General features: G+C 51.8%; 55 protein-coding genes and 6 pseudogenes (1 of these 61 running past the window's edge). 22 read left to right on the top strand and 39 right to left on the bottom strand.

The features are described 5' to 3' along the window. A protein-coding gene (locus J2T14_RS26005) for an alpha-glycosidase (protein ID WP_307476046.1) crosses the window boundary here: on the top strand, positions 1–1,104 show its 3' portion. It extends 684 nt beyond the left edge of the window; 1,104 of the gene's 1,788 nt are visible here — the last part of the coding sequence; its start codon lies off the left edge, out of view; its stop codon occupies positions 1,102–1,104. 645 nt (positions 1,105–1,749) lie between these two features. Continuing rightward, positions 1,750–2,634 (top strand): IS1595 family transposase, encoded by an 885-nt coding sequence (locus tag J2T14_RS26000; protein WP_307475604.1) that lies wholly within the window; start codon positions 1,750–1,752, stop codon positions 2,632–2,634. A 590-nt stretch (positions 2,635–3,224) separates the two neighbouring features. On the opposite strand, the gene J2T14_RS25995 is transcribed toward J2T14_RS26000, so the two are convergent. The 4 genes from J2T14_RS25995 to J2T14_RS25980 all read right to left on the bottom strand — a co-directional run bounded on the left by J2T14_RS25995 (position 3,225) and on the right by J2T14_RS25980 (position 8,404). Then, a complete protein-coding gene (locus tag J2T14_RS25995; protein ID WP_307475603.1) occupies positions 3,225–4,859 on the bottom strand; it encodes an alpha-amylase family glycosyl hydrolase in 1,635 nt (544 codons plus the stop codon). A 4-nt stretch (positions 4,860–4,863) separates the two neighbouring features. Next, positions 4,864–5,694, bottom strand: a complete 831-nt coding sequence (locus tag J2T14_RS25990; protein ID WP_307475601.1) for a sugar ABC transporter permease — start codon at positions 5,692–5,694, stop codon at positions 4,864–4,866. Continuing rightward, the gene (locus J2T14_RS25985) at positions 5,691–7,004 is read right to left on the bottom strand and encodes a sugar ABC transporter permease (protein WP_307475599.1); all 1,314 of its coding nucleotides are present in this window, start codon (positions 7,002–7,004) and stop codon (positions 5,691–5,693) included. The genes J2T14_RS25990 and J2T14_RS25985 overlap by 4 nt, the downstream gene beginning before the upstream one ends. Positions 7,005–7,078: 74 nt before the next feature. Next, positions 7,079–8,404, bottom strand: a complete 1,326-nt coding sequence (locus J2T14_RS25980; protein WP_307475598.1) for a sugar ABC transporter substrate-binding protein — start codon at positions 8,402–8,404, stop codon at positions 7,079–7,081. Between the two features lie 414 nt (positions 8,405–8,818). On the opposite strand from J2T14_RS25980, the gene J2T14_RS25975 reads away from it, so the two are divergent. From J2T14_RS25975 to J2T14_RS25965, 3 genes are all read left to right on the top strand, one after another. Beyond that, positions 8,819–9,847: a LacI family DNA-binding transcriptional regulator gene (locus tag J2T14_RS25975; RefSeq protein WP_307475596.1), complete on the top strand. Its 1,029-nt coding sequence runs from the start codon at positions 8,819–8,821 to the stop codon at positions 9,845–9,847. A 4-nt stretch (positions 9,848–9,851) separates the two neighbouring features. Continuing rightward, positions 9,852–11,840, top strand: a complete 1,989-nt coding sequence (locus J2T14_RS25970) for a glycoside hydrolase family 15 protein (RefSeq protein WP_307475594.1) — start codon at positions 9,852–9,854, stop codon at positions 11,838–11,840. A gap of 218 nt (positions 11,841–12,058) precedes the next feature. After that, the gene (locus J2T14_RS25965; protein WP_373458212.1) at positions 12,059–12,496 is read left to right on the top strand and encodes a Dps family protein; all 438 of its coding nucleotides are present in this window, start codon (positions 12,059–12,061) and stop codon (positions 12,494–12,496) included. Between the two features lie 311 nt (positions 12,497–12,807). Here the strand turns inward: J2T14_RS25965 and J2T14_RS25960 are convergent, their stop codons facing one another. The 4 genes and pseudogenes from J2T14_RS25960 to J2T14_RS31110 all read right to left on the bottom strand — a co-directional run. Beyond that, on the bottom strand, positions 12,808–13,440 hold the full coding sequence (locus tag J2T14_RS25960) for a fumarylacetoacetate hydrolase family protein (protein WP_307475590.1): 633 nt from the start codon (positions 13,438–13,440) through the stop codon (positions 12,808–12,810). Between the two features lie 17 nt (positions 13,441–13,457). Further along, a pseudogene (locus tag J2T14_RS31120) lies at positions 13,458–13,679 on the bottom strand (ABC transporter C-terminal domain-containing protein); the annotation flags it as partial. Between the two features lie 372 nt (positions 13,680–14,051). Then, a pseudogene (locus J2T14_RS31115) lies at positions 14,052–14,366 on the bottom strand (ATP-binding cassette domain-containing protein); the annotation flags it as partial. Between the two features lie 201 nt (positions 14,367–14,567). Beyond that, positions 14,568–15,398, bottom strand: a pseudogene (locus J2T14_RS31110) (ABC-F family ATP-binding cassette domain-containing protein); the annotation flags it as partial. 170 nt (positions 15,399–15,568) lie between these two features. On the opposite strand from J2T14_RS31110, the gene J2T14_RS25950 reads away from it, so the two are divergent. After that, entirely contained in the window at positions 15,569–16,132 is a 564-nt protein-coding gene (locus J2T14_RS25950) for a guanylate kinase (RefSeq protein ID WP_307475586.1), read from the top strand. Positions 16,133–16,218: 86 nt separating this feature from the next. Here J2T14_RS25950 and fumC read toward each other — a convergent pair whose 3' ends face one another. The 3 genes from fumC to J2T14_RS25935 form a co-directional block, all read right to left on the bottom strand. After that, on the bottom strand, positions 16,219–17,604 hold the full coding sequence (fumC, locus tag J2T14_RS25945) for a class II fumarate hydratase (protein ID WP_307475584.1): 1,386 nt from the start codon (positions 17,602–17,604) through the stop codon (positions 16,219–16,221). A gap of 390 nt (positions 17,605–17,994) precedes the next feature. Further along, positions 17,995–18,663: a bifunctional 2-keto-4-hydroxyglutarate aldolase/2-keto-3-deoxy-6-phosphogluconate aldolase gene (locus J2T14_RS25940; RefSeq protein WP_307475582.1), complete on the bottom strand. Its 669-nt coding sequence runs from the start codon at positions 18,661–18,663 to the stop codon at positions 17,995–17,997. Positions 18,664–18,752: 89 nt separating this feature from the next. Continuing rightward, a complete protein-coding gene (locus J2T14_RS25935; protein WP_307475580.1) occupies positions 18,753–19,076 on the bottom strand; it encodes a Dabb family protein in 324 nt (107 codons plus the stop codon). A gap of 480 nt (positions 19,077–19,556) precedes the next feature. On the opposite strand from J2T14_RS25935, the gene J2T14_RS25930 reads away from it, so the two are divergent. Both J2T14_RS25930 and J2T14_RS25925 read left to right on the top strand, forming a co-directional pair. Next, the gene (locus tag J2T14_RS25930) at positions 19,557–19,847 is read left to right on the top strand and encodes a hypothetical protein (RefSeq protein WP_307475578.1); all 291 of its coding nucleotides are present in this window, start codon (positions 19,557–19,559) and stop codon (positions 19,845–19,847) included. A gap of 88 nt (positions 19,848–19,935) precedes the next feature. Next, positions 19,936–21,036: a winged helix DNA-binding domain-containing protein gene (locus J2T14_RS25925; RefSeq protein WP_307475576.1), complete on the top strand. Its 1,101-nt coding sequence runs from the start codon at positions 19,936–19,938 to the stop codon at positions 21,034–21,036. On the opposite strand, the gene J2T14_RS25920 is transcribed toward J2T14_RS25925, so the two are convergent. Next, on the bottom strand, positions 21,031–22,248 hold the full coding sequence (locus J2T14_RS25920; protein ID WP_307475574.1) for a DUF418 domain-containing protein: 1,218 nt from the start codon (positions 22,246–22,248) through the stop codon (positions 21,031–21,033). The genes J2T14_RS25925 and J2T14_RS25920 overlap by 6 nt on opposite strands. A 156-nt stretch (positions 22,249–22,404) precedes the next feature. Between J2T14_RS25920 and J2T14_RS25915 the strand changes: the two genes are divergently transcribed. From J2T14_RS25915 to J2T14_RS25905, 3 genes are all read left to right on the top strand, one after another. Next, positions 22,405–23,145 (top strand): response regulator transcription factor, encoded by a 741-nt coding sequence (locus tag J2T14_RS25915; protein ID WP_307475572.1) that lies wholly within the window; start codon positions 22,405–22,407, stop codon positions 23,143–23,145. Further along, the gene (locus J2T14_RS25910; RefSeq protein ID WP_307475571.1) at positions 23,142–24,890 is read left to right on the top strand and encodes a sensor histidine kinase; all 1,749 of its coding nucleotides are present in this window, start codon (positions 23,142–23,144) and stop codon (positions 24,888–24,890) included. Before J2T14_RS25915 ends, J2T14_RS25910 begins: the two co-directional genes overlap by 4 nt. A gap of 176 nt (positions 24,891–25,066) precedes the next feature. After that, positions 25,067–25,750, top strand: a complete 684-nt coding sequence (locus J2T14_RS25905; RefSeq protein WP_307475568.1) for a class I SAM-dependent methyltransferase — start codon at positions 25,067–25,069, stop codon at positions 25,748–25,750. Here J2T14_RS25905 and J2T14_RS25900 read toward each other — a convergent pair. Both J2T14_RS25900 and J2T14_RS25895 read right to left on the bottom strand, forming a co-directional pair. After that, positions 25,722–26,960, bottom strand: a complete 1,239-nt coding sequence (locus J2T14_RS25900; RefSeq protein WP_307475566.1) for a multidrug effflux MFS transporter — start codon at positions 26,958–26,960, stop codon at positions 25,722–25,724. The two genes, J2T14_RS25905 and J2T14_RS25900, sit on opposite strands and share 29 nt — an antisense overlap. 48 nt (positions 26,961–27,008) lie before the next feature. Further along, positions 27,009–27,608, bottom strand: coding sequence for an MSMEG_1061 family FMN-dependent PPOX-type flavoprotein (locus tag J2T14_RS25895; protein ID WP_307475563.1), 600 nt, complete (start codon positions 27,606–27,608; stop codon positions 27,009–27,011). Positions 27,609–27,819: 211 nt separating this feature from the next. Between J2T14_RS25895 and J2T14_RS25890 the strand changes: the two genes are divergently transcribed. The 4 genes from J2T14_RS25890 to pstA all read left to right on the top strand — a co-directional run bounded on the left by J2T14_RS25890 (position 27,820) and on the right by pstA (position 32,092). Then, positions 27,820–29,235, top strand: coding sequence for a stalk domain-containing protein (locus J2T14_RS25890; RefSeq protein ID WP_307475561.1), 1,416 nt, complete (start codon positions 27,820–27,822; stop codon positions 29,233–29,235). 20 nt (positions 29,236–29,255) lie between these two features. Next, positions 29,256–30,107: a phosphate ABC transporter substrate-binding protein gene (locus J2T14_RS25885; protein ID WP_307206467.1), complete on the top strand. Its 852-nt coding sequence runs from the start codon at positions 29,256–29,258 to the stop codon at positions 30,105–30,107. Between the two features lie 102 nt (positions 30,108–30,209). Further along, a complete protein-coding gene (gene pstC, locus J2T14_RS25880; protein ID WP_307475559.1) occupies positions 30,210–31,175 on the top strand; it encodes a phosphate ABC transporter permease subunit PstC in 966 nt (321 codons plus the stop codon). Beyond that, positions 31,172–32,092, top strand: a complete 921-nt coding sequence (gene pstA / locus J2T14_RS25875) for a phosphate ABC transporter permease PstA (protein WP_307475557.1) — start codon at positions 31,172–31,174, stop codon at positions 32,090–32,092. The genes pstC and pstA overlap by 4 nt, the downstream gene beginning before the upstream one ends. A 549-nt stretch (positions 32,093–32,641) precedes the next feature. Here the strand turns inward: pstA and J2T14_RS31015 are convergent. The 6 genes and pseudogenes from J2T14_RS31015 to J2T14_RS25855 all read right to left on the bottom strand — a co-directional run. After that, positions 32,642–32,890 (bottom strand): annotated as a pseudogene (locus tag J2T14_RS31015) (FlxA-like family protein); the annotation flags it as partial. A 117-nt stretch (positions 32,891–33,007) separates the two neighbouring features. Then, on the bottom strand, positions 33,008–33,712 hold the full coding sequence (locus tag J2T14_RS25870; protein WP_307475555.1) for an S-layer homology domain-containing protein: 705 nt from the start codon (positions 33,710–33,712) through the stop codon (positions 33,008–33,010). A gap of 122 nt (positions 33,713–33,834) precedes the next feature. Further along, positions 33,835–34,020, bottom strand: a complete 186-nt coding sequence (locus tag J2T14_RS25865; protein WP_307475553.1) for a hypothetical protein — start codon at positions 34,018–34,020, stop codon at positions 33,835–33,837. Further along, positions 33,993–34,397, bottom strand: a complete 405-nt coding sequence (locus tag J2T14_RS25860; protein WP_373458211.1) for an MFS transporter — start codon at positions 34,395–34,397, stop codon at positions 33,993–33,995. The genes J2T14_RS25865 and J2T14_RS25860 overlap by 28 nt, the downstream gene beginning before the upstream one ends. A 16-nt stretch (positions 34,398–34,413) precedes the next feature. Further along, positions 34,414–34,761: pseudogene (locus J2T14_RS31010) on the bottom strand (MFS transporter); the annotation flags it as partial. Between the two features lie 3 nt (positions 34,762–34,764). Then, positions 34,765–35,151, bottom strand: a complete 387-nt coding sequence (locus J2T14_RS25855) for a hypothetical protein (RefSeq protein ID WP_307475551.1) — start codon at positions 35,149–35,151, stop codon at positions 34,765–34,767. 428 nt (positions 35,152–35,579) lie between these two features. Here J2T14_RS25855 and J2T14_RS25850 point away from each other — a divergent pair, with 428 nt between their 5' ends. Together J2T14_RS25850 and J2T14_RS25845 are read left to right on the top strand one after the other, a co-directional pair. Further along, positions 35,580–36,356, top strand: a complete 777-nt coding sequence (locus J2T14_RS25850; RefSeq protein ID WP_307206473.1) for a 3'-5' exonuclease — start codon at positions 35,580–35,582, stop codon at positions 36,354–36,356. A 49-nt stretch (positions 36,357–36,405) separates the two neighbouring features. Beyond that, on the top strand, positions 36,406–37,299 hold the full coding sequence (locus tag J2T14_RS25845; protein ID WP_307475549.1) for a DMT family transporter: 894 nt from the start codon (positions 36,406–36,408) through the stop codon (positions 37,297–37,299). 217 nt (positions 37,300–37,516) lie between these two features. On the opposite strand, the gene J2T14_RS25840 is transcribed toward J2T14_RS25845, so the two are convergent. From J2T14_RS25840 to J2T14_RS25830, 3 genes are all read right to left on the bottom strand, one after another. Then, positions 37,517–37,945, bottom strand: coding sequence for a DUF6157 family protein (locus J2T14_RS25840; protein WP_307475547.1), 429 nt, complete (start codon positions 37,943–37,945; stop codon positions 37,517–37,519). Between the two features lie 117 nt (positions 37,946–38,062). Beyond that, positions 38,063–38,197, bottom strand: a complete 135-nt coding sequence (locus J2T14_RS25835; protein WP_307475544.1) for a hypothetical protein — start codon at positions 38,195–38,197, stop codon at positions 38,063–38,065. A gap of 26 nt (positions 38,198–38,223) precedes the next feature. Then, the gene (locus J2T14_RS25830; RefSeq protein ID WP_307475542.1) at positions 38,224–38,943 is read right to left on the bottom strand and encodes an RNA polymerase sigma factor; all 720 of its coding nucleotides are present in this window, start codon (positions 38,941–38,943) and stop codon (positions 38,224–38,226) included. 197 nt (positions 38,944–39,140) lie between these two features. On the opposite strand from J2T14_RS25830, the gene J2T14_RS25825 reads away from it, so the two are divergent. Continuing rightward, a complete protein-coding gene (locus tag J2T14_RS25825; RefSeq protein WP_307475540.1) occupies positions 39,141–39,902 on the top strand; it encodes an exodeoxyribonuclease III in 762 nt (253 codons plus the stop codon). A gap of 52 nt (positions 39,903–39,954) precedes the next feature. Here J2T14_RS25825 and murI read toward each other — a convergent pair whose 3' ends face one another. The 4 genes from murI to J2T14_RS25805 form a co-directional block, all read right to left on the bottom strand. Then, the gene (murI, locus tag J2T14_RS25820; RefSeq protein WP_307475538.1) at positions 39,955–40,743 is read right to left on the bottom strand and encodes a glutamate racemase; all 789 of its coding nucleotides are present in this window, start codon (positions 40,741–40,743) and stop codon (positions 39,955–39,957) included. Positions 40,744–40,947: 204 nt separating this feature from the next. Beyond that, a complete protein-coding gene (locus J2T14_RS25815) occupies positions 40,948–41,592 on the bottom strand; it encodes a hypothetical protein (protein ID WP_307475536.1) in 645 nt (214 codons plus the stop codon). A gap of 201 nt (positions 41,593–41,793) precedes the next feature. Next, positions 41,794–43,002 (bottom strand): MFS transporter, encoded by a 1,209-nt coding sequence (locus tag J2T14_RS25810; protein WP_307476042.1) that lies wholly within the window; start codon positions 43,000–43,002, stop codon positions 41,794–41,796. Between the two features lie 553 nt (positions 43,003–43,555). After that, positions 43,556–44,209, bottom strand: a complete 654-nt coding sequence (locus J2T14_RS25805) for a hypothetical protein (protein ID WP_307475534.1) — start codon at positions 44,207–44,209, stop codon at positions 43,556–43,558. 133 nt (positions 44,210–44,342) lie between these two features. On the opposite strand from J2T14_RS25805, the gene J2T14_RS25800 reads away from it, so the two are divergent. Continuing rightward, positions 44,343–44,693 carry a hypothetical protein gene (locus tag J2T14_RS25800; RefSeq protein ID WP_307475532.1) on the top strand — a complete coding sequence of 117 codons (351 nt, stop codon included), beginning with the start codon at positions 44,343–44,345 and terminating at the stop codon, positions 44,691–44,693. Positions 44,694–44,752: 59 nt separating this feature from the next. On the opposite strand, the gene J2T14_RS25795 is transcribed toward J2T14_RS25800, so the two are convergent. The 5 genes from J2T14_RS25795 to J2T14_RS25775 are packed head-to-tail and all read right to left on the bottom strand — an operon-like array spanning position 44,753 to position 50,471. Continuing rightward, entirely contained in the window at positions 44,753–46,606 is a 1,854-nt protein-coding gene (locus tag J2T14_RS25795) for an oligopeptide ABC transporter substrate-binding protein (RefSeq protein ID WP_307476040.1), read from the bottom strand. Positions 46,607–46,627: 21 nt separating this feature from the next. Then, on the bottom strand, positions 46,628–47,533 hold the full coding sequence (locus tag J2T14_RS25790) for an ABC transporter permease (protein ID WP_307206484.1): 906 nt from the start codon (positions 47,531–47,533) through the stop codon (positions 46,628–46,630). 31 nt (positions 47,534–47,564) lie between these two features. Next, positions 47,565–48,527: an oligopeptide ABC transporter permease gene (gene opp4B / locus J2T14_RS25785; RefSeq protein WP_307206485.1), complete on the bottom strand. Its 963-nt coding sequence runs from the start codon at positions 48,525–48,527 to the stop codon at positions 47,565–47,567. A 5-nt stretch (positions 48,528–48,532) separates the two neighbouring features. Next, positions 48,533–49,468: an ABC transporter ATP-binding protein gene (locus J2T14_RS25780; RefSeq protein WP_307475530.1), complete on the bottom strand. Its 936-nt coding sequence runs from the start codon at positions 49,466–49,468 to the stop codon at positions 48,533–48,535. Then, a complete protein-coding gene (locus tag J2T14_RS25775; protein WP_307475527.1) occupies positions 49,455–50,471 on the bottom strand; it encodes an ABC transporter ATP-binding protein in 1,017 nt (338 codons plus the stop codon). Before J2T14_RS25775 ends, J2T14_RS25780 begins: the two co-directional genes overlap by 14 nt. A 577-nt stretch (positions 50,472–51,048) precedes the next feature. Between J2T14_RS25775 and J2T14_RS25770 the strand changes: the two genes are divergently transcribed. After that, positions 51,049–52,005, top strand: coding sequence for a glycoside hydrolase family 43 protein (locus tag J2T14_RS25770; protein WP_307475524.1), 957 nt, complete (start codon positions 51,049–51,051; stop codon positions 52,003–52,005). Positions 52,006–52,061: 56 nt separating this feature from the next. On the opposite strand, the gene J2T14_RS25765 is transcribed toward J2T14_RS25770, so the two are convergent. The 3 genes from J2T14_RS25765 to J2T14_RS25755 form a co-directional block, all read right to left on the bottom strand. Continuing rightward, the gene (locus J2T14_RS25765) at positions 52,062–52,274 is read right to left on the bottom strand and encodes a hypothetical protein (RefSeq protein ID WP_307475522.1); all 213 of its coding nucleotides are present in this window, start codon (positions 52,272–52,274) and stop codon (positions 52,062–52,064) included. A 219-nt stretch (positions 52,275–52,493) separates the two neighbouring features. Further along, entirely contained in the window at positions 52,494–52,964 is a 471-nt protein-coding gene (locus J2T14_RS25760; RefSeq protein WP_307475520.1) for an SRPBCC family protein, read from the bottom strand. A 56-nt stretch (positions 52,965–53,020) separates the two neighbouring features. Continuing rightward, complete coding sequence (locus tag J2T14_RS25755) at positions 53,021–54,361, bottom strand: NAD(P)/FAD-dependent oxidoreductase (protein WP_307475518.1); 1,341 nt, start codon at positions 54,359–54,361, stop codon at positions 53,021–53,023. Between the two features lie 137 nt (positions 54,362–54,498). Here J2T14_RS25755 and J2T14_RS25750 point away from each other — a divergent pair, with 137 nt between their 5' ends. Continuing rightward, positions 54,499–54,903 (top strand): SET domain-containing protein, encoded by a 405-nt coding sequence (locus J2T14_RS25750; RefSeq protein WP_307475516.1) that lies wholly within the window; start codon positions 54,499–54,501, stop codon positions 54,901–54,903. 49 nt (positions 54,904–54,952) lie between these two features. On the opposite strand, the gene bshB2 is transcribed toward J2T14_RS25750, so the two are convergent. The 4 genes and pseudogenes from bshB2 to J2T14_RS25730 form a co-directional block, all read right to left on the bottom strand. After that, positions 54,953–55,612: a bacillithiol biosynthesis deacetylase BshB2 gene (gene bshB2, locus J2T14_RS25745; protein ID WP_307475514.1), complete on the bottom strand. Its 660-nt coding sequence runs from the start codon at positions 55,610–55,612 to the stop codon at positions 54,953–54,955. Positions 55,613–55,632: 20 nt separating this feature from the next. Continuing rightward, the gene (locus J2T14_RS25740; protein ID WP_307475512.1) at positions 55,633–55,977 is read right to left on the bottom strand and encodes a YojF family protein; all 345 of its coding nucleotides are present in this window, start codon (positions 55,975–55,977) and stop codon (positions 55,633–55,635) included. Positions 55,978–56,174: 197 nt separating this feature from the next. Further along, positions 56,175–56,384: a DUF2569 family protein gene (locus J2T14_RS25735; RefSeq protein WP_307476038.1), complete on the bottom strand. Its 210-nt coding sequence runs from the start codon at positions 56,382–56,384 to the stop codon at positions 56,175–56,177. A 51-nt stretch (positions 56,385–56,435) separates the two neighbouring features. Further along, a pseudogene (locus tag J2T14_RS25730) lies at positions 56,436–56,573 on the bottom strand (hypothetical protein); the annotation flags it as partial. A 185-nt stretch (positions 56,574–56,758) separates the two neighbouring features. Here J2T14_RS25730 and J2T14_RS25725 point away from each other — a divergent pair. Beyond that, positions 56,759–57,671: RCC1 domain-containing protein (locus J2T14_RS25725; protein ID WP_373458210.1), on the top strand; the 913-nt coding region annotated here is incomplete at its 3' end.

The following is a 57,671-nucleotide window of genomic DNA, read 5'->3' as shown; positions in this document are numbered from 1 at the left end:
CACGAGCGCGGCATTCGCGTGCTGCTTGATGCCGTCTTCAATCATTCCGGCCGAACATTCCAGCCATTCGTAGACGCTCTTGCAAACGGGCAGCAATCGAAGTACGCAGACTGGTTCCACGTTCGGGAATGGCCGCTACAAGTAATTGATGGCATTCCAACCTACGAAACATTCGCTTTTGAACCTTTGATGCCAAAGCTGAACACGGAGCATCCTGAAGTTAAAAAATATTTATTCGAGGTTGCTAGATACTGGCTTGAAGAGATTGGCATAGACGGCTGGCGGCTGGACGTGGCTAACGAAGTCGACCATCAGTTTTGGCGCGAATTCCGCAAGACGGTCAAGGAAGTAAATCCTGAAGCCTATACATTAGGCGAGATCTGGCATGATGCAATTGCTTGGCTTCAAGGCGATCAATTCGATGCCGTCATGAACTATCCGTTCACGAACGCCGTGCTTGATTTTTTTGCCTATCGGACCATCGATGCCGACGCTTTCGCCGCGTCAATCGGTAAGCAGCTCGCCGCCTATCCGCAACAGGTGACGGAAACCGCGTTTAACCTATTGGATAGCCATGATACACCGCGTCTTTTAACGATTTGCGACGATAACACGGATGCCCTGAAACTTGCTGCCCTATTCCAGCTCACGTACCCGGGGACGCCATGCATCTATTACGGCGACGAGGTAGGCATGAACGGCGGAGGTGATCCTGGTTGCCGCAAATGCATGGTTTGGGAAAGCGATGAGCAGAACATCGACCTGCTGGATTTTTATACGCAGGCCATTCACTTGCGCCTTGAGCATCGCGCCCTTCGCAGCACGGACATCCGTTTCGTCCATATCGGTTCGGCGGACGGCACCCTCGTCTACGAGCGCCGAGATGGCAATGAACGGTTGCTTATCGCAATGAATGCCCGCGCCGAAGCAGCCGATCTAAGCCTCTCTTTTGATAACGAAGCATTGTCTTCCCGAACAAACTGGATGACTCTTCTGTCCAGCATCGACGCTAATTCAACAGTTGCTGACTCCAGCATTGCTAACGGCCAATTCAAACTCACTCTTCCAGGCTACGGCTATCGTATTTTCAAACAAATCACTTAAGTTCAGTAGCGCCCACCATGCTGAGCTCCTTCATTTGGCATCGTGCCCAACTGTAAGGAGCTCCTCATTTACTTCCCTCACCGCTCATCTCATCCAGTCTCATCTCGTCTCATCTCCTCCCATTTATCCCCTCGCGTTTATCTTTATCTCATCTTGTCTCATTCCGATTCTCTTCTTAACTCCAATCACTCCTGCACACCGGGTTTCTACCAACTTCATCTAACACCTGAACATAGCACCTCCATATTCTTACCCCAGCTTCCCCCCTCCCATTCATTTCTCAAAATTGAAGGTGTCGCCTTTTCCCTTTATCACACTCTCCCCTCTGCTCAGAATTCATCATTTAGTGTTTTATCCAATCAGTAGTCAATCATCATACATCCCCTCGAACACAGCTCAATCCCTAGCATCATCCAAAACCTACTTATCCGCACCTTCAGATCTATGCCTTAGCTCCCTTCCCATCATACTTCTCAAAGCCTGAAGGTTTGTTACCCCTTTTTTCCCTTTATCACACTCTCCCGTCTGCTCAGAAATCATCATTCACCAGCTTATCTTCTAAAAAAAATTGATCTTAGCCCCAACATCTGTTATTCTTAAATAAGAACAAATGTTCCTATTTCTTCATAGAGGGAAGTGATATCGTTGAAGGTAAATATTGAACAGTTCCAAAAGCAATATGCCAACGAATCAGACTGCATTCCCCTTGTATTCCGGATGAAGTGGCCTACTGGTTATCACTGCCCGCGCTGTGCCTGCGCAGCTTTTTATATCATTAACACACGCAGATTACCACTATACGAATGCCGGAAGTGCGGTCACCAAACGTCGCTTACTGCCGGTTCGATTATGGACAAAAGCAGAACCCCGCTGCACAAATGGCTGCTTGTTATGTATATCGTCTCTGCTTGCAAAACGAGCATTAATGCCGTCCATCTGGCCAAGCTCATTGCTGTCACATACAAAACAGCTTGGAGCATGCTTAACAAAGTTCGCCGAACCATCACCGACCTAGATCACACGATCCTTCTTTCCGGGCATATCGAAGCGAAGCCCGACATTTATACGCGGCGTATTTTCCACTCTACCGAGACGTTGCAACGCGAGCAGTCTGTCATCGTTGGCCGTACGAAATCATCTACTGGACCTTCCTACTACAAAATTAAGCTCGCCCCTACCCAACTAGACCCTAGAAAACCTTTATCCCAAGCAGCCGAGGACGAATTTAGGGATACCCATATTGACCCTGCAGCTACTCACATTGACATCATTCGCAAACCTATTATCCCTTGGGGCAGTCATCCACAGCTTCGACAATTTGCCCCTGCAGCCTTTCAATGGATGAATGATACTTTTCATGGCATCAGTGCGTCCATGGCACAGTCTTATATGGATGAATACTGTTTTCGAATAAATACAAAACACCTCACTCCATCCCAATCTTTTGAGCTGCTGTTAGGACACTCACTTACTCCAAATTTAGCAAAGGACTTGGCATACTCAAATTCTCTATTGAAATGGGCCATGTAAACCTCTAAATCTTTCATCTTTGCTACTTGCATCTTCGCTTCTTTGCTTCTTTGCTTCTTTGCTTCTTTGCTTCTTTGCATTTTTGTTCCAGCTCTCCAGCTTAGTCCGGTGGTTCTTGAGCTATGTTTCTTTCCTGAGTTAAGGGGAGGGTGTGATAAAGACGCGAAAAGTATAAAGCATAAGGCATGCTGTGAAAGCCAAAAAGCATACGGTGTTAGGGGTAAGGGGGGTAAGGCATAAGACATCCAGCCTAAGGCATAAAGCATACAGAATAAGAAATACACTGTAAGGCTAGTGCAACAGTATATTGCAACACTAGTCTAAACAGTGAAAAGGCTAAGTCATAAGCATTCACGGCGAATGACGAAGGTATGCTATTAGGCTCGGTTTTCTGAGTTAGAGGGAGAGTGTGATAAAGGCCATAAAAGGTTAAGTGGGATCGGAACTTAGAGGAGTTATTTAGTACGTTTTCGTTTTCCTTGGCGACGATCTCGCGTTGATGGAAATAGGGAACGACTCCTCCACATTGAGGAGCAGTTCCCTGTCGGATGTTAGGCCCGCAGGGCAGGTGGGCGGATTATTGAGCTTGCTTATTTTAGAATGACCGTGCTGTATGCCGGAATGGATAACGTGTCGTTGCTCAGCTTCGTGTTGGAGTCGGTCTGGTGTGCGACAGTTGTGAATACGCCGAATCTTTCCGATGACGCAAGCTTCGCTGATTGGGATTCGTTCGACAAGTTGTGTACGACAAGAACACGTTCCTTCTTCGTAACGCGGATGTATAGGCTTAAGCTCGTGTTTGCGGAATCAAGCGCATATTCGGCGATGGTGCCATCGCGTAAGGAAGCCTCTTCGTTTCGCCACTTCATAAGTCTGCGATAGTGGCTCAGCATCGATTGCTCATCTGCTTCCTGCTCCTCTACGGAAACAGCATCTGCTGCAGCGTTATGCTCGGATGCTTCCCATGTTGTCTGCCCCTCCCCGCCTTTCGGGTCGCTATACCAGAGCATCGGCTCGCGAATAAGTTCATCTGGCTTAGCGCCCTTCATGCCTAGCTCCTCGCCGTAATAGATATACGGGTTGCCGGGGAGGGTCAACAATATAGCTGCAGCCATCTTCGCCTGCGAGATGTTGCCGTTCAAGACGCTCATCGTGCGATTCTGATCGTGATTGCTAAGGAAGGGCGCATCGACAAAGGTTCCTCCCGATGATTTCTCATAGATGCTGTATGCTCTCGCCAGCGAGAAGCCGAAGTCAGCGTCCCGCTCGTTCGCCACGGCGCCAAGCATCCGTCCGGCTAAGTCGAAGTGAAAGGCGGAATTAAACGCCTTATCGAAGTATGGCGCTATAACCGATATGGAATCCCATACTTCACCGATTAAATATGCATCGGCATTTACTTCGTTCAAGCCAGAGCGGAAATGTTGCCACCACAATTGATTGGCTGCCTGTATTTCCGGCGAGCTCATCGTCGACGAGAAGTCGCCGTATATATGCTTGGCAGCATCAAGCCGGAAGCCATCCACTCCTTGCTCCAGCCAATACCGACCAATCTTCGCCATTTCCTCGCGGACATTCGGTTCATCGAAGTTCAGATCGGGCATGCCTCCCCAGAAAACGCCCAAATACTTATCCTCCCCCGACTCATGCCACGGATTGCCACCTACCGCTCCATCCGCTTTGACCTTCTCGTCCTTCGGCACAATCTGATACCAGTTACGGTAAGGGCTAGCTGGATCGGTGAGCGCTTCTTTGAACCAAGGATGTTCGCTGCTCGTATGGTTGACGACCAGATCCATAATGACTTTGATGTCGCGCTTATGCGCTTCGGCGATTAGGTTTTTCAAATCGTCAAGCGTTCCATAATCGGAATTAATTGCATAATAATCCGTCGTGTCATAACCGTGATAGCTTGGAGAAGCGTTGATCGGCATCAACCATATGCCTCCAACACCCAGTTCCTGCAAATAATCGAGCTTGGCGGTCACGCCATTCAGATCGCCAATACCGTCGTCGTTCGTATCGTAGAACGAGCGGACAAATATTTCGTAGAACACGGTCCCAGGCTGCTCATCAACGGCATGCTCTACCTGCGCAGGCGGAACTGTGGCAGGGTTAGCCGTTTCGGATGGATCGTTCGAACAGCCTGTTGCCATCAAGACGATCGTCAGCAGAAAAGCCGCGGCAAGCCGCAGCCCTTTTTCCCTTCTCCATACCTTTCTCATATCGTCACCCTTTCGAAGCGCCCGATGTAAGGCCCTGCACGAGGAACCGTTGCAACAGCACGAACAGCAGCGTAATCGGAACGGCAATGAGTACGGCGCCGGCGGCGAACATGGTAAAGTTGCTGTTTTGATAAGAATTGACTAAGTCCCACATGCCGACCGCTAGCGTCCATTTCTCCTTCGTGCGCAGGACCAAGTTTGCAAAAATAAAGTCAACCCACGCTCCAGCGAAAGTTGTAAGCGCGACGTAGATCAGGATCGGACGTCCTAGCGGCAGCATGATCCGGTAAAAGATTTGCAGATGACTAGCACCGTCGATACGTGCCGATTCGTCCAAGCTGCGCGGGATTGTATCGAAGAAGCCTTTGATAACAAAGCCGTTGAACAATACTGCGCCAGCCGCATAAACGATGATGATGGCTGCATGCGTATCGAGCAGATTAAGCTGCAGCAAGAAAATGTAGACGGGAATAAGGCTCATGAATCCCGGAAACATGCCAAGTACAAGTATTGTAGATAGGATTGTCTGTCTGCCTTTGAAGCGGAAGCGAGACAACGCATACATACTGACCGTGGACAGCAAGGTCGAGAAGATCATCGACAACGTAGCAATCTTCAAGGTATTCAGATACCACCTGTCGTACTGGAACACTTTCGAATGGAATAGCTCGTAGTAATGGTCGAACGTAATCGTCTTCGGAAAAAACGTGGCGCTGTATAACGATGTGCCCGGTCTAACGGAAGAAACGAGTACCCAAAGAGCAGGATAAATGCAGCAGACCGCAATCACGATAAGAAACAGATAGCTAAGCGTTAAGCGTAATCCTTTGGTCATTGGATCATATCCTCCTCTTTAAATGATTTCGTCCGACGGTAGTTGATGATCGAGAACGATGCGATAAGAATGAAAATAATGATGCCTATCGCAGATGCCATATTGAACTGGCTGTTGTTAAGCGTCAACTTGTATAGCCAGGTTACGAGCAAGTCGGTACTGCCCGCGTACTGATAATCGCCATTGACCGGATTTCCGTTCGTTAGAAGGAAGATCAGGTTGAAGTTGTTAATATTGCCTGCGAATTGCGTGATCAGGATCGGTGCCGTCGTGAACAAAACAAAAGGCATGGTGACGATGCGGAATTTCTGGAATGCAGATGCGCCATCCACGTCTGCCGCCTCGTAGAGATCCTTCGGAATCGCCGTTAATACACCCATAATAAGCACCATCGACACCGGAATGCCTACCCACATATTCACGACTATTGCGGTTACCTTAGCCCAGAACGGATCGGTCAGCCATGGCAGGCCGCCAAGCCCGAAGCTGGCCAAGTAGTTATTGATCGGCCCGAATTCGCCATTAAATAAGTTTCTCATAATAAGCAGCGATATGAGCTGCGGAATGGCATAAGGAAGGATGAATATCGTACGCCATAGCTTCTTGAACTTCATGTCCTTCTGCTCAATGACAAGCGCTACGAACAAACCGCCAAAGTAACAAGTAATCGTCGCTACGACAGCCCATACAATCGTCCACGTGAATACGCCTAGAAACGTTCTGCTCCATGTCTTAAGACTAAGCAGGTCGACAAACGTCTGAAAACCGACCCAGTCCACCAGCTTGGCTGGCGGAATATGTTGAGGCATCGAGTAATTCGTAAACGAAAGCAGCACCATGAAAATAATCGGCATGATGGTCAGGAACAGTACGCCCATTCCGGGTACGGCCAGCATCAACAGCGGAAACTTTCGATCTGTAATGTAGGCCAGCGTTTGCCTGAAGGTAGCGGGTCCCCCTCCATCGTCCCTTTGCTTTCCCGTACGATACGCGTCGCGAATATTCATAATATAAATGATGAGAAATACAACAAATAAAAAAATAGCAATTAGTCCGTCTATCAACAGAAAAATCGAGTGGTCGCCCTTAATCGGCTCATACATCTTGCCAACTTTAACAAATCCGCCCGTTTTGTCCCCGAGCGTTACAATTCCCCAAACGGCATGCACCAAATTCGGTATGAAGTATCCGAGCGAGCCGGCGCAAGCGATCAGCAAAAGGAGTCCCTTCCAATATTGCCGGTTATATAGCTGTCCAAGTCCCATGAAAAAAACGGACAAAACGGCCGCGGTGTTGCGATGACGATTCATACCGCCTGGCTCCCTTCCATGATGTTCACCCGCCGAAGCTGCTTCGGCGGGCGAACGATCATTCCTGTTATTGTTTATTTCGTTGCGCCGGAGTTGGCATCTTTAATTTGTTGCACCGCATTGTCCAGCGAAGCCTTCGGATCCGTGCCTTTGTCCCAAATGTCGGATAGCGCTGCGCCTGCCGGCGTCCAGACGTTGCCCATCTCCGGAATCGATGGCATCGCTTGCGAGTTGATGAACTGCGCTGCGAATGCGCTCGAGATTTCATCCGCTTTGAACGATGGATCTTCCATCGCTGCTTTGTTCGAAGGAATAGCCCCCGTCGCTGCGAAGTCTTTCAGTTGGTTCTCCTTGTTCGACACGAAGCTTGCGAACAGCTTCGCTGCGTTCGGATATTTCGTGAATGTGTTGACATACCAAGCTTTAACACCGGAGAACGATATAGCAGGTTTGCCATTAATCGTTGGCAACGGAGCTACGCCGAAGTTGATTCCCAGGTTTTTGAAATCGCCCACTTTCCATGGTCCAGTAATCGTCATCGCCAGCGATTTGTCTTGGAATTTGCCTTGGATAATATCCGCGGAAGCGTCGCCGGAATTGATAGGCAGGACTTGTTTCAATGCTTGATAAGCTTTCAAGCCTTCTATCGCGCCGTCATTGTTCAGACCGATGTCTGCTGCGTCTTGGCCGTTGCTGCCGAATACATATCCGCCAGTGGAGGAGAAGAAGATATAATTAAAATAGAAATTGCCAAGCTCCCACATAAGCGTGTATTTTTTAGCGGCTGCGTCGTTGAAGGTTTTGGAGAACTCCATAATTTCTTCGAATGAAGCTGGCGGCGTTGGCACGAGATCCTTGTTGTAGAACAAGCCGTATGTTTCGACGGAACGCGGGTAACCGTACAAAATGCCGTCCACCGTTACTGCGTTAACGGCTGCTTCAGCGTTGCCCGCAATCGTTTGATCGCCGTAGAAATCGTTCGGCATAACAAGGCCGGCAGCAATCGCTTTGCCCAGGTTATCATGCGGGAACGTTACTACGTCTGCGCCGATCATCGCCGGACCGTCCGTTGTCAGCTTGCCGACTTGGTCCGGCGATTCCACTTCCTCGATTTTTACTGGGATGTTGTATTTGGCCGTGAACTCTTTAGCGATTTCTTCAAGCACTGTGCGTTGGTTTTTGCTGTCCCATACAAGAAGCGATGCGCCCTCCTCCGGAACGATATCCGTTGACTCTTCTACCGCTGGCGGCGCTTCTGTCGCAGCACCCGCGTTGTTCGCATTGTTCACTGCCTTTGTGCCGTTGTTTGCGTTTCCCGTTTTGCCTCCGCTATTCGCGCCTCCGCAAGCCGATACGATAAACAGGGCAACGATTAATGACATTACAAACCACTTTTTCATGCGTAATGATCCCCTTCCATAATGTGTTTTTGCTCTTCCGAATCGTACGCCCATTATTTCGCCTATTCTCGTACGTCTTTTTGTGCAAACGTTTGTACAAGTTCTGAGAAAAAACGATGTAAAAGCGTCTAATTGCCGTTTTACATCGTTTTGGTGGCGGTTATCTGGAATGAAAGCGTTATCTTCGTGTGCTAATCATACATCAGGGACATGGGTTTGTTAAAACGTTTGCACAGTTCATTCTAAACAGTAAATAAAATGATCTCTTCGGTTTTCTTCGTTTTTCTTTATTTCTATCAGTTTTTCACTGTTTTTTTAGAGCTTACTTAAGATATATATTTACATTTGAGCAACAATTGCATTAGGATGAAGCATATAGCACAAACGATTGCGCGGGTGGAGGCAAAAATCATTATGGTAACCATTAAAGATATTGCAAAAGTCGCCGGGGTATCCCCTTCTACGGTGTCCAGGGTCGTATCCAATCACCCTCGAATAAGCAAAGAAACCTCGCAAAAGGTAAAACGCATTATGGAGGAGATGGGCTATCATCCTAATGTAATGGCCAAAAGTCTTGTCTCCAAGACTACGCAGACGCTTGCGATCGTACTCCCTCGCCCAGCCGAGGAATTGTTCCAAGACTTTTTCTTCGGTGAATTGCTGCGCGGTATTTTGACGCAATCCGCGAGAGCGGGCTACGATATGCTGCTTACCGCGGCAACCTCGCCGCATGATGAATCGGAGACGGTCTCCCGCCTTGTGTTCGGCAGGCGAGTGGACGGTATCATTTTGTTGTCGTCACGGGTGAACGACCCTCTGATCGATATGCTCGACAAACATAAATTCCCGACCGTCCTAATCGGCAGAACGGATGAGCATCCGAATATCCTGTCTGTGGACAATAACAATGAGCAAGCAGCTTATGATGCCACGGCGCATCTTATCGTACAAGGACATGAACGAATCGGATTCGTGAGCGGTCCCCCGGCGCTAACTGTCGCTCGGGACCGGATGCAAGGATATCAGAGGGCGCTGCGCGAGGCGGGTCTTCCTATCCGCTCGGAATGGGTCGTAGAAGGAGAGTTTCTACAACAAAGCGGCTACCGGGCCATGTCATTCCTGATGGGCTTGCCTGAGCGGCCTAGCGGCCTCGTCGTCATTGACGACGTTGTCGGCTTCGGCGTCCTGCGCGGGCTAACCGAGCTCGGCTACAAAGTGCCGGATGATCTAAGTCTAGTCAGCTTCAACAATATTGCGTTGTCCGAGCTGGCCCAACCGCCAATCAGTTCAATCGATATCGGAACGTATCAGCTTGGCTATACCGCTTCTCAAATATTGATCCGTCTCATCCAAGAAGAAAATGTTCATCAGACACGGATGATTATTCCTCATCGGTTAATCGTTCGCGAATCATCCATCCACACCGTTGCAAAAAGGAGCTGACCATATGAATACCAACAAGCCCTATCTTGTCGATGCCATCATCGGCAATTCCAAAACGCTCGCTTCCCTTGGCCGCACGGGAAGACTATACCGGCTCTGGTGGCCGAACATCGACATGCCTCAGCATGTCGATGCCATGCGCACCGGCATCAAACGAGACGGATCCTCCATATCGTGGTTCGATAGCGAATCAGACGGCTGGAATCACGAAATTACTTACGTGCCAAAGACGAACATTGTAAGTATCGGCGCTCGTTCTGAGCAGCAGCCGCTGCAAGTGGATAGCTTGCATTTTGCCACTCCAGAGCATGACATACTCGTACGTGAATACCGATTTACTAACAATGGCGAAGGCTCCATTTCATTTGATTTTATCGTACATTCTTCCTTCCTTGTCAGCGAAAATCGTTTGTACAATACGACGGCTTTCAATGCTTCAGCTGACGCATTGATTCATTTTCGGCATAAGTACTTTTTTGCGCTTTCGAGTGCAAACGTATGCACAAAATATCAAGCAGGCCTCAGCTGGGATTTGGTCCAAGAAGGGCAGCTTTCCGGAAACGTCATCGATATGCGTCCTGACGGAGCGCTATCTTGGCGAATTGAACAGCTGGCTGCCGGCGAATCCATAACGATCCCGCTCTATATTGCGGCAGGACGCGATGAGGCAAGCTCCCTTGCACAGCTAGAAATAGCGAAGTCCAAGGAATGCTCTGAATGGGTAAGCGAGACGACTGCATATTGGAGACATTACTTAGCTTCAGCAGCTCCCTCCCCTATCGACAATGCCGATATGACTGACCTATATGAACGGTCCGTTCTTATGTTCAAGCTTATGGCCGATCATCAAACCGGAAGCATTATTGCCGCGCCCGAGTTCGATGAGACGTTCTCACGCTGCGGCGGCTACTCCTATTGCTGGGGACGCGATGCGGCATTCATTACAACGGCGCTCGATAAGGCAGGCCTTGGCGAGCTATCCGACCGTTTCTACGCATGGACGCTTACTTCGCAATCGCCGGACGGCTCATGGCAGCAGCGCCATTATCATGACGGCGCTCTCGCGCCTTCCTGGGGATTGCAAATCGATGAAGGAGCCTCAATCTTGTGGGGCATGTGGCAGCATTATTTAGAGGGCAAAAATATAGAATTCGCTAAGCAAATATGGCCTGCCGTCCAGAGTGGCGCCAACTTCCTGACGAACTTCCTCGATCCTGCAACAGGCTTGCCTGAGCCAAGCATGGACTTGTGGGAGGAGCGCGAAGCTTCGCATACCTATTCGTCGGCTGCCGTATATGGCGGTTTGACGGCTGCCGCTAGCTTCGCCAAGCTGCTCGGCAATGATGAGGCTGCGGCACTGTGGTCATCCGCTGCTTCACGCATCGCGACCGCTATTCTCGAGAGCGGTTGGAATGCGGAGCGCAATAGCTTCTATCGCGGCTTAAATATTACGGTTAACCAGCCCGCCTATGAAGAAGCAATTGCTGCCGGGAAGGAAGCTTTTATCGTCGAACTCGACAAAGGTTATCGCAAATATAAGCTGCGCAATGATCCGATGATCGACATCAGCCTTCTAGGGGTGTCGGTTCCGTTCGACGCGGTATCGAAGGATCACGAATATATGCGACGCACTGCCGATTCGATTGAAGCGGCGCTTACCGTGCCTGGAGTTGGCGGCATTAAGCGTTACGAAAACGATCACTACATCGGCGGCAATCCATGGATTCTGACTACGTTATGGCTGGCACACTATCGCATCCAGACCGGCAGCTTGGATGAGGCAAAGCGACTACTTCAATGGGCGATTGAACATCGTACCGAAACTGGCCTGCTCCCTGAGCAGGTCGATAAGGAAACAGGCGCAACGGCTTGGGTCGTGCCGCTTACTTGGTCGCATGCAATGTTCGTATTGGCGATCTTCATGCTTGCGGAGGCTGAGGCTAATGATGCCGAGGCTGGTATTTTACAAGGATCAAGCAAGATTCAAAAATAAGGATAATGTTTAATGGACGGAAGAGAGAAGTTCCTCTCTTCCGTCTCTTTATGATGGCTGGCAGAAGGACAATATAAGGTTGACAAAATCTCATTTTTTTATAATAATTATAAATAAGGAATTGATCTAAATATTGTTGATTTGATAATACAGGTATCACTATTGTGTATTGACTTGCCATTATCTGCAAATACTATGTTTCGGAAAGGATGATCGATATGAATACGGTACAACAACATCTGAATCGTCAAATTGCCAATTGGAGCGTCCTGTACATTAAGCTGCACAACTACCATTGGTACGTGAAAGGCCCGCAATTTTTCACCTTGCATGAGAAGTTCCAGCTCTTCTATGAGGAAGCCGCCCTGCATGTGGATGAAATCGCAGAGCGCCTGTTGGCGGTGAAAGGCCAGCCGCTTGCACGGATGAGCGACTATCTGTCGGCTGCGAGCATAAAAGAAGCGACTGGCGACGAAACAGCCGAGCAAATGGTCGATCAGTTGATCGCCGACTTCACGGTTATCATCGGTGAGCTGAGGGAAGGCATGGAAGCCGCTCAAGCAGAAGGCGACGAGACGACTGCCGACATGCTGCTCGCGATCCATACCGCTCTCGAGAAGCATGTATGGATGCTAAGCGCGTTCAACGGAAGATAATAGGTTTCAATCCCATCTGAACGAGATTTTCCCGCAGCTACTTGCGGGAGGACTCGTCTTTTTTAACATAGGGCGCATGATGCTTATTTTCGCTTTATCACACTCCCCCTTCTGCTCAGAAGAAAGAGAGGATGGTTATGGAACGGACCGTTCATACGATTCTGATCCGATGGGATAGTGTGCTAAAGGGTTTATAGTTGTGGTCGGCTAAGTTGATAACACGCCAAAAACGGTACACCATGGAATGATGATGGCGGAATAGGTAAAGCGGATGAGCTGAGCTCATCCGCTTACAGAGATATGGATGATCATTAAGCTAGCTTAATGACGCAGCTTCCGACCTTTCGGTCGCCCCAGTATGCTTCTAGGGTGTCGCCGTCAACCAGCGCTGCTACGCCTGCAGGAGTGCCGGTATAGATGATATCGCCCGCGCCTAGCCCGTAGTTTGCGCCGACAAACTCGATAAGCGCAGCTACGTCGAAAATCATATCGGAAGCTTGGCCGCGCTGCGCCTCTTGGCCGCTGCGAATGAGCTTGAATGTTCGCTGCTCCAATGCCGCTTGTCCCGGATACGGAAACCACGCCCCAAGCGGCGCTGATCCTTTGAAGCCTTTGGCAGGGAGCCAAGGCTCGCCCTTCGCTTTAATCTTCGATTGCACATCGCGCAACGTCAGATCGAGTCCAAGCGTCATGTCGCCGATGATCTCGTCAGCCTTCATGCCAGGACCGTAATCGCGTCCAATTCGCAGCACAATCTCTAATTCGAAGTGAACCTCGCCTACGCTGCCCGGAAGTTCAACGACGTTGCCGTCCATAGGAGCAAGCGCATGCGTTGGTTTTGTGAAGACCATCGGAGAAGTCGGCACATCGTTGCCCAGCTCCAATGCGTGAAGCCGGTAGTTTCGGCCAATGCAATAAATGTTGCGGATATCGTTATCGCCCATGATTCGACCAGCCTCCATTATTTGTTCTGTGCGGCGATCTTCTCCGCTAATTCGTTCAATTCCGTCCAGCGATCCATCAGCTGTTCCAGCTTCTCTTCCAGCTGCTGCTGCTCGGCCGCAAGCTCCTGCAGACGCGCCGAATCGCTGCTGGCCGCTTCCATATCCTCGGAAGTCTTGGCAAGTTCAGCTTCCGCCGCTTCAATCCAGCCGTCGATTTGCTCAAAATCTCTCTGATCTTTATACGACATCTTCAATGACCGTTCCTTGCCCCCGCCCTTGGAAGCTTCTTCAGACTGCTGCGCCCCCGCTGCCTTCGGGGACGATTTGGAAGATGCTGCTGCCGATCCGGCAGCCCCCTCCCGCTTCACGGCCGTTTCCTGATAGTCCGAGTAATTGCCTGTGTGATGCGTAATAACGCCTTCGCCCTCGAAGGCAATAATCTTGTCTACCGTGCGATCCAGGAAATAGCGATCATGGGAGACGATAAATACGACGCCGGGAAAATCGTCCAAGTAGTCTTCCAGAACGGTCAGCGTCGCGATGTCCAAATCGTTGGTCGGTTCGTCTAGGAGCAGCACGTTCGGCGCGTTCATCAACACGCGCAGCAGTTGCAAGCGGCGCTTCTCGCCGCCGGACAGCTTGGCGATCGGCGTCCATTGCATCGTCGGCGAGAACAAGAAGCGCTCCAGCATTTGCGCAGCGGAAATGAGCGATCCGTCGGCCGTCTTCACCTGCTCAGCATCTTCCCGAATGTATTCGATGACCCGCAGCGATTCGTTCATTTCTTCATGCTCCTGGGAGAACCATCCGAGCTTCACCGTCGGACCAATATCGACGGTCCCCTCATCGGGCGCCAGCTTACCGGCTATCAACTTCAGCAACGTCGACTTGCCGCTTCCGTTGCGGCCAACAATGCCGACACGGTCCTCCGGCACGGCAATATAGCTGAAATCGCGAATCAGCTTGCGGCTTCCGTAGCTCTTCGCGACATTCTCGATCTCGACGATCTTCCGGCCAAGTCTGGACGAGGCGACCGATACGTCGAGCTTGCCGCCCGCCTGCTTCGGCGCATCCGACTTAAGCGTCTCGAAGCGGTCGATGCGCGCCTTCTGTTTCGTCGTCCTCGCTTTCGCCCCGCGCCGAATCCAAGCCAGCTCGTTCCGCAGCAGGTTCTGGCGCTTCGACTCGGAAGCGGCCTCCCGCTCCTCGCGCTCCAGCTTCAGTTCCAAGAATCGGCTATAGTTCGCCTGGTAGAAATGCGCCTTGCCCTTGTCCAGCTCAATAACCCGATTGCTGACGCGGTCAAGGAAGTACCGGTCATGCGTAATCATAAGCAGCGCCCCGCGTCGTTTCTGGAGCATGCCCTCAAGCCAAGCGACGGAATCGTTGTCGATATGGTTCGTCGGCTCGTCCAGAATAAGCACGTCGGACGGCTGCAGCAGCGCCGCAGCCATCGCGACACGCTTGCGTTGTCCGCCAGAGAGCGTGCCGACCTTCGCTTCGTAGTCGTAAATGCCAAGCTTCGAGAGCGCCACCTTCGCTTCGCTCTCCAATTGCCAAGCGTCCAGCTCATCCATCTTCTGGTTCGCTGCAATCAACTGCTCCTGCAGCGCCGCATCATTCGGCTTCAGCTCAATGGCTTCCATCGCGTCGGCATACGCCCGGACGGCGCGAAGCTGCGGCGACTGCCCGCCGAGCACATGCTCCAGCGCCGTCTCCTCCGGCTCGAATGCCGGATCCTGCGCCAGCATCCGCACCGTTACGCGGTTGCCGATTGCCACGGAACCGGCATCGGCAGGCTCTATTCCGGCAATAACCTTCAGAAAGGTTGACTTGCCGGTACCATTGACGCCGATAATACCTACTTTATCGCCGTCTTCAAGCCCGAATGTCACGTCCTCGAACAACAGCTTCTCGCCGTAGCTTTTCGTTATATGTTCAACAGATAATAAATGCATAATACAAACCTACTTTTTTTGTTATTAGAATTAGGCCGCATCTTGCTGTGCAACCATTCGTATCATACCATAATCGGGCACGATCTTCACTTCGAAGTCATGTTGCCGCTTCTATCATCGTCATCGCCCCAGATGCCGATATAGATGATATATGAGAGGAGTGATTCTGCATGAATAACCCCTATCTGTTCATCTTCACCGGCACGAGCGGCTCTGGACGCAAAACGACCGCACACCGAGCCCTGCAAGGCAGCGGCATCGTCCATATCGCCTCCTTCACAGACCGTCGGCCGCGTAACAAGGAGCGCCCCGATGGGGATTATCGCTACGTAACCGAGCAGCAGTTCGACAGCTTGTATCACAATGATTTTTTCGCAGAGTTTGTTCGTATTGATCATCATCGCTACGGCATCGGCAGACGCGACCTCGATCAAGCGCTGAATAGCGGCAAGAGCGTCTACATTATTCTGAATCGCGAAGGAGCCGAACGCATTCGCAACCTGTATGGAGAACGGGCCGTGCGTATCTTCATTTACACGGACAAGCAAACCGTATCCGAACGACTCGAAAGCAAAGGCACAAGCTATGAGATTATCGACAATTACTTAAGCCACTATACGGAAGAAGTAACTTACCGCAAGCATTGCGAGCATATCATTGAAAATATCGCGATCGAACGTACAGTCGAGCAGATTAAAGCTATCGTGAACGGCTATCACGCCGCTGAAGCGTAACGATTGCGGATCGCGGATCAAAGAAAGCCGGGCGCAGCCTCCTTACGGAGCTGTACCCGGCTTCTTATTTTTCGCTTAAAGGACGATTAGCGCTTGCCGATCATATTCTCAGGACGAACATATTCGTCGAATTGCTCGGACGTTAGCAGGCCGCTCGCAATAGCGGACTCCTTAAGCGTAAGGCCTTTCTTATGCGCGTTCTTCGCAATAGCAGCCGCGTTCTCGTAGCCGATATGCGGATTGAGCGCCGTTACGAGCATAAGCGATTGATCTAGGTTGCGCTTGATTACCGCTTCGTTCGGCTCGATGCCTACCGCACAGTTGTCGTTGAACGATACCATAGCGTCAGCCATGAGCGCGACCGATTGCAGGAAGTTATAAATAATGACCGGCTTGAACACGTTCAGCTCGAAGTTGCCTTGGCTTGCCGCCATGCCAATCGCCGTATCGTTGCCGATGACTTGGCACACGGCCATCGTTATCGCTTCGCTTTGCGTAGGATTGACTTTGCCCGGCATGATGGAGCTGCCCGGCTCGTTCTCGGGAATAACGATCTCGCCGATGCCGCAGCGCGGGCCGCTTGCCAGCCAGCGAACATCATTCGCGATCTTCATGAGGTCGGCCGAAAGCGCCTTGATCGCGCCGTGCGTATACACGATTTGGTCATGGCTTGTGAGCGAGTGGAATTTGTTAGCCGCCGTAATGAAGGTTTTGCCAGTCAGCGCCGTTACTTCTTCCGCTACCGCTACCGCGTAGTCCGGATGTGCGTTGAGGCCTGTTCCTACCGCCGTGCCGCCAAGCGCCAAATCGCGCATCGTATCCACGCTTTGCACGAGCATCGCACGCGTACGGTCAAGCATCGAGTACCAGCCGCTGATTTCTTGGCCAAGCGTAATCGGCGTTGCGTCTTGCAGATGCGTACGGCCGATTTTCACAAGATCAGCGAACTTCTCCGACTTCGCGCGAAGCGTGCCGTTCAGCAAGTCAAGCGCGGGAAGAAGACGATCCTCAAGCGCGATAACGCCGGCAATATGCATCGCCGCAGGAAAGGTATCGTTCGAGCTTTGGGAACGGTTTACGTCGTCATTCGGGTGAATGCGGGCAGCGCTGCCTCTCTCCTGCAAGATTTGGTTGGCGCGGTTGGCCACAACCTCGTTCACGTTCATGTTCGTTTGCGTGCCGCTGCCTGTCTGCCATACGACTAGCGGGAAATGCTCATCCCATTTGCCGGCCAGCACTTCGTCAACCGCTTCGCCGATAACGGCCGCTTTCTCAGCATCCAGTACGCCTAGCTTGTTGTTGGCGAAAGCGGAAGCTTTCTTAATAATAGCCATCGCATAGACGACCTCGATCGGCATGCGCTCTCCGCTGATTTTGAAGTTTTGCAGGCTGCGTTGCGTTTGTGCGCCCCACAGCTTGTCCGCAGGAACTTGAATTTCACCCATTGTATCCTTCTCAGTCCGATAATCCATTCGCCTAACGACTCCTTTGATCTATGATTAGTCTCTTAAACAGTTCTGTTTCTGTTATAACGCTATTCGCCGCCAGAAGCAAGCTTAGCGGGGTTGCTTAGAGCCGCTGTGTCTTCCATCCTTCTCTATCATCGGGAGAAATACGGCCCTTTCCTCCGTCAGCTTGTTCGGAGCATGAATCGACAGCATCAGTTGCCCCCCCGAACGCACGGAACAACATGCCGCACTTGAAGCCATTCATGACAGAACGCCATCCACGGTTTGTTGTTAGGGACTACGTACAACGTTCCGTCACATGTAGGTATAGGTGTATGAATAGGCATAGGTATATAAAAGCGCCATTCGGAGCTTGTTCCCCCTATGGCGCTATACATGCTTATGATTGCTGGACTAGAGACCCTTCGCCTCGCGATAGGCTGCTATGTAAGCGGCCGCCTTCTTCTCGATCAGGGAGAAGTCCCCCGTCTTCACGGCATCCTTCGTCAAGTCGGAGCCAATGCCTACCGCCACGGCTCCAGCCTTGATCCAGTCCTTCAAATTATCGAGCGATACGCCGCCCGTTGGCATAATGTTCGCTTGCGGCAGCGGCCCTTTGATCGACGGGATGACGCTTGGGGAGTAGAGGTTCCCCGGGAACAGCTTCACCACGTCAACGCCCAGCTCAAGCGCGCTTTGAATTTCATGAATCGTCATCGTGCCCGGCATAACCGGGATCGCATAACGGTTGCAAAGCTTGATCGTATCCGGGTTGAGCGCCGGCGCAACCACGTATTCCGCTCCTGCCAATATCGCTGCGCGAGCCGTCTCCGGATCAAGCACCGTGCCAACGCCAATAATCGCGAAGTTATCGGCGTCCGGCGATACATCGCTCGAGTATTCCTTCGATAATTGTTCGATTGCGCGGAGCGCGAACGGTACGGTCATCGTAATCTCGATCGCCTTAATGCCGCCCTTGATCGCACGGCGCGCCATCTCTGCTACTTCCTCCGGAGAGTCTGCGCGCAATACGGCTACAACGCCCGCTTCCGTAAGCTGCTGCAGTACCTTTAGCTTCTTCATCCTGTTAGCCCCTCTTCCCTTTGTGTTCTTATTTGTTCGAAAATGTTCGATCTATCCATTGCCCATTATAGGTGTTTTCGAACAAATACTCAATCGTTGTTCGATTTCGTATAATCGATTTCCAGGAACTTCTCGACCTCGGATTCCCAGCGCTCCTGTACGAATTGCTCGTGAAGCGGATGCTCGTTGTATGCCTCATAATCGGCCCTGCTCGCGAACTCCATGGCGAAGCCGTAATCATAGTCGTTTTTCGCGCTAACCTGGTTATAGACGCGGAAGTTCGATACGACCGGAATCGAAGTCAGTATACGTTCCCCATCCGCCAAAAACTTGCGTTCCGCCTCCGAGCCCTTCTCATGCTTCAAGCTAAAAATAACCGAATGCAAAATCCACTGCTTCGCTGTTCCCGACATAAATATCTCTCCTCTGAACTAGTAGTTTAATAGTTTAAAAATACCATAAATAAGCTGGCGGAACGAGGCATTCATTCTAAAAGTTGCTGCTCTTCGGTTTGATTGCACTTTCTGCAACAGATTGGCGCTTTATCCCCCGTTTCATACCCTCTCGTTGCACTATCTGCAACAGATGCGCTCAAACAGACCTCCTACACCCAGTCATATCACTATTCTGTTGCAAAAAGCGCAACTGAAAGCCTACTAAATAGCTATTACAATCGATTCTGTTGCACTTTCTGCAACAAGATACCGACCTTTCCAAATTTGAATCGTAACCTTACCTTCTTCATTCTATCATGAGGGCAGACGAAGAACGTCCCGAAGCCATTACGGCCTTGGGACGTTCTTTTTTTACGACAAGGAGGTCGATCGCTATCGATTTTGATCGTGCATATGACGAATTTATTAAGGAACATACGGAGACCGGATGTTTGCCAGATGCTGCTTCAGCTTGCGCTTGCTCCTTACCTGATCCGAAGCCGCATCACCCTACTGCCGACATTGCCGGCCTCCGAGCGGGAAGTGCTTCGTCTTGCTTGGTCATTAGGTCGACCAATTCGTCCGTCTGACGTGAAGACTGCGTTGCAAATCAACTTCCGAACAGCGCGCAACCGGCTGCAAACCCTATCGACAAAGGGATTTATAGAGCCTCTCCCTACGGGAAACGGCGTTAGCCAGTACAAGCTCACCGATCAAGCTACCTTGCAACTTTTTCATATAGCCCCTTAAACGCTGACAGACAGCTGTCAAGGTTCGGCCGTTATAATCAAGTCTATACTAGTCATATCGAGTTCGAAGATAGAGGAGAAGGTTAGCGATGAGTATAAGGACACTCAGCAAGCGAGAGCTGAACCGAGCGCTTCTCGCGAGACAAATGCTGCTGCAGAGGGAGCGCATTTCCCCGCTCGAAGCCATCCGGCGACTGGTCGCCATTCAAGCGCAAGCGCAAGAGCCGCCGTATTATGCGCTCTGGACGCGGCTCGAGAACTTCAAGCAGGAGCAGCTGTCGCAATTGCTGCTTGATCGGGAAGTCGTACGCATCGTGCTGCACCGCTCCACGATCCATCTCGTCACTGCGCAGGATTGCCTCTCATTCCGCACCATTCTGAAGCCGATGCTGGAGAGCAGTCTTCACCGCGCGATTCGCAGCGGCCTCATCGACGCAGAGCGCCAAGAACTGCTCTCCCGCGCGCGGGCGCTCACGGAAGAGAAGCCGCGTACGCTCGACGAGCTCGGCAAGCTCCTCGCGGAGAAGCTGCCCGGCTACGATAAGGCGGACTTGGCAAACGCCGCCCGCAATCTGCTGCCGCTCGTGCAGGTGACGCCGCGCGGCGTCTGGGGCGCCGGCGGCCAAGCCTGCCACACGACTGCCGAAGCTTGGCTCGGCAAGCCGCTGGAAACGGATGCAGCGCCGGACGACATGCTCCGGCGCTACTTAGCTGCTTATGGTCCTGCCTCCATCAAGGATATGCAAGTATGGTCGGGCATGAGCAAACTTAAAGAAACGATCGAACGGCTGCGTCCCACCTTGCGAACTTTCCGCGACGAGCGAGGAGTGGAGCTGTTCGACGTGCCGGATGCGCCGCTGCCTGACGGGCATACGCCCGCTCCCCCGCGCTTCTTGTCCGAATTCGACAACATGCTGCTCTCCTATGCCGACCGCAGCCGCATTATGGATGAGAAGTACAAGCCGCTCGTCTTCACGGTCAACGGCATTATCCGATCGACCTTCCTCATCGACGGCTTTGTACGAGGACTATGGAAGCTGGAACAACGCAAAGGCGAAGCCACTCTCGGCATCCAGCCCTTCGAGCCGTTAGCAACGGAAGCGGAACGAGCCGCACTCATCCAGGAAGGCGAGAAACTGCTCGAGTTTGCGACCGGCGCGGATTGCCGGCACACCATTCTTTTCCTATAAATGAACGCTTTGCTCCTGCTCGCCTGCACCAGGTCCTCTAGCCGTCCGCGCCTTGCCGCTGAACGTCAGGTAGGTCCACATCCGCAGCAGCCGCTCCAATGGTCCGTTCTTAAACGAACGCAGCATGAAGCTGGTGACGACCGCCTGCACGCTATAAATCAGCAAGGCGAGCAACAAGCCGTTCAGCACGCCGATATCGCCGAACCATCCTAAACCGTAGCCATAAAAGACCGTCGTACAAATGACCGTCTGCATAATATAATTCGTCATCGACATTCGCCCTATAGCCTGGAAAGCCGACACGACAACATTACTCTTGGATATCGAACCAAGTACGGCGGCCATTGTGAAGATATAGCCGAGCGCAAGCACCAGCCCGCCTGTCGCAATGAAAGCAAAGCTCCATGAGGAAGATATTTGCCATACGGCGACCGCTTTCAGCGCTAATCCAATCGGCACGAACAACACCGCAAGACGTGCATTCGCGCGCCTTTCCCGAAGCGGATTGTGAAACCATTGCTTACGCGCCGCGACAATGCCGAACAAGAACATCGGCAGCAGCATCAGCGGCGCTAGCGCAACCGACGCCAGCATCACGCCAAGCGGCAGCCCCAGCGGATCCTCGTTAAGCCGAAAATCCATGACTTCCGTATAGCTGCCTTCGCCATACACCGCTATCGACTGTTCCACATACTCATTCATCCGTGAAGTAGCGCCCGTCGATTCTTCATCCGGCAGAAAACCAATTAGAAGCATGACCGTGCTTAACGCGATACCCCAGACGAGCAGCGTCTTCACCTTCCGATTGACGAATAAGAGCAATATGAACCCCGTTGCGCCATAGGCAAGCAAAATATCTCCTTCCCACAAAAGCACGCTATGCAGCATGCCGAAACCGATCAGCAGCAGAAAGCGCCTAACGAGCGCCGGCCCCTGCCTCAGTCCTTGCTGAACCAAGCTTTCTCTCAGCTTGAATAAGCTGTACCCGAACAGAAACATGAAGATCGGCATGAAACTTCCTTCCACGAAAACAGTAAGCAGCTTATGTGTCATCGCATCCAGCTTCGAAGGATCGAAGTGCTCCATCTCATCCTTGCCGTAAATCCCATACTGGAAAATAAGCATATTCGAAATTAAAATACCAAGCAGGCTAAATCCGCGGATCGTATCGATCATTCGCACGCGGCTTCCCGTTTCCAACCTATTATCCATTCTCTTATCACCTCGGACCAATTGTAATACGCTATTTTGAACATCCGGATAACAGCACTGTAACATCACCTTAATTTTTCCAAATTCGTTCAACTCCCGTTAAGGTTTATATGCTAGCATGAAGCCATATAGATTACTCAAAGGCGGGATTTCCATATGTACACGCATCGAATCGTTATCGTCGATGACGAGCCCTCCATTGTAAAAATGGTTCAGCTTGTGCTTCAAAAAGAGGGCTTCCAGCATATCCATGCGGCCGGCAGCTGCGCGGAGGCGCTGGATACGATCGCACGCCACGAAGCGGATATAGTGCTGCTCGATATTATGCTGCCGGACGGCAGCGGTCTTGAGCTGTGCCCGAAAATCAGAGCCCTCGGCAACCCTCATATTTTATTCATGACAGCCAAAGCTTCCGACTTAGATATATTAACAGGCTTCGCGATGGGTGGCGACGATTATATTACGAAGCCGTTCAATCCGCTCGAGATTGCGGCCCGCATCAAGGCGCGGCTGCGGCGGATCGAGGAGACGGGCACATCCTTTCCGAGAGAACTGCCGCCGAAAGCTCAAGCATCCGCTCCAACGATTTATCGTTTTGGACGCTTCCAACTAAGCGAAGCCGCAGGAGAGCTTCTGGTCGGCGGTGCCGCCGTCCCTTGTCCCGCGCAGGAATTCCAGCTGCTGCTCCACTTCTGCAGGCATCCGGGCATCGTTTTCTCAAAGGCGCAGCTCTATGAATCGGTCTGGGGAATGGACGGGCTCGGGGACGACAATACGGTCATGGTGCACATCCGCCGCCTTCGCGAGCGCATTGAGCTTGACCCGAGTGTGCCTAATCATCTAATAACCGTCCGCGGCCTCGGATACAAATTATCGAAGGAGCAGACAGGCGTATGAAGGTCAGGCGAAGGATGGCATTCCATTTTACGTATCAGCTCATTATTTATTCGGTCTTCCTGCTCGTAGCCGTGCTCGTCTTCTTCATGTTTCTGTACAATCACATGTCCAACAACGAGATTAAGCGTAACTTTCCCGCAGGCGCGCTGGATTCTATCATCTCCGAAACGTACTACCAAAACGGCGTCGTGACGCTTCCTACCCATTGGAAAAAGTTCATTGCCGAGCATCAAGTTTGGCTGCAGGTTGTCGACGAGAACGGGAAAGTCATCTTTGACATGAACACCAAGGCCATGCAGCCTCATGCCTATTCGGCGGCGGAACTGCTGACGATTTCGGACTCGGGCCAATATGGGCATTTTGCGATAGAGACCGCTTTCGATCTTACGTATTCGTCTCCTATTCTGTTCATGCTTGGTTACGAAACCGAACAGCTTGAGCTGCTGAAAGGCTGGTTCGACCGCTACCAGAAGAACGGGCTTGTCGCCGAAGAGCATCTGTCGGATTTGCATGCTCAGCTGCAGGAGGCCGGGAGCACCCTAACGATCATCGATCGCATGGGCAAAATCATACAAAGGGTCGGCGAAGCATCTACCGACCCGTCCGTACAAAGCTATGCGCCGCTCGAAGTGCTGGCTATGCGCCAAGCACCGGGCGAATTCGACGCTGCGATTACCGTCTATCAGCATGACGGCCGGTCGCCGACGTGGATCGTTCGCGCGCCGATGGATCCGGGAGCGCTCAAGCAGCAACCCGTCATCGTAGATATCATTCGTCTATTCGTTGCGATCGGCGCCGTCTTTTTACTTCTTTCCATTGGCATTACGATGTGGCACGGCTACCGTTACGGTCAACCGCTCATCATGTTCACAGGTTGGTTCGAGCGCATGGAGCAAGGGCAGTACGAGGAAGTATTGACAGCGCGCGACAGGCGGCGCGTATTCCGCAAGAACGGCAAACTGCGGCTGCATTACCGTCTGTATAGAGAGGTCATTCAGTCGTTCTATCGCATGGCCGAGAAGCTGGCTCAGACCGAGAAAGACCGCGCCGAGCTGGAGAAAACCCGCGAGGAATGGATGAGCGGCATCTCCCATGATTTGCGAACGCCGCTCTCTGCCATTCAAGGCTATGGCTATATATTGGAGAGTCCTTCCTCCGAGTGGAATCGGGAGGAGCTTCGCGAGATGGGACGAGTGATTCGCGAGAAAGGCGACTACATGCTGGAGCTTGTGACCGATTTCTCTCACGTGTACCAGTTGAAGCATCATTCGGAGGCCGTGGAGCGGCAGGAGCTGGAGCTAGGCGAGCTGATCCGCAGAGCCGTGCTCAAGTACGTGAACGATGCAACATTAATAGGATATGAGTTCGTGTACGAGGACGACAAGCTCCCCATTCCGATTGTCGGCCATGCAACTTGGCTTCATCGGCTCATGGATAACCTGCTGTCAAATGCGGTGAATCATAATCGACCGGGTATAACGATCACCGTCACAACGGGCATGCTGGGCGGCGAGCCGTATATTAGAGTAGCGGACAACGGACAAGGGATGGACGAGGAAACGAGCCGCAAGCTGTTCGATCGCTATTATCGCGGTACGAATACCGAACAATCGTCCGCCGGCTCCGGTCTCGGCATGAGCATCGCGAAGATGATCGTTGAAGCCCATCACGGGCGCATTGAAGTTCGATCAACGCTCGGAACGGGTACGGAGATCAGCATTTACTTTGCAACGACGTCGTCGTAACTTTGCCGAAAGTCTTGAAAAAACAGAGCATGGGAAGAGGGTCCGTACGGGCTCTCTTCCTCCCTTCAAGGGCTACTTATAGCTAAAACCTATAAATGATATAACTTTTATATATTTCCGAAGAGGCGGTTGACTGAGTAGTATGGGTTTAACAATAACAAGGGAGGCACATGAACATGAACCACATCGTCAAACAGCAATTCGATGCCGTCGCGCAACAATATGACCAGCAGAGACGCCAGCTTATCCCCCGTTTCGACGACTTCTACGGCACGGCGGTTCAATGGCTGGAGCTTGATACGCCTCGGCCTAGCATCATCGATCTTGGCGCAGGCACTGGCCTGTTATCCGCCTTCGTATTGGCGAAGTACCCGCAGGCCCATATCACCTTGATCGATTTCAGCGAGCACATGTTAAGCCAAGCCCACCGCAGACTTGCCTCTTATGAGAATGTGACCTATATAACGGCAGATTACTTGAACTACCCTTATGAGCAAGCGGAAAGCTACGATGCGGTCGTCTCGTCCTTGTCCATTCATCATTTGACCCATCCTGACAAAAAATCGCTGTTCCGAACGATTTTCCGCCTGTTGAAGGACGGAGGCCTCTTCATAAACGCCGATCAGGCCGAAAGCATGACGCCAGCCATCGATCGACGCTACATGGAGCTGTGGAAGCAAGCCGTCCACGCTACCGACCTCCCGATCGAAGCGATCGAAGCGTCGATCGAACGGCGGAAGCAGGACATAAACGCCAAAGCGTCCGACCAGATCGATTGGCTGTTGGAAGTCGGCTTTGCGAATGTCGATGCCGTCTACCGCCATCATGAGTTTAACGTGTTTTTCGCTCAGAAGATTTAACCCCCGGCACGGCTGCCAGGAAGCGGAAGCAACCAAACGCGGCAACCACAAGAATCGCGATTACGGCGACAAGCGGTATCGCCGTTTCATTCCCGCCAATGCCGACGAGCGGCGCAGCCAATCCGCCGATAATGAAGCTTAGCATGCCAAGCAGCGCCGAGGCGCTTCCCGCGGATTCCCCTTGGCTCTGCAAGGCCAGCGAGGTCGTTGTCGTCGAGACGAGCCCGACGCTCGATACGAGCAGGAAGAATCCCGGGACGATCAGCTTCAAGCCGGCTCCCGTCCATAAAGCCAGCAACAGCAGCACCGCGCCGAGTGCCGACAACGTCAGTCCGCTCGCGAGCAACCTGCGCGCGGCGATACGGCCAGCAAATCTTCCGGCCACTTGGCTGGCGATAATGATGCCAGCGCCGTTCATGCCGAAGATGAGGCTGTACGTACGCGGCGACACGCCGAACAACTCCTGCAGCACGAAAGGCGAGCCCGAGATATAAGCGAACATGGCCGCCATTACGAAACCTTGCGTCAGCGCATAACCCATGAACGACCGATCTCCGGCGAGACGGCGGAACGTCGATATCGTGTTGCGAATGCCTCCGCTTGATCGCCGATTCAGAGGCAGCGTTTCTTTGAGCCCGAACAGGATGGCCAATAGCATGAAAGTGCCAAGTACGCCCAATATTGCGAATACGCCGCGCCAAGACGTATAGACAAGCACCTCAGCCCCGACGATCGGCGCCAATATCGGAGCAGCCCCGTTAATAAGCATGAGCAAAGCAAAAAACTTCGTTAATTCCACGCCGGAATACAAATCGCGCGCGCTCGCCCTTGAGATAACGATGCCGGCAGCGCCCGCAAGTCCTTGAATGAATCGCAGACCGACGAACACCCATATGTTCGGTGCGAAGAAGCAGAGCGCCGATACAATCGCATATACAGCGATGCCTATAATTAGCGGAATGCGACGGCCGCGAACATCGCTGATCGGACCGGCGAATAGTTGCCCGAGCGCAAGTCCCAGCATACATGCGGTTAAGCTAAGCTGCGTCGCGGAAGTCGTCGAGCCGAGCTCCTCCGCAAGTGCCGGCAATGCGGGAAGATACATATCCAGCGATAGCGGCCCTATCGCCGCTAACGATCCAAGCACAACCGCGATCCATAATCGGCTTCCACGCTGCGTAGGCGCTGCCAAGGATTCCGTATGATTCATCTATTAATCCCCTCATTCCCTGCCATAAAACCTGCGTGCCGGGCAAATCTACTCTTTCCCGATGACATAACCGTTCATCTGAATATGAGCCTCGAACATCTCCTTTGCACTCGGCCTTTCTTCACGCGGCAACCACGTATCTTCATCCCATATCTTAGAAAATTTAAGCGCGCGCGGACAATGCACGAAACATTCCTCCACTTCCACCTTCACGACGAATATCGGCGGCCTGCCATTCAGATGCATGCTCTCCATGAGCGAGGGATTGCGAACGATTGATGCCTTCCCGTTAATCCGCAGCACCTCCTCCATCCCCGGCAGTATGCAAATCATGCCCAATCTCGGATTCGCGAACAAATTGTGCATCGAATCAATCCGTCTATTTCCAAGACGTTCCGGGAACGCAAGCGTCCTATCGTCCAATACTTTAATGAAGCCCGGTTCGTCCCCGCGCGGCGAAACGTCGCATAGACCTTCCCCGCTTGCCGTCGCCAGGAAAAACAATGGGCACTTCGCCAAGTATGCTCGGATATGGTCATCGATTACCGATATCGTTTTCTTCACGACTGCCTCGTGCGGCATGCCGACAATCTCTTGCAACTGCTGGATGGAATGGATAGCTTCGTCCTCGGAAGGATTGTAGTTCATGCCGTTTTCTTCCTCTCATCTACTATGTAGGTAAGCACATTGTATCAAATCTATTTCAAGGGTAAAAGCGCATGCTCGGAGGGTACTCTTTTACAATATCATCATGATTTCAAAATAATGGGAAAATAAATGATTGCTATGATCGATATGAAATTTACGTAGTAGTAGATTTGACCTATACCATTTCACTATGAGAAAGGTGACCGATTCCATGCAAATGAAAAAAATGCTGGCTGTTTCCATGCTGGCGGCAACTCTCGGCGTTACAGCCGTCAATCCTGTTTTTGCCCAAACCCCGGTCAAGCAGGAGGCTGTCCAATTCAGCCAAACGACATTCCTCGTGAATGCCAATCCAGCCGTTCTCCGTTCGATTCAAGCTTCCGGCACGACGCTCGTCTCCGTACGCGATTTCGCAAAGGCCATTGGCGCAGACCTGCAACTGGCTGACGGTTCTGTGACACTCACACTGGACGGCAAATCGGTGTACGTTAACCCGGGTGCAGGAATGATTGCCGCTAGCAGCACGACACCCGCGCTTTCTTCAGCCGCGAAGATGGTTAACTACACGATATTCGCAGATCCATCCGCACTGGTTGAAGCGCTTGGCGGTACATATGAAGCAGATGCCGATGCCCCTGCCATCGCAACGGTCGAGCAATTGACATTCGCCGAGCACGCAGTCTGGGCTGGCGGTGCCCGTCTTATCGTATCGAACAGCTCCGAGAACGGCCGCGAGGATTACCTAGTGAACGCCGCTAACGGCAAGTATGAGCTGCTGCTCTCCTCCGCCAACACATCGGATTTGGTTGTTTCGCCGAACGGACAAAGCGCAGCTTACACAGATGCTAATGGCGCTGTGTATGTGATCGACCTGAACAGCAAGGAATCCAAGCAAGTAAGCACGGACAGCTCGATCAAGAACGAGCTGCAGTGGTCGCAAGACGGAACAGCCCTCTTCTACCTGCAAGGCGACAAAAGCTCGGTTATCGCGAAAGTGAACCTGGCCGATGGCACCGTAACCAAGGTGCTTGAAGACAAAGTCGATTATAAAGCGAACCTCGACGTGTCCGCAGATGGCATGAAATTCGCTTACACGGTCAACAAGCAACCGAAAGTAACGGCAGACAGCAGCGTCGACGTTGCACTGGACGATGTCGCTATCGATGCAGCCGGAACGGAAGCGCAAGTCTACTTCTACAATTCCGCTGCGGCAGACAACAAGCCGGTTCAACTGACGAAGGACACGGACGATAAAGTGTTCATCGAGCTGGCGGCTGACGGCTCCAAAGTATACTACGTAAGCGTAACGGCAGACGATGCCAGCCTTGGCAAAGCCGCGTCCGTCTCTACATCGGGTACAGAGGCTGCTCCGGCTAGCGTATTCGCACAGAAGGATGTATACCAGCTCGCGCAAGGCGCCGAAAGACTATACCTGCTGACAGCAAACGATGATTCAACGAATGCCGTTTACGAGTTCGATACAGTAATCGGCGAAAGCAAGCTTATCGGAGCGGTATCCGATAGCGTATCCGAAATTATCGTATCGCGCCACGGACACCTCGCCGCGCTGATCGACGGTCAGCTAGCCGTATCGGTTAACGGCCAATGGAAAAACGTTACTCACTAATTTAATGGAGGGAAATTTCAATGAAATGGTTTAAACAACTTACAATCGCCATGCTCGTAGCCGTGATCGGCTTCAGCTCGGTAACGGCCGTACAAGCGGCAAGCAAGCTCAGCGGCAAGATTGTCATTAACGGCTCTTCCGCCCTGCTGCCTCTCACGCTGCAAGCAGCAAACGAATTCAAGAAGCTTCACCCGAAAGTAAAGATCTCCGCATCGGCAGCCGGTTCGATTACCGGACCTCAGGCGGTTCGCAAAGGGATCGCGCAGATCGGCGCCGTAGACTGGGACGCTTCCAAGGACGTTCCGGGCTTCAAAAAGTTCGAAGGCCAAGTCGCACATAAAGTAGCCGTCATTCCTTTCGCGGCCGTCGTGAACAAAAACGTAACGGCAACGAACTTGACGACGAAGCAGCTGCAAGGCATTTTCTCCGGCAAAATCAAGAACTGGAAAGAGGTTGGCGGCAAGGATGCCGATATTATCGTCGTCAACCGTACGTTCGGCTCCGGTACGCGCGTTAACTTCCAAGACAAAGCTTTGCAAGGCACCGATTTCATGACCAAAGGCGACAACTACAAAGAAGTGAAAACAAGCGGCGATATGAAGTCGGCCATCGAAACGACGCCTAACGCCATCGGTTACATGGACCTTGCTTACGTAACGGACAAAATGGTTGCCGTGAAAATCAATGATATTGCGCCTACGGAAGCTAACGTCATTAACGGCAAGTACAAAGTGTGGGGCTACGGCTACTACATGACAAAGGGCGAGCCTACCGGCGCTACGAAAGAATTCATTAAATACGTGCAAAGCACGAAGTTCCAGAACGGATCGCTCAAGAAGCTGAAATTCATCCCGATCTCGGCTATGAAATAAACGACGCAAATTTCTTTTGAATGAATCGCACATGAAAAGAGCGGCTGGCACGCGCATGGATGCGCATTGCCCGCCGCTCTTTCGAGAGAGGAGCCCCTGATTATGCTGGATTCAAACCCTGCCGCCGGCAAAGCGCCGCTTCGCGCCGAGCTAGGCCGTACGCTGCTGGCAGGCAGCGGCAAAAAGTTCGACCGCCGTTCGCGCTTATTCGCAATGAATCGCATGTTCCGCTACCTCTGTATCGCGGCCGCGGCCTTCGTATGTCTTATCCTGGTTCTCATCCTGTTTCTTATGCTGCGGACCGGCGTGCTTACGTTCAACCATATCTCGTTCGCCGACTTCTTCTTCTCTTCCGATTGGACGCCGGAGAACGAGCAATACGGGGGGCTTGTTTTCATCTTCGGCACCTTCGCCTTGACGGCGCTTACGCTGCTCATTGCCGTTCCGCTCTCGCTTATGATCGCGATCTTTCTGTCGGTGTTCGTCCCTACTTGGCTGAAAAACGCGCTTCGCCCGATTCTCGACCTGCTCGTCGGCATTCCGTCGGTCGTATACGGCTATCTCGGTTTGACCGTACTTATCCCGCTCATCCGCGACGTTACGGGCACAGGCATGGGCGACGGGCTGCTCGCTGCGGCACTCGTGTTAACGATCATGGTACTCCCTACCGTTAGCCGTATTAGCGACGATGCCATTAGCGCCGTGCCTGCCAAGTTTAGCGACGCCTCCTATGCGCTAGGCGCAACAAGATTCCAGACTGTTTGGAAGGTGCTTCTTCCGTCGGCTAAGAGCGGCATCATGTATGCCGTCATACTCGGCATGGCGCGCGCCGTCGGCGAGACGATGGCCGTCGTCATGGTCATCGGCAATACGCCGCAGATTGCCGACAGCCTGTTGAAGCCTACCTCCGTCTTGACGAGCAATATCGTCATGCAAATCTCGAACGTTCCTTTCGACTCGACATGGAACTATGCGTTGTACTTAATGGGCTTCCTGCTGCTGCTCATTTCCCTTCTGATGATCGTAGCCGTTCGCTGGCTGCAACGGAGAGGAGAGCGCGTATCATGAAGAACCCTATTAGCGCGAGTGCAACCGCCGCAACTGCCTCGAATCCGTTTCGGCGCGACAACAAGGGCTTTAATCGCATCAACGACCGCCTCTTCTCCGGTGTGATCTGGACCGCGGGGGTCCTTATTATCGCGTTTATTTTCGGATTGCTTTACTTGATCCTGCAGGACGGCCTTCCTAAGCTAACGTGGGACTTCTTGTTCGGTCTGCCTAGCGAAATCGATGAAGGCGGCGGTATTGGACCTACGCTTCTGAATTCCTTTTATATTTTGTTTCTGTCGCTTCTCATCTCGATCCCGCTCGGCATGGCGGCAGGCATCTATCTGGCCGAATTCGCGCCGGACAATAAGCTGATCGGCTTCGTGCGCGTATGCGTGGAAGGGCTGGCATCGGTGCCTTCGATTATTTTCGGCTTGTTCGGCATCGCCTTGTTCGTCGAGCTGTTCCAGATCGGACTCACGATACTCGGCGGCGCAATCAGTCTCGCCTTCCTCAACCTGCCCGTACTGACACGTGTTACGGAGGAATCGATCCGCGCCGTCCCCGCCGAACAGAAGAGCGCCTCCTTCGCGCTTGGCGCAACGCATCTGCAGACGATCATGCGCGCTCTTATTCCGGCGGCGCTGAACGGCATCATCACCGGCATCTGCCTCGTCGCCGGCCGCGCCTTCGGCGAAAGCGCGGTCATCATCCTCACCGCTGGCGTCACGACCTCCGGCGAGATGTGGGACTTCAGCCTGTTCTCCCCCGGCGAGACGCTGGCCGTCCACCTGTGGTACGTCCAATCCGAAGCGATCGTATCCGACGCGCAGGAGATTGCCCAGAAGGCCGCCGCCGTGCTCGTCTTCGTCGTACTGCTTATCAATCTGCTGTTCCGCATCCCGCTATGGCTGAACAGCCGCAAGACGCGGCGGTAATTGCTCCACCTCGCTCGAACGCCTATGTTGGATTTTCGCACTACCTTTTACCGGTTAGCGGGCATTTCCAAGGCTATGTTGGATTCTCGCACTAACTTTGGCTGAAAAGCCTCGTATACGGCACTTCAGTTCGAAGATGATGCAGAAATCCAACATAGCTCTTAATGCTGCTTTATAGCGGTATACTATAATGCCAAAATCCAATATAACCGTGGGGGTTAAAATAGCCCTTCTTGTACAGCCCCGTTCCGTTTCCTACCAACCAACTCTGCATTATACTGAGACAATAACCCTGTAGAACCGGAGGAAAACATGGAACGGAGGCCTATTCTAGCGATTCCGAAAATGAATCGAACACTGTTTGCCCTTAACCACGGTTTCATCTAAATTCTGTTTCAAGCTGCCTTGCTTGCCGGGTCTGCGGACGTACTGATCTCCAACAAATGCCGGTCAGAGCGGATATTATTTGTAGCGTGCCGGACTCCCGTTCCATCTGCCCCTTGTTTTTTTCCATCGCCTTGAGCTGCTCGAAGTTGACACTGATCTTGATCACGACGTCCATATCGCACTTTGCGTTAGAAGAATATTGCTTCGAGGTTTCCTCTTCATCCTTCTTCTCTGCTGTTTGCTTAGCTCTTCCATCCGTATTTGGCTGATTTGAGCCTCAATTTGTTGGATTTGCTCCTTCAACGCATTGACTCGCTCCATACGTATTTTGTCATCCAAGTTTTTGTTTTGATTAACCGACCCTATTTGCTCGCTTAGTTGCTTGGATTGCTTCATCAACTCTGAAATTCGTTTATCGGCAACGTTTTTACATTATGGATTAATCTAGGAGAAGAACAAAAATCCCGCTCCTCCTGCAGCTATGCTGCCAAAAGAGTCGGGATGATTTAAGTTGTCCTATGCTGCTTGCTATTGATCCAATTGCTCCGGTTGTTCCGGCTGCTGCTCCTGCGCCTGATGCGCTTCTATAAACTGAAGCGTCCGGTGCAGAATCGCTGCGCCCTCCGCGCGTGTCAGCACATGCTGCGGGTTGAAGTTTTGCTCCTCGTCAAGCGAGACGATTTGGTATAGTAAAGCTCGGTTAATCGTGCCTTGGTAAGTCGCTGTAATATCCTCCTCGTCCTGGGTGACGATCAGCATCTTAACCATCGGATACTCGCCCGTCTTCTCGACGGCCTGGACGAGATAGTGAACGAACTGCTCCTTCGTAATCGGAGCTCGCGGATCGAAATCCGCAGGTATATCAAGGCCGTTATAATGCGCGATAATAAAATCTTCGGCATACCACGCCTCATTTCTAACCTTCGTATAGTAGCCGTCCGCTGTCGGTGCTTTTTTGAAATCAATAGCTGCTAAGCTGATTTGCGTCGTGCGAACGATTAGCGATATCGCTTGGGCATTGGTCATGCTTAGCTCGGGCCCGAACTCGGCTTCGGTGATCCCCTTCACAATGCCTCTCTCCTGCAGCGACTCAATCTGTGCCTTGCTCGAGCTTGCTGCAATATCTCCGAATGCGGCAGCTGCTCCCTCTTCCGCAGCGAATGCCGACGCCGAGAAGGATACCGCAAGCAGCAGCGCCGCCCCGGCAATTCCGCTTTTCCAACGTTTCTTCATGATGTACCGCCTCTTTCGTGGTCGTTATGGCGTAAGCAAGCTTACAACTTCCTAACGATAAAAGCGAACCGAAGGTTGCATGGGCTGAACGGCCGGACTGCGGAATCTGCCGGCTGTGTAAACTACAGCGCTTCGGCCACTTCCGAGCCGCTCTTCGCTTTCTCTTGCAGTCTGCGGACATTAGCGTAGAGCAAAGAAAAGCCCGCTATGCCAAGCACGGATAAAGCGCCACAAATGAAGTACATCGTCTCCGCTCCCGATTGTTCGAACAGCACGCCCCCTATGAAGCCGGCCGCGATGCCCGACAAGCCGCCCCAAACGAGCGCGTCAAGCTTTCTCCCCCGCCCAATTCCTTAATATACAAGGCAACGAACGTATTGTTCACTGAATTTGGAATGGATAACACTAACCCGACGAACAGGAAGATGAAGAACGCCCGGCTTGCGAACAGGGAGCGACAATTGACCTTGCCGGCCTTCACTGCCGTCTTCTTCGCCTCTCCGCGCGGAAGCGCGAAAGCAAAGGCCAGCGAGAACAGCATCATAATCGTATATATCATCCATAACCGCTCGATGCCAATTTGACCGATAATCGGCCCTGCTGCCACCGCCATGATCCCCCATCCGAGCGAGCCCCATAGCCGAAAAGTGCCGAAGCTCCGGTTCGTGCCTTCGATGCTGTTCAAAATTAAAGTGTTGCTCTGCGAAAACAACGGCATTTGGAAAAAGAAGAAAAAAAAGCATCGACGCATAAATAAACGTATAGGATTCCGAAAGGAACACGAATTGCATAGTGATCATGCTGCCGAGCAGCATCAATATTAGCGTTAAGCGCAAGTTCCGGAAACGATCGCTCAAGTAACCCCAGAATGGTTTCGCGACGATCGAGACGATTGGTCCTCCCGCCATCAGCGCTCCGATCTCAAGCGTTGAGAAGCCGATCGACTGCAAATAAAGGGCAAAATAAGTGCTATTTATCGTTAATGCGCCATAGATAACGAAGTTGAATCCTTTAATCGTACGATGCGCATGCTTAACATTCGCTGCCATTCGTTAAACTTGAACGGCGGTCGATTGCGAGGAAGCGATCGCTTCCTCCGCCGTCACTTCCCGTCCTAAACGATCCGATAAGTAAATGCCTTCGCTGATGAGCATCGTTCGCAGCGCTATGTCAGCCGTTGGCAGCAAAGGCACTCTGCCTTGCAGCGCGGCAATCCAATGCGCCTGGGATGAATCATACGCATCCTCATTGTCGCGAATGCGATGCCACCGCAAGTCCATCATATCCAGATCGAGCGTACTGTCCATGTCCATATCGCACACCGTGTTATGGAAGGTGAACGGCCTTGTGCCCCCGTCGGCTTGTTCGCTCGGCAAACGGACGCCGCCCTTCGAGCCGGCGATGCTGCTGCCCTCGAAGCGCCCATGTGGACGGCCCACGCCTCGATAATATCGAGCGTCAGGCCTCCGGCGAACCGAACGAAACCCGTACCGAGCTCCTCGACATCGAAGCCGCTCGTCTCACTCCGCTCCTACAGCATTTTTGTTTCCTGATAAAGCTTGCCCGTCACCCGCTCCACCTCTGGATTGCCGAGCAAATAAAGGATTTGCGCTATATGGTACACCCCCATATCGAACAAAGCGGATCGAAATGTTCATCGATAATTCACCCCGCCATTGATGGATAAGTTGCCTACGCCTTCATTATAAACCTGCAGCGCGCAGCCCCTCGGTGTACGATCCTCTTATGCAGGGGGAAATTTCTATTGCTTCCAGCTATTTTTCATGACCAATATTTCAATATTACTGTATAGTGGGCTTTTCTGTTAGAATGGGAATCACGAGTCATAGAACGGGGGACACTTACTTTGGATTACATTATATTGGATATTGAATTTAACGGCCGCAAGTTCGCCAGCGAGCTTCCTATGGAAGTGATCGAGATCGGTGCGGTACGCCTGGATGAGAACCTTCAGTTCAAGGATGAATTCTCGTCGCTTATTAAACCTGTCTATTTCTCCAAACTAAATAGCTTCATTAAGAAGAAGACCGGCATTCAGCAGGAAGACATCGACACGGCCGAAGGCTTCAAAGCGGTCATCACGCGATTCAACGATTGGCTGAAACAAAGCGACGATCTGCTGCTGTTCACTTGGGGCGGCGAGGATATGAAGCGAATCATGCTCGATACGCGGATGCATAAGCTCGATGACAGCTTCTGGACGAGCCTCTATTATTATGATTTGCTCAAAGGCTATTTGCGCTTCCGAAACGTAACGAACGACGTTAGCGTCGAGACCGCGCTTCAAGAGCTTGAAATTATAGCGGAAGGCTCCGCCCACCGTGCGCTTGACGATGCGAGGATGACCGGCGAGGTGCTTCGCAAAATTTTCGACCATCTGGATATGGACTTGAAGCAGCAGTATAAGGATATGTACACGAATGCCAAAGAACGCCGACTCGTGAAAAACGCGGTTCGCACGATGATCCAACGCAAGGCGCCTGCCGAATGGGAAGTGCTCATCGAGCATTTTCTGAAAGACAAAATCGTTCTGACAGACGAGAAGAAGGTCGCTGAGCTTCAGCAGTATTTTGCCGCGGAGCTGGAGAAGGCGAAGCAAGCCAAGACCGGCCAAACCGTTTAATGGGCTTAAGCTGCCCGAGTGAAACGACAGCATCGGAGAATCAACAATCATGACCGACATAACTTCCAAACCAAGATCAATTGCTCTTTATGATCTGCTCTATATGATAGGTATCATTGCCATCTCGTTCTCCTCTATATTCGTTCGGTGGTCGGAGGCCGACGTCGCCGTCATCGCGATGTACCGATTGTACTTGACCAATCTGCTTATGCTCCCGTTCGTATGGAAGTACAGGCATGAATTCATGCGGCTTAGCGCGCGGCAATGGCGTTTGCTCGCCTTATCCGGCGTCATGCTGGGCGCCCATTTCCTGTTATGGATGGCTTCGCTCCGTCTCACCACCGTCGCGAGTTCGACCGTCCTGCTGACGCTTGAACCGCTGCTCGTCATGCTAGGCTCGTACTGGCTGTTCCGCACGAAGGCGAACCGGATGATGCTCTGGGGACTTGGAATCGCTTTGGTAGGATCGATCCTCATCGGAGCTGGCGACTTCAGCCTCTCGGGAGACGCCTTGCTTGGCGACGTATTATCGATGCTTGGAGCTGCAGCGGTTGCCGTCCATATGCTTGCCGGTAAGCAGCTGAGGAATGAAATGAGCGCATTCGTTTACAACTTCGCCGTATTTTTGCTCGCGGCGACATCGCTAGCCATGTACAATATTGTGCTCGGCAATCCGTTTACCGGCTACAGCGAACGCGAATGGGGCTTATTCCTGCTGCTCGCTATCGTGCCGACGCTGTTCGGCCACTATCTATTCAATTGGCTGCTCAAATATATGAACGCTGCCGCCGTATCGATGGCCGTTCTCGGCGAGCCGGTCATTTCCTCGCTGCTCGCTTGGTGGCTGCTCCATGAATCGCTGTCGGGCTATCAGCTTGCGGCAGGCTGCTTCATCCTCTTCGGTGTCTGGCTGTTCATCCGGCACGGCAAGGAGAAGGTATAGCGGCTTAAGCTTCCCGACATGCAAATGCGAATCACTACTGTAGTTGCATTTTGGGACACTAATTCGCTACCGAACCTAAAAACCACCTCATTAGTTCCATTTCGGGAAGTTAATGAGGCGGTTTTTGCTTTTACGGGGCTGAACCTGCATTTTAGTTTGACGAAATGCCGTTAACGACACTTTCCCTTCGCGCAACATGCTATTCCCGCCTTGTCGCTTATTTCGCCTTGCTGCTCCGCATCGCCGGTACGACCTTCAGTTCGCCGTTCTCGTTCTCGATGTAGCGTTGGTACGCCTCCGATTCCTTCGGAATGAGCGCCATCTTGCCGTCACCGTCGAAATGAATGCCCCAGCCATACTTCTTCGGCAGCATCGATGCGCGCAGGCAAGCTTGCGACTTGCCGAAAAACTCGTCCCAATGCTCCTGACGGCGCCCCGCCAACTCTTCTTCCGCTATTTGCTTATGCCGCACATACACTTCAAACAACAATTCCTCTTGCGTATACCCGTAAGGCTGACCGGCAGCCAGCTCATATTCCAAGCTTGGCTTCGTTCGGCCGTCCTTCTTATCCGGCGGTATGATCCCTGTCTCTGCCGGGCAATCGGGCGCCACCGTAATAAATGTATTGTAATAGTTTATATTCATCCTATAGCCCTCCACTTATTCAATTAGCGTAAGCTCCTTCTGTTCGATCGGCGCAACCTCAATGTGACAGATCATATGGCCGTCCGGATCGAACTCGTCGAACAAACAATGATGATTTCACGGCGACGTCCATTCCTCAAGCCAGGTTACATGAATGAACGCGCCTCCAAGCTCTTTAACCGCCATCGTTATCGCTTCCCATATCTCATTATTATCGTTATCCCCGCATGAAATAAACGTATGCCGCTTCACGAATCAAACAGATGCACCTAAAATATTCACCCCGTCACCATAAAACGGTTACCGTCGGGATCGGTAAAATAGAAAAACATTTTGCCGCCTGCAAGCTGCACATTGCTGACGAATGCCTGCCGCTGCACCAAACCCCGGTAAGAGTGGCATATCGCCTTCGCATCCCTTCTTCGGAACGCTTCGACCAACGCCTCGAAGTCAAGTCGTCCGTATTCGGCTTGCTCTGCCCTCGTCCGCTCAGGCCCGCTCCCGTTATGATCGAAGGCAAGCCTGCCAGCCAGCTTCTTCAGTCTGCCGCGGGCACGGCCGAGCGTAACCTGCACCGCTCCTTCAGCCGCTCCGATCATCACCCCCGTCTCCTTAGCCGTGAATCCGAATGCGTCCATAAGGAGCAAAATAACGAGCGCGCGAGGCGATAGCCGATCAGCGAGCGTCTCTAGAAGCTCTCGCGTCTCTAGCCGCAAATCCGGCTCGCCCCTATCGATTGCAGCAGGGTCGAATACCTCATGCCTTATTCTGCCTTTCTTCCGTATCTTATCCCGCCAAGCGTTAAGCGCGATTCTATACATATAGGCATGACTAATTTCACGAGATGGATCGTTCTCCAAAGCCCTGTAAAGCTTAAGCAGGACGTCTTGCTTTAAGTCTTCGGCCTCCCATCGATCTCCCGCAATTCGTACGCAGTACCGATAGATTCGATCTTGCAACTGCTCCGCATACAAGCTGAACCCTTGCCTCGCGTCCACTAGCGTCTCTCCCCGTTTCCATTATTACCAATTAGTATAGTAAACGCGGCGAATATCAGGATACACTTTTCCGAACCTATTCCGTTTAATTTCATCATACCGTTGCGCAGTATTTGTGACAAGCGGCCCGCAACAACGGCAAACGTTTATGTTACACTAGACAAAGCTGCAAATGCACGGTAAGGAGCGCACTCATAATGAAGCTAATTTCATGGAATGTCAACGGCCTGCGGGCTTGCGTAGGCAAAGGGTTCATCGATTACTTTAACGAAGCGGACGCGGATCTGTTCTGCGTTCAAGAAACGAAGCTGCAAGAGGGGCAGATCAAGCTGGAGCTTGGCGAGAACTATCACCAGTTCTGGAACTATGCCGAGAAGAAGGGGTATTCCGGGACGGCTATTTTCTCCAAGCTGAAGCCGCTGTCCGTTCGCTACGGACTGGAAGAGGACAAAGAATTCGAGGGGCGCGTCATTACGCTGGAATTCGATCATTTCTATTTGGTTAATGTTTATACGCCTAATGCAAGGCGAGACTTGTCCCGGCTGGATTACAGGCTGGAGTGGGAGGAGCGCTTCCGTACGTACTTGAAGCAGCTCGACGAGCTTAAGCCCGTCATCGTATGCGGCGACCTGAACGTTGCCCATCAAGAGATCGATTTGAAGCATCCGAAGCCGAATACGGGCAACTCCGGCTTCACGGCCGAGGAACGCGGCAAGATGACGACGCTGCTGGACAGCGGCTTTATCGACACGTTCAGACATTTTTATCCCGATCGTGCCGACGCGTACAGCTGGTGGTCCTTTATGCCGAAAGTGAGAGAGCGGAACGTGGGCTGGCGTATCGACTACTTCCTTGCTTCCAGCCGGCTTGCGCCGCAGCTGGCGGACGCGCAGATCGACTGCCACATTATGGGCAGCGATCATTGTCCGGTCGTGCTGAAGGTGAACGGATTGGATTAAAAATAGGCCGAGCGAAGCGTGGACTTATGTCCGCTTCGCTCGGCCTGTTCTCTTATAGCTCACTCGGCATATTCAGCTCCTGATAGAAGCTTAGAGCGGAGCGCATTTTATCGACATATGCTTCCTCTCCGCCTGTACACATGAATTTGATGCTGCCGTTCCCGTGCCGTTCCGCGATGCCGAACCGATTCATAAGCGCCGTTAGACGTTTAATCGTCCCTACGTTGCCGTCTACGATCTGGATATGAGCCGGCAGCACTTGTCTTAAGATAGAGCGATAGAACGGATAATGCGTGCAGCCAAGCACAATGATGCCGTATTGGTTCAAATCATATCCCGCCAGCTTGCCAAGGAAATAGTCCCGCATCAATGCCCTATCGAACTGCAGGTTTTCGCAATAGCCGACGAGCTCGGGCAGCGGCAATGAATCGACGATGCCCTCCTCGTCCACGCGGGACACGAGCCCATAATACTTAGGCAGCTGCAGTGTGAGCGGCGTTGCAAATACGAGTACGCGCTTGCCCGTAGCGCGGTTCATCTCTACCGCTGGCTTCACGGCCGGCTCCATCCCGACGATCGGGAATGAATACTTCTCGCGAAGCTCGGCGACCGCTATGCTCGTCGCCGTGTTGCAAGCAATAACAAGCGCATCGATACCCGTTGCTACCATTGTCTCGACTGCTTCAAGAACATAAGCTCTGACCGCTTCCATCGGCTTCGTGCCATAGGGAACGTGGAGCGTGTCCGCCATATACAAGTAATCATTTGCAGGAAGGCGCCGCAATGCTTCCGACAATACGGTCAACCCGCCAATACCCGAATCCAAAAAACCAATTGTCATTGTCATCTATTCCTAACGTATGTAGTGAGAACTGTTTTCGCAATCTAAACACAAATTAAAAAAAGTATATTCCCAGCATAGCGCGACATGCTGCTGTAAGGCAAGAACAGAGTCTTCCAGCAAGGATGCCGCCGCTTATTGCCTGACTATACTTTTACCTGCGAGATTGCCTCTCTCATACGCAAAGTATTGCTTCTACGAGCTTTATATTCCATAGCCTGCCGCGCCTTTGACGGCTCCCGTGCGATTCGCGAGCGCTAGGCGGACCTTGTGCTCGTCGAGCAGCGGATAGTCATACAGCAGACCTTCATAAACGGCCTCCATCTGAGGGTGCTGACGAAAGTCTTCAGGTGTTACTTTCGTAGATGGGCGATCCCATAGCTCAAGGCCGCCTCTGTTCAACGCTTCCGCTACGAATTGGGAGCAAAAGTATTCGGATTCCGGATTATAATCGACCTTTAGCATAATACCGATAACACCGAGCAGATTATAGCCGTAATCGTTCTTATTCTGTTCTATGCTTTGTACGAATTGCTTTATCATCGCAATCTGCTGTTCGGTTACGCGGAACCGGAGCAGCGTACAGCTTGTATCCGGATGCATGCGGTAGACGCCATCGTAGACGTTTTCTTGAACGAAACCAGCCAGCAACGGATTGTTCGGCCTCATGCGCCCGAAGCTGTACACTTCCTTAAGCTCCACGTCGAACGCTAACGAAGCATGATTATAGGGAGCGCTCGTAAAAGCCTTAATCAGTCGCGTGAACAGCGTGCCCGTATTCGTAAGCAGCACATAGATGTTATTTTCCGGGCCTTCGCTTTGTTCCAAACGATCGGGATTGTACAGCACGGCGCTCGCCTCTTCTCATTCAAGGATGAAGAACGCCGGTCCTGCCCGCGTTCTATTTGATTTGAATATACCAGCGGCTAACCTGCGCGTATAGTACCAACTATGCGTAGTACCTACCCCGCACAGGAAAAAAAGAACAGGACAGCCGCAGCGATCATCGTCTCATCGTCTGCCTCGTCCTGCTCTTATTTTGCCGAACCGTTATGCTGTCGTCTCGCGGCTTTGCTTCTGTTCCATTCTGTAGCTAATGGCCGTTAAGACTAGTCCGCCTAACGTCACAATGGCCGCAATCCATGGCACATGATGAAGACCGATGCCGTTCACGGCAAGGCCGCCAATAATTGCCCCTCCCGCATTGCCGAGGTTGAAGGCCGATTGATTCGCCGTCGAAGCCATCGTCGGCGCATCCTTCGCCATATCCATAATGCGCATTTGCAAGCCGGGGACGATCAGAAACGAAGCCATGCCCCAGATGAATATCGTTATGACCGACAATACTTTGTTGTCCACCGTGAAGAAGAAGATGAACAACATGACGGCCAGGAAAGCCAGACATGCCATCAATGACGGCATTAATCGCCAATCGGCCAGCTTGCCTCCGACCAAATTGCCGACCGTCATGCCGATTCCGAATAAAATAAGGATGCCGGTGACATATTGTTCATTAAAGCCCGTAATCTCTTGCAGCAGCGGATCGATGTACGTGAACGCCGTGAACACGCCCCCGAAGCCGAATACCGTTACGAAGAAAGCGAGCAACACCTGCCTGTTGCCGAAAATCTTAAGCTCCTTGCCGATGCTTGCTTTGCGGTTATGAGGAACCTTGGGCACGAACAGTATGATGCCTGCGACGACCAACAAACCAAGTACCGCTACAATGCTGAACGTCGAATTCCAACCGAATTGCTGGCCGATGTAAGTGCCGAGCGGAACGCCAACGATATTGGCAACCGTAAGCCCCGTATACATGAGCGCAATGGCGCTGGCCCGCTTCTCCGGGCTAACCAGTCCGGCTGCAATAACCGAGCTGACGCCGAAGAAAGTGCCATGCGCCAGCGAGGTTAGGACTCTGGCCAGCATAAGCACCGAATAGTTGGGTGCAAGCGCCGCAAGCGCGTTGCCTGCAATGAAGATGACGAGCAAGGCGCATAGCAATTGCTTGCGCGGCATGCGAAGCGTAAGCACGGTCATAACCGGACCGCCGATGGCTACGCCAAGCGCATAGCCGGTAATGAGCTGACCGGCGCTGGCGATCGAAATATTCAAGTCCTGCGCTACATTCGTCAGTAAGCCCATAATTACAAATTCCGTCATACCGAACGCGAAGGTGCCGAGGGTTAGCGATAACACTGCGGCCATGATCGATCCCGCGGGTTTTGTCCCCTGCCGGACAGTTTGATTCATCTGCATATCCATATCCGTTTGCTGCTCTCTCTTTTCTATTGACTTATATAGTTAGAAGTTATTGCACGCATGATCCTTTAGGCGCAACTTGACTATGATAGCTTACATCGCGATGGTTTGGCAACTAGCAATAAGCCTGCATTAAACATGCATTAAGCTCGCCTGCACGATCCAACCTAGATTTCCGCACTCCTTTCATCAAGTCGGGCTGATTATGACGACATAGGATGGATTTTTGCAATCATTTTAACTTTCTGCTTCTCTACCTAAAAAACTGCGACTGACCACACAACATACGAAAAGATGCATTGAACGAAATAACTGGAATTCCTCCCGTTCATATCCCCGGTTTTCAATCGGATAGGTGATTTCGGTGAATTAACATGAGGATTTCCCGTTATTCTATATTTCTGTTTGATTTCCCAATAAATAACTGGATTAATTCCCTTTATCTTAACCACAGTAGAATTGTTTGTTCATTGATTGAGTCGGCTCAGAGAAAAAGATAGCCCGGTATCCATCCCGGACTATCCCCTAACTGCGAAGCAAGACTACATCATTATTGCTTTCGATTTCTTCTCACCCATATAATCATTGCTGCTGCAATGAGCAGCACCAGAGCAGCAATCAACACATAAATGTTAGAGCTCGTACTGGCCGAAGCTGCCTCGTTAGCTGCCGGGGACTGCGGCTCTCCGCCATCCGCGCTAAGCGGCAAGTTCGATCGTTCCTTCTTGACGTTCATACCGATCGGCTGCGGCTGCTTCCCATCTCCGAGCGCTTTCAGCTCCTCTGCTGCCGAATCCAGCGGCTTCGTCATATTGCAAATGGTCGTATGAAGCGCCGCCTCGCTTTCGTAAGCGGAAACGATATATTCGGCCCCTTCCACGAAATTCTCGATGCCGCAGCTCGCCGAGCTAAGCGCCGTATATACCGCCGTTCGCGCCTGCACGTCACCCTTCCACACCTGGGATACCTCGAACTGTACTTCAACCGGATCGGCGGAAGACATGATTTCCTTCTCTGGCGGCTGCGTCACCGTAAGCACTTTGCCTGCGAAGATCGCACTGCTGCGCTCCATCTCGTCCTTCACCTGCGCCTCTGCCGATTGCACCATTGCGCAAGAGCACGCGAACGCTTTGCCCGGTTTTACGACCCCTAAACAAAACAGCATGGTTATTGAAAGAATGATCATCGTTACCTTGTTGCCCAATCCCATCACCTCGAACTAACAGACGGCTTATCTCCCTTATTTGTTACATTGCAATCTGCCACGGCATCCTGACGTTTATGTTAAAATAAATAACGATATAAAGCTTGACCTTATTGCCGAGAGGAGCGCAACTGTGAAACCCAACATAACGATTCGCCTATATCAAGACTGGCTGGACACGGTGAAGGAGATTTTTCGAGGATCCGGCCAACCGCTGTCCGAAGAGCTAAGCGACCATGAAGTTGCGGTCGCTTATTACAGCCAGACCGCCTCATCCGATGAAGAAGCCCAGCAGCTTAGCCTAGCAAACGCCCAGCGGCTGCGGGAGATGGAGCAGATCCTGCTGACGAACTTCGAGGCCCTTATTCTTCCGGACATTCGCAAACGTACCGGTTACGAAGGCGACCAATTCACTTTCCGCTGGATTTACCAGCAAGGCGAGCATGTGATCGAAGAATATTCCGAATATCGGATTCCGCTTTAAATGCGAAAACGCCGGCCTCTCCATCAACGGAGCAGGCCGGCGTATTTGTCTACTGCTGCTTATTTCTCGGCTACAAACGGTTTATCCTGCGAAACGGCGAGCTGGTGCAGGTATACGTTCGTTCCGTCGCCAATCGCGTAATTGAGCACCCTTTTGTTGACCGGCACGAGCACCGCGCGATACAGCGTCGGGAATACCGGAATCTCCTCGACCATCAATTGCTGCCATTCCTTATAAATGCCTTGGCGAACCTTCACGTCGAACGCTTCCTTCGAGATGCCCTTCTTCAGCAACTCATCCTGCTTATCGCTTGCATAACGCGGGAAGTTGTAGATCGCTTCGCGTCCATACAGTCCGGACGGATCGACGTCGATGCCTACCCCCCATGCGCCTTGGTACACGTCTACTTTAGGATCGTCCTCGCCGTTTGCGCCGACGCGGTCGTAGAACGTGTTGAACTCGACCATCTCCAGATTCACGTTAAGTCCGATTGCCTTCCATGATTGCACGTAGTATTGCGCAAGCGGTTCGGCAATGTCGCCGCCCGTCATCGAGATAAAGTTAATGACAAGCTCGCTGCCGTCCGGATTCGTACGGAACTCGCCGTTTTTCTTATAACCGGCGTCGTCCAAAATTTTGTTCGCCAGATCGACATCGAACGCAAGGCCCGGATTCGACGAATCGTGATACTCCGGGTGCGACGGCGGAATAAGCGTTGTCGCGTTCCAGCGCAGGCCATGGTAGAACTGCTTGCCGACCTGATCGTTGTCAACCGCATGCCACATCGCTTTGCGGAGGTTGATATCGGCCATCTTCGCTTTCGGATTAGGCACGACCTTGCTGCCTTCCGCATCCCATGTCCCTAGCTTAAAGCCGATATACGTATACGCGCGATCGATATTGCCAAGGAACTCGACGTTCGACATGCCCGCGTTATCCGGATATTGATCGACCGGGAACGAATCAACGAGATCTACGCCGCCGCTCTCCAATTGCTGTACGATCGTCGTCGGATTAATCACTTTAAGCGTAACCTTCTCAAGGGCCGGCTCGCCGCGCCAGTAATCCGCGTTCTTCGTATATACGACGGATTCGCCTGGGGTGATGCTCTCCACCTTAAACGGTCCGAAGCCGATCGGCTTCTCGCGCACTTCCGGGGAAGCGGATATTTTCTCGACCGGAATGCTGCCAAAAATATGCTTAGCCAACGGATAAGTCCAGATGCCGCCCGTCAATAGGGATGGCGTCGATTCAATGTAGGTAATCTTAAGTTGCTTGTCGTTAATCACTTCGATACCTGAAATTTTATCCGCCTTGCCCTCGTGGTACTCGTTCATGCCTACGATATTCGTGAACGTGGAATCGTAGCGAGGACCGTCATACTTCGGATCGCCGATGACCAGATGCGCGAACTCCCAGTCCGCGGCCGTTACCGGCTTGCCGTCATGCCAGTTGACGTTGTCTCGAATCGTGAACGTAAAGGTGCGTCCATCCTCCGACACCTCGTAGGTAGCGGCCCCGTCATTCGTGAATACGTAGCTTTCATCCCAAGTCAGAAGTCCCTCGTCAAACCAGCCGAGCACCTGCGAATCCGGGTCGCCCGAGTAGAAGTTGAAGTTCAGCGTGCCTTCGAACGGCGTGTCGGATACAAGGCCGAACGTCAGCGAACCGTTCTCGATAGGCGTGCCTTCGTTTTTCTTCACGTTGCTGAAATCTTCTATGGAGTAAAGTCCGTCGTCGGGTTCCGGCGTTGGTTCCTTTACTTCTTCCGTGGGCGATGGCTTGTTGCTGCTATCCGCCGGTGGCGGTTCGTTCTTCTCGTTCCCGTTGCCGGATGAACAGGCTGCAAGCAGCAGCACCAGCGCGAGCAACATGGGGACGAATGCAGACCTTGTAAACCGAAAGCTTCTCATCATAAATCTTTCTCCTCCTCATCATCCTTTTCTTTGTCTTGCGTCCGTCGCCCGCTTAAGCGCTTGACCGACATTATTTATACATAGCATCAGAACCAATATGAGAACCGATGCGGGTAACCATATCCACCATCTCGACTCCAGCGTCTGCGGATCTCTTGCATAGCTGACTAACGTGCCTAGACTAGGCGTGCTCTCCGGAAATCCGAAGCCCAAGAACGAGAGTCCGGATTCAAGGCCGATATTGGCAGCCAAATTCAGCGTCATCGTGACGATAATGATCGAGCTTAAGTTCGGCAGCACTTGCGAAATCATGATTTTCAGATGCGAGGAGCCCAGCGTCTTGGAGGCCTGCACATAATCGAGCTCCCTCTCTTGCAGCGCCTTGGAGCGTATAAGCCTTGCGATGCCCATCCATAGGAACGCCGTCATAATAAGCGAGAAGGAAACGACGTTGTACTTGGGTACCGCCGTTACGAATGCAATAACGATCATGAGCGTCGGCAAAATCATGAAAAAATCAACGAAGCGCATAAAGATATTGTCGACCGTACCTCCAAAGTAGCCTGATATAAGCCCGATGAGCACGCCTATGAGCCCCGTCAGCACAGTAACGATAATGCCGATAGACAACGAATTGCGCGTGCCTATGATGAGCTGCCCGAATACGTCGCGCCCGCCATAGTCGGTACCTAGCCAATGCTCGGCCGAAGGCGGCTTCTTAAGCGCGAACAGATCGATGGACACAATCTGCTCTTGGTCGAGCACGAAGGAAATACCGTAGACGAGCAAGATGACAATCCCCAGAAAAAGCAGCGATACGAAAGCCAACCGATCTCGAACGAGCTCCCGCCACAAAATATTCCAGCTCGAAGGGCTCCTGCTTCCTATGCTTACGCCAGGTACCTCGGCGTATGTCTTCCTCATATGGTTCACCCCTATGCATCCATCTTGGCCGTTATTTAATCCGAATGCGCGGATCGACGGCGCTTAATGTGATGTCCGATATTAATGCACCGATAATCGACGCAGCCCCGTACAACAGGACAAGCGCGGTAACGACGCTGAAATCGCGAAGCGAGATCGAGCTGAGGAACAGCTCGCCCATTCCGGGATAGCTGTAGATGCTCTCAATAAATACCGTGCCGCCGATCAGTCCCGTAATTTCATAACCGAAGAAAGCAGCGATAGGCAGCAATGAATTGCGCAAAATATGACGGTTATAGACGCGCGACTCCGACGCTCCCTTCGCTCTTGCCGTTACGATGAAGTCCTTCTGCTTCGTATCGATAATCTCGCTGCGAAGCAGTTGGACGGTCGTGACCGTCGTAATAAGCGCCATGGACAAGGCCGGCAGCAGCAAGTGATAGAATTTGCTCAGAACGTATTCAAGCGTCCCCGGCTTCATCCCAGGCTCGACGCTCCCCCCGGTCGGAAACCAGCCGAAATGGAAGCCGAATATCCATAGCATTAACAAGGCGAATATAAACAGCGGTGCGGCGAAGCCCAAGTACGTATAACCCGTAATGAAGCGATCCGCCCATGTATCGTTGTAGCGTCCGCTCGTAATGCCAAGAGGAATGGCGATCAAGTAAGTGAGGATCAAAGTCACGATCGATAGCCAGATCGTATTCATCATGCGCTGCCCGATTAGATCGGAGACCGGCATTTTGAAGCGGAACGATTGTCCGAAGTCACCTTGAAACGCCTTCGTAATCCAGTCCCAATACTGAACCTGCCACGGGTTGTTCAGACCTAGCCTTTCCCGCTGCGCTTCAAGCGACGCAGGGTCTATGCTGGGATCCAGCAAGCCTGTCAGCGCGTCGCCCGGCATCGCCTTCGCCATCAGAAATACGAGAATGCTTAATAAGAAGATTTGGGGAATCATAATAACCATTCTTCGCGCTACTGTCCTCCACATCGCTCTCAACCTCTCTCAGGCAATGCCGCTAGATGTGTCTTTGTAATAGGCTTCAAGGGTAAGGCAAACCCCTCGTTGTCGAAATAGCTGTCGTGCGCCCTCTCGTATTCCTCTCGCACCGCCTCGCGATAAATATGCTGCTTGTCTCGCTGCAACGGGTCGATGTTCGGAATAGCCGTGATAAGCCGCTTCGTATAGATATGCTGCGGATTGCCGAAAATATCGGCCGTCGTTCCTTGCTCCACATAACGACCCTTGTACATAATGCCGATATGATTGCACATATGACGAATAATGCCGAGATCATGACTGATTAACAGATAGGTAAGCTTCATTTCCTGTTGAATATCCTTCATGAAATTAAGCACTTGTGCCTGCACCGATACATCGAGCGCGGACACCGGCTCATCGGCAATGACCAGCTTTGGCTTCAAGGCAACGGCTCTCGCTATCCCGATCCGCTGACGCTGGCCGCCCGAGAACTCATGCGGATATTTGTAGATCATTTCCGGGCTCATGCCGACCTGCTCCAGCAATTGCTGCACCCGAAGTTTCTCCTCCATAGGCGACAGCCTCTCGAAGTTCCGCAGCGGCTCGGCGATAATATCAAGCACCCGTTTCTTCGGATTCAAGGAGGAGTACGGATCCTGGAAAATCATTTGAATATCCCTGCGTACGTCGAGATGGCTTCTTCGGCCGCCTTTGGCCAGATCATAGCCTTCGAACAGGACGCTGCCCGACGTGATCGCATTCAGCCCGATAATCGCTCTGCCCGTCGTCGTCTTGCCGGATCCGGATTCGCCTACGAGACCGTAGGTTTGCCCCTCCTCAATCGATAGGTTAATGCCGTCTACCGCTCGCACGGGAGGAATCTTCTTGCTAAGAATGCCGCCTCGGCTCGGAAAATGCACCTTTAAATCCTTCACCTCAAGAAAGGACATGTATATCGTTCACCTCCTTCTGATCGGGGAAGTGAAAGGACTTGTAGCATGTGCACCTGACGTAATGTCCGGGAGCGATTTCGTGCATGGTTGGATTGTCTTCATGCGCGGATGGATCTATCCACGGCATGCGAGAGCGGAAGCGGCAGCCTTGCCGCGGAAGATTTTGCAGGGAAGGCACGATGCCTTGAATGACATGCAGTCTGGATTGCGATTCTTTGGAAGTTGGAATGGAATGCAGTAACGACCTGGTGTATGGGTGTTTGGCTGCGGATAGGAGCGTATATATATCGGCGATTTCCACAATTTGTCCTGCGTACATGACGGCGACGCGATCGGCCATCTCGGCGACGACGCCAAGATCATGCGTGATTAAGAGAATACCGGCTTCGCTTTCGTTCTTTAGTTTCTTGATTAATTCGAGGATTTGCAATTGAATCGTAACGTCCAGCGCTGTCGTCGGCTCGTCCGCGATAAGCAGCTTCGGCTCATTGGCGATCGCTATCGCGATGACGACCCGCTGTCTCATCCCGCCGGATAGTTCATGGGGAAATTGCCCATAGGTATGCTCCGGCCGCGGTATGCCGACCTTGGTCAGCAGCTCGATCACTGCCAATCGTCGTTCCTTCTTGGAGAGCTTCGGCTGATGAAGAAGCAGCGCTTCTTCGATCTGAGCGCCTATAATCATTAATGGATTAAGCGCGGAGAGCGGATCTTGGAAGATCATACCGATCTCCTTGCCTCGCAGCTTGTTCTGCTTGGACGGGGGTAACGGGACAATATCTTGTCCCTTATAGTAAATATGTCCTTCGATTCTAGCTCTCGTATGAAGCCCCATGATAGAGAAGGCGAGCGCGCTCTTGCCAGAGCCGGACTCTCCTACGATCGCAACAATTTCATTTTTGCCGATCGTCAGCGTCACGTCGTCAACGGCGGCATAATAATCGTCGGCAATGCGGAATGAGGTGGTGAGATTTTTAATGGCTAGCAGCGGATCATTCAATGGAATCCCCCTATCGACGAGTCGCATTAAACCTACCTTAATTTTCTGATTATTCAGAAAATAATTAACAGCATTAAACACTTCAATTAGTACCCCTATGTTCATCCTCTTATTTTCACCATATGTTAATACTTGGTTAATAAGTTGTCAAGACTTTATTAAGCCAAGTTAATGATTGTATAATATGCAGCTTAACAGTGTTACTAATTAATAAACGATAAAAACTATAAACCCAATTAATGATTACTCTATCATTCCTGCCCATATAGCGAATGACTTGTTACCTAAATCGTATATTCAATATCGGCCCAGGAGCAAAAAAATAAGGATTGACGATTACCTGGATTTGCTGTAGTTTCTATTTGTATCATTTACGTTAATAAATTAATGAAAACATAAACATTATCTTTCACGCCCCGAACTCAGCGCATAAGCAGCACCTTCCATGTAATTGAGACTCAGCATTTTTTAACTAAATGTAAGCGCTATCAAACTATAAACAGGAGGTGATAATAAGGGCCTGGCAAGTGGGAAAAGCAATTCCAAATAAAACGATGATCAAAGGAGAGTAGCGAAGATGTTCAAGTCAAGAAAGAGGATTATTACCTTGCTTCTGTTGTCCGCCATGCTTGTTTTCTCATCCGTTTTCCCCGTTTATGCCGCAACCTGGTCTCTTAATGGCGATACGAACGTGCATGATCCGGCTTACATCAAGGAGGGGAGTACGCACTGGGTATTCAGTACGGGCTCAGGTCTCCAAGTACTCTATTCAACGAACGGTACGACGTACAACCGGTCCTTGCCGATCTACACGTCGAGGCCTTCATGGTGGAGCACCTACGTGCCGGACCACACGGGGCTTGATGTATGGGCCCCGGATATTTTCTACTACAACGGCAAGTACCACCTGTACTACTCCATCTCCACCTTCGGCTCTAAAGTTTCTGCGATCGGCTTAACAACGACCACCTCCATCTCCGGCGGCGTATGGACAGATCAAGGCGTCGTTATCAGCTCCGACAACTCCACCAACTACAACGCAATCGACCCAAACATCATGCAGGCCGCGAACGGCAACCTATATATGGTTTTCGGCTCTTGGAGCAGCGGCATCTATATTACGGCCATCAGCAAAACAACGATGAAGCCGACGGGCAACGCTTACCGTATCGCAACCAAGTCCGGCGGTATCGAGGGTCCGAGCCTCGTCTACAACAGCAGCACCGGCTACTATTACTTATTCGTCTCGATCGGCGTATGCTGCAACGGCACGGACAGCACTTACAAGATTGCCGTCGGGCGTTCCACGAACGTGCTTGGACCTTATTACGACAAGAACGGCGTCGATATGAAAAACGGCGGAGCCAGCGTCATCGACAGCGGCAACAGCGCATGGGTCGGACCGGGCGGCCAAGACGTGTCAGGCACGAACGTCATTGCCCGCCATGCCTACAGCGTAGCGGAGAACGGCGCTCCGAAGCTGCTCATTAGCGATCTGTACTGGGATTCCAGCGGCTGGCCATACTATAATTAACGCGTGAAACAAGACCTTTCCAGAGCTACGGTTCTGGAAAGGTCTTTGAGTCGTATCTAAAGCCAAATAAACTTGATCAAATACGTAACGATAAGTCCAAAGGCAAACAAGATACCGACACTATGATTCTTCTTTTCATCCTTCTCGCTTGTCCCCGCATCCACCAGCCATACAGCTGCGATTAGAAGCACCTTCAGCCATATTGGCAAGAAAGGCACAGCAAGTCCAATGATAAGCGCAACAATTGATAACAATACTCTTAGCTTCACGGCTTGACCCCTTGTCCTTTTTTTAACGTCTATATTGGATTTTTGCGTTAACTTTTGACGGTTCAAGGTGATATTAGAGCCTATGTTGGATTTTGGCACTAACTTCCTTCGGAAAGCTTCGTTCCATCCGTTCAAGCTAGAAATTGCTGCAAAAATCCAACATAGCAGTTAAGCGCCCTCCCAAGGGGCCTCTATCCTGCAGAAATCCAATATAGGACATTAATAAGGCATGCCTCTTCCTTCCAAATGCGCCTTCAGGTTCATTAGCGACATCGTGTAGCCTTCCTGCGTCGGCACGGCTTGCTCTTCCGTCTCATAGCCGGTCTCCGTTATCGTTACGGTCGTTCCTCCATTCTCCTCGTCAAGCAGGAAGGAGGTGACCATCGCTGGTCCTTCCGATTCGAACTCCCACCTGAGAGCGAACTGCTTCAATGGCAAGACGGATACGATAGTTGCCTTGAGCGTAACCACGTCTATGCCCTCATGATACTCGTTAGGAGAGTGGTGGAAGTAAGCTTCTCCACCTTCAAGAAGCTCCGGTACGTCCCAAGGGGAACCAGGAGAATACCACTTCGTTAATTGCTCTCCTTCCGTCACTGCTCCCCACACAAGTTCCTTGGAAGCATCAACCCAAATGCTGCACTCCACGACGACCTCGCTAATCTCGCCCGGATTATTTATCTCAGTCATCCAAACCCTCCTCCATTCTTCGATTATATGCATATTCGTTCATTCTACCTTTGCGGTTAGGCAAACGCTAATCGCTTACCCGTATGCAAACCGCTGGCCGCCGCCTGCGATAAAGAATGCGTGATGCCCGAACAATCTCCTATGACATGCAAATTCGCGATGCGGGATTCGAAGTCCTTTGACGTGTCCAGCATCGGCGCATAAAACTTGGCATCGACGCCATACAGAATCGTATCCTCATCTACCGCTATCCCAAGCAGCCGCTCCATCGCATCAACGAAAGACAGCGATATTCGGATATAACTATCGGGCAGTTCATCGACGAGGTTCCCCCAATCCGCCTTCAACGTCGGCTTTATACGGTTGCTTGTTCCGCCGGCTTCCGACGTTCCCCGCCCCTTCCTAAGATCGCCCAGTCGCTGGGCAACGATGCGGTCTCCCCCTTGATTTATGCCGCCGATCACCTCACGCGCATAGGTATCGGCTTCTTCCAGTGAAGCGAAGTAACTCGGTGCGAACAAAGTAAAGTTCAGATTCGGCGACCCTTCTGCCTGCTCCCGGTAGTTTTGACCGTCTGCCATCACGAGTCCGTCTTGGTATTTCCGTATGACTCTCCCTCTGGGATTCATGCAATAGGTCGTAGCGGTGAATCCTTCCCCCGAGAATCGCAGCTTTGTTTCGAACTGCTCTTGAAGAATCGCGTCCAGCTGACCTCCGAACATCTCGAACCGCAGGCCGATGTCGAGGCGGGCGATTTGCTGTGAAATGCCCAATGCACGGCATTGGCCAGACCACCACTCCGTTCCGCTTCTTCCTGTTGCGATTATCAGCTTCTTCGTATATATGGGATCACGCTCAGGGATCGATAGCTCGAAGCCTTCCGGATGCTCCCTGATAAGACTGACCTCCGTCTCGAAAAGGAAGGAGATTCCGCGTGCCAGATCGTCGAACATTGCCTGCAGCACCTCTTCGGACAAGGCGGATCCTAGATGTCGCGTTCTCGTCGCAAGCACGTCGAAGCCCGCTTCCCCTGCCCGCTTTGCGAGCAACGGATTTTCCGTGCTGTACATGGCCGCTTGTCCAGCGCCATAACGGCATAATATATCGTCTACTTCGTCCATAAGCTGCAACGCTTTGCTATAGCCTACTTTCGTTTCGAGGTCGCCTCCGAAGTCGTTCGTATAGTTATACTTCCCCTCAGACTTGCCGAGGCCGCCGAAGCCGACGTACTTCGCGCAGGAGGTGCAGCCGCAGGGCCCGCCCTTATCCAACGGGCAATACCTTTCGTTAAGCGGCTTCCCTTTATCGATCATTAATACGCGTTTGTTTCCTTCGGCCAGCGCATGAGCGGCGAAGATTCCGCTTACCCCTGCACCTATGATGACAATGTCGAACAACGATGTTCCTCCCCCGGCGCATGCCATTCACGCTGTATTTCGGACGATTCCTTTGTTATATTTGGATTATACCGATATAATTCAAGTGGGGCTAGTCTACCGAAGCCCCTATACTATAGAACGCGCAGGTGACTACCATGATTGAAATAAAGACATCAAAGCTTAGCAACGGAGAATTGAATCGAGGCGTATTCGCGACAGTCGATATACCCCAGGGAGTCGTTTTTCATCAAGCACCCGCACTCCCTTATCCGAACGAGGAGCATGTACACCTGGAGAAAACGATTTTCGCTGACTACGCATTCGAATTCGGAGAGCATCACTCCGCCCTGCTGCTCGGCTACGGGATGTTGTTCAATCACTCCTATACGCCCAACACGCATTATGATCTGAATTTCGATAATCTCACGGTTGACTTCTACGCCTATACCGACGTGAAAGCCGGAGAAGAATTGCTGATCAACTACAACGGCGAGGTCGACAATGAAGATCCGCTTTGGTTCTATGAGGAGCAGGAAGCGAAGGAAAAGAAGTCCGAATAACGACGAAGAAAAGGCCGATCCGCTTATGCAGCGGGTCGGCCTTTCTTTATTAGTTGAACCGATAGGTCCAGAAGTGCTCGGTACCGAAGCGATCCTCAAGCTCCTTATAGCTCAGCCTCTTGCCGCCAGCCCATTCCGGCGGCTGAAACTGCGAGCGATGTGCGGAAATCGATGCCAGCTTTGCTTTCAAGAACGGTCTCACGTCTTCATAGACGTCGGGACTGCCAATCGATTCTTGATGATTTTTGGAAAAAGCTATGCCATGCACGACAGGCCGCTTCTCCCTAGGCAATTTGCTTATAATGCGAACGACGGCCTCGCCGGTTGCATCATGATCGGGATGAACGCTGTACCCAGGATAGAACGTGATAACGAGCGACGGGCGCAACTCCTCGATAATGGCGGCAATCGGCGCGTCCAGTCTCGCTGGAGGCTCGAACTCGACCATTTTATCGTGAAACCCCAGCAGGCGCAGATCTTGAATGCCGATGGCCCGGCATGACACTTCAAGCTCCAGCTTGCGGACGGCCGGAAGCGTCACCCGATTGGCGAAGGGAGGAACGCCCATATTCCTTCCCATCTCGCCGAGCGTCAAGCACGCATACGTCACTTGCGCGCCTTCATGAATATACTTGGCCAGCGTGCCCGACGTCGAATAAGCTTCGTCGTCCGGATGCGGGAATACGACGAGAATACGATCATGCTTCATGGTTCTCATCCCCTCTCTTATCAGAACGGCGTGCGGCTAAGCTGCAACGCGACAACCAGCTTGCCCTGCCCGTCATGGCCCGCCATAATAAGCCGCTCCGTATCGTTCTCTTCATAGTGTGTAAGTCCTTCGGAATAAATCCAGCCGCCTTCCGTCTTCAATCCTACGCGATAAGGCCCGTTACCTGCGATCGATCCATGGGAATATCGTATGACCGCATTGCTGATGAAGGTAGCCGCAGGGTGCTTGGAGCTATCGTAATGGCTCGCGTACGCCCCGGATGTCATCTCCAAATGAACATATAAATCTTGATCCTTAAACTTATCGATTGCGCTTTGAACCGTCCCAGGATGGATTGGCTTCATCCTCGCACCTCCGTTTTCTCCATACCCCAGTAGGGTTTGAGGTGAATCTGTATCAATTATTCATACATGCAATATATCGCGTACATATGCTAAATGCAACCTGATCTTCTTGCGTTTCTCCTCTACGAACATAAGGCTGCAATTGTGGTATCCAACTATTCATCCCCCGAGTACATTTAGTTTGATCTCCATATCCGTTACCTGACAAATGTAGCTTGCACGCGCTCGGATTTAAGGAAGTACGGAATCCAGAGCGCGCATACAACCATGTTACGAATAATATCGCCTAATGCGGTATCCACGCTCGTTTCCCTGGTGAGCGGTATTTGATAAGCAAAAATCGGATCGATAATAACAATAGCTAGACCAGCCTGTTGAGCATCGGTGATGACGAGCTTTGAATACACTTCCAACGGCTTCCTACTTTCGTGGTCGGAATATGGTTGTATCAGCGCATCGTCGATTCCTTGCTTTTTCAGCCAAGTAAGTAAGAAGTGGTGTAGTTTGTGTGACGAGAGGTTTTGCGTAAGTTGCGCCTCCTCGGAATACTTCGTTAGAATTTTCCGAAGCCACGATCTGTATATGTCTTCTTCCACGTCGATTCAAACAAATAAATCGCATGTTTTTTCTTCATCGCGTCAGCGTATGGCCAACAGCTCTTTAAATGACTGTGGAAACATAAGCATTTTGGGTAGATTTGTTTTGTATTAGTGCAATGAGCACATTCATAGATTTTGGTAATATGGTAGATTTAAGGTAAAAAATAATGGAGTGAAGATGGATGAGACGACGGTTTATGCTTTTAGTTTGTGGATTTTTGCTGCTGACGCTGCTACTGCCCTTCCAGGCAGCCGCCGCTGAGGTCGGTTCCGCGGTGGCAGCAGAGAGTTCCAATTCGGGTGTAACGATGGTTGTAGGAGGAGTTACTCATACTCTTGCTCTAAAACAGGACGGAACGGTATGGGCGTGGGGAGAGAACATTCTTGCCCAACTGGGCGATGGAAGCACGACCAACAGATCTTCCCCCGTTCAAGTAACCGAGCTCGATTCGGTGATTGCCGTTGCTGCAGGCAGTGCGCATAGTTTGGCACTAAAAAGCGACGGAACCGTCTGGGCGTGGGGAAACAATAGTAATGGTCAACTGGGGATTGGAAGAACGACACTCCCCAGTTCTTCTCCCGTTCAGGTAACCAATCTTAGCTCCGTGGTCGCCATTGCTTCAGGGAGTCACCATAATTTCGCAATAAAAAGCGATGGAACGGTATGGGCGTGGGGTGGGAATTGGAACGGTCAACTCGGCGATGGAAGCACGACAGAGCGATATACTCCCGTTCAAGTACAGGGTCTCAGTTCGGTGATCGATGTTACTGCGGGCGCTTACCATAGTTTAGCAATAAAAAGCGATGGAACTGTCTGGGCGTGGGGAAACAATGATTATGGTCAAGACGGGGTGCCTGGCGGCTTAACCTTACACGATGGAACCAGTCTTGTGACCACCTACCGTCATACTCCTGTTCAAGTACAGGGGCTCAGTTCGGTGATCGACGTTGCTGCGGGCTATGCTCATAGTTTGGCACTCAACAGCGACGGAACCGTCTTGGCGTGGGGATTTAATGGTGGTGGCCAACTGGGCGATGGAAGCACGACCAACAGATCTTCCCCCGTTCAAGTAACCGAGCTCGATTCGGTGTCCG

Source organism: Paenibacillus harenae (assembly GCF_030812415.1).
GTDB classification, from domain to species: Bacteria; Bacillota; Bacilli; order Paenibacillales; family Paenibacillaceae; genus Pristimantibacillus; species Pristimantibacillus harenae_A.
This window is presented reverse-complemented; position numbering and strand designations above follow the sequence as displayed.

Bases quoted from the DNA above. Each gene is read 5' to 3' on its own strand.
- J2T14_RS25995 (WP_307475603.1), bottom strand. From the start codon at position 4,859: ATGAGAAAGGTATGGAGAAGGGAAAAAGGGCTGCGGCTTGCCGCGGCT.
- J2T14_RS25990 (WP_307475601.1), bottom strand. From the start codon at position 5,694: ATGACCAAAGGATTACGCTTAACGCTTAGCTATCTGTTTCTTATCGTG.
- J2T14_RS25985 (WP_307475599.1), bottom strand. From the start codon at position 7,004: ATGAATCGTCATCGCAACACCGCGGCCGTTTTGTCCGTTTTTTTCATG.
- J2T14_RS25980 (WP_307475598.1), bottom strand. From the start codon at position 8,404: ATGAAAAAGTGGTTTGTAATGTCATTAATCGTTGCCCTGTTTATCGTA.
- J2T14_RS25975 (WP_307475596.1), top strand. From the start codon at position 8,819: ATGGTAACCATTAAAGATATTGCAAAAGTCGCCGGGGTATCCCCTTCT.
- J2T14_RS25970 (WP_307475594.1), top strand. From the start codon at position 9,852: ATGAATACCAACAAGCCCTATCTTGTCGATGCCATCATCGGCAATTCC.
- J2T14_RS25965 (WP_373458212.1), top strand. From the start codon at position 12,059: ATGAATACGGTACAACAACATCTGAATCGTCAAATTGCCAATTGGAGC.
- J2T14_RS25960 (WP_307475590.1), bottom strand. From the start codon at position 13,440: ATGGGCGATAACGATATCCGCAACATTTATTGCATTGGCCGAAACTAC.
- J2T14_RS25950 (WP_307475586.1), top strand. From the start codon at position 15,569: ATGAATAACCCCTATCTGTTCATCTTCACCGGCACGAGCGGCTCTGGA.
- fumC (WP_307475584.1), bottom strand. From the start codon at position 17,604: ATGGATTATCGGACTGAGAAGGATACAATGGGTGAAATTCAAGTTCCT.
- J2T14_RS25940 (WP_307475582.1), bottom strand. From the start codon at position 18,663: ATGAAGAAGCTAAAGGTACTGCAGCAGCTTACGGAAGCGGGCGTTGTA.
- J2T14_RS25935 (WP_307475580.1), bottom strand. From the start codon at position 19,076: ATGTCGGGAACAGCGAAGCAGTGGATTTTGCATTCGGTTATTTTTAGC.
- J2T14_RS25930 (WP_307475578.1), top strand. From the start codon at position 19,557: ATGCTGCTTCAGCTTGCGCTTGCTCCTTACCTGATCCGAAGCCGCATC.
- J2T14_RS25925 (WP_307475576.1), top strand. From the start codon at position 19,936: ATGAGTATAAGGACACTCAGCAAGCGAGAGCTGAACCGAGCGCTTCTC.
- J2T14_RS25920 (WP_307475574.1), bottom strand. From the start codon at position 22,248: ATGGATAATAGGTTGGAAACGGGAAGCCGCGTGCGAATGATCGATACG.
- J2T14_RS25915 (WP_307475572.1), top strand. From the start codon at position 22,405: ATGTACACGCATCGAATCGTTATCGTCGATGACGAGCCCTCCATTGTA.
- J2T14_RS25910 (WP_307475571.1), top strand. From the start codon at position 23,142: ATGAAGGTCAGGCGAAGGATGGCATTCCATTTTACGTATCAGCTCATT.
- J2T14_RS25905 (WP_307475568.1), top strand. From the start codon at position 25,067: ATGAACCACATCGTCAAACAGCAATTCGATGCCGTCGCGCAACAATAT.
- J2T14_RS25900 (WP_307475566.1), bottom strand. From the start codon at position 26,960: ATGAATCATACGGAATCCTTGGCAGCGCCTACGCAGCGTGGAAGCCGA.
- J2T14_RS25895 (WP_307475563.1), bottom strand. From the start codon at position 27,608: ATGAACTACAATCCTTCCGAGGACGAAGCTATCCATTCCATCCAGCAG.
- J2T14_RS25890 (WP_307475561.1), top strand. From the start codon at position 27,820: ATGCAAATGAAAAAAATGCTGGCTGTTTCCATGCTGGCGGCAACTCTC.
- J2T14_RS25885 (WP_307206467.1), top strand. From the start codon at position 29,256: ATGAAATGGTTTAAACAACTTACAATCGCCATGCTCGTAGCCGTGATC.
- pstC (WP_307475559.1), top strand. From the start codon at position 30,210: ATGCTGGATTCAAACCCTGCCGCCGGCAAAGCGCCGCTTCGCGCCGAG.
- pstA (WP_307475557.1), top strand. From the start codon at position 31,172: ATGAAGAACCCTATTAGCGCGAGTGCAACCGCCGCAACTGCCTCGAAT.
- J2T14_RS25870 (WP_307475555.1), bottom strand. From the start codon at position 33,712: ATGAAGAAACGTTGGAAAAGCGGAATTGCCGGGGCGGCGCTGCTGCTT.
- J2T14_RS25845 (WP_307475549.1), top strand. From the start codon at position 36,406: ATGACCGACATAACTTCCAAACCAAGATCAATTGCTCTTTATGATCTG.
- J2T14_RS25840 (WP_307475547.1), bottom strand. From the start codon at position 37,945: ATGAATATAAACTATTACAATACATTTATTACGGTGGCGCCCGATTGC.
- J2T14_RS25825 (WP_307475540.1), top strand. From the start codon at position 39,141: ATGAAGCTAATTTCATGGAATGTCAACGGCCTGCGGGCTTGCGTAGGC.
- murI (WP_307475538.1), bottom strand. From the start codon at position 40,743: ATGACAATTGGTTTTTTGGATTCGGGTATTGGCGGGTTGACCGTATTG.
- J2T14_RS25810 (WP_307476042.1), bottom strand. From the start codon at position 43,002: ATGCAGATGAATCAAACTGTCCGGCAGGGGACAAAACCCGCGGGATCG.
- J2T14_RS25795 (WP_307476040.1), bottom strand. From the start codon at position 46,606: ATGAGAAGCTTTCGGTTTACAAGGTCTGCATTCGTCCCCATGTTGCTC.
- J2T14_RS25790 (WP_307206484.1), bottom strand. From the start codon at position 47,533: ATGAGGAAGACATACGCCGAGGTACCTGGCGTAAGCATAGGAAGCAGG.
- opp4B (WP_307206485.1), bottom strand. From the start codon at position 48,527: ATGTGGAGGACAGTAGCGCGAAGAATGGTTATTATGATTCCCCAAATC.
- J2T14_RS25780 (WP_307475530.1), bottom strand. From the start codon at position 49,468: ATGTCCTTTCTTGAGGTGAAGGATTTAAAGGTGCATTTTCCGAGCCGA.
- J2T14_RS25770 (WP_307475524.1), top strand. From the start codon at position 51,049: ATGTTCAAGTCAAGAAAGAGGATTATTACCTTGCTTCTGTTGTCCGCC.
- J2T14_RS25760 (WP_307475520.1), bottom strand. From the start codon at position 52,964: ATGACTGAGATAAATAATCCGGGCGAGATTAGCGAGGTCGTCGTGGAG.
- J2T14_RS25750 (WP_307475516.1), top strand. From the start codon at position 54,499: ATGATTGAAATAAAGACATCAAAGCTTAGCAACGGAGAATTGAATCGA.
- bshB2 (WP_307475514.1), bottom strand. From the start codon at position 55,612: ATGAAGCATGATCGTATTCTCGTCGTATTCCCGCATCCGGACGACGAA.
- J2T14_RS25740 (WP_307475512.1), bottom strand. From the start codon at position 55,977: ATGAAGCCAATCCATCCTGGGACGGTTCAAAGCGCAATCGATAAGTTT.